At 55.9% G+C, this 54,240-nt stretch carries 64 protein-coding genes and 3 pseudogenes (1 of these 67 only partly in view); 36 read left to right on the top strand and 31 right to left on the bottom strand.

The annotated features are described in order from the left end of the window. The 5 genes from K5E40_RS28060 to K5E40_RS28040 form a co-directional block, all read right to left on the bottom strand. A protein-coding gene (locus K5E40_RS28060) for a hypothetical protein (RefSeq protein ID WP_003100858.1) crosses the window boundary here: on the bottom strand, positions 1-171 show its 5' portion. The gene continues 156 nt to the left of window position 1, outside the view; 171 of the gene's 327 nt are visible here — the first part of the coding sequence; it begins with the start codon at positions 169-171; the stop codon falls past the left edge of the window. A gap of 254 nt (positions 172-425) precedes the next feature. Beyond that, entirely contained in the window at positions 426-782 is a 357-nt protein-coding gene (locus tag K5E40_RS28055) for a cupin domain-containing protein (protein ID WP_003465043.1), read from the bottom strand. A 236-nt stretch (positions 783-1,018) separates the two neighbouring features. After that, the gene (locus K5E40_RS28050) at positions 1,019-1,405 is read right to left on the bottom strand and encodes a DUF86 domain-containing protein (protein WP_003100872.1); all 387 of its coding nucleotides are present in this window, start codon (positions 1,403-1,405) and stop codon (positions 1,019-1,021) included. Next, positions 1,402-1,692 carry a nucleotidyltransferase family protein gene (locus K5E40_RS28045; RefSeq protein ID WP_001247892.1) on the bottom strand — a complete coding sequence of 97 codons (291 nt, stop codon included), beginning with the start codon at positions 1,690-1,692 and terminating at the stop codon, positions 1,402-1,404. The genes K5E40_RS28050 and K5E40_RS28045 overlap by 4 nt, the downstream gene beginning before the upstream one ends. A gap of 134 nt (positions 1,693-1,826) precedes the next feature. Further along, positions 1,827-2,393 carry a recombinase family protein gene (locus tag K5E40_RS28040; protein WP_003159185.1) on the bottom strand — a complete coding sequence of 189 codons (567 nt, stop codon included), beginning with the start codon at positions 2,391-2,393 and terminating at the stop codon, positions 1,827-1,829. 181 nt (positions 2,394-2,574) lie between these two features. Here K5E40_RS28040 and K5E40_RS28035 point away from each other — a divergent pair, with 181 nt between their 5' ends. The 6 genes and pseudogenes from K5E40_RS28035 to K5E40_RS28010 form a co-directional block, all read left to right on the top strand. After that, entirely contained in the window at positions 2,575-2,826 is a 252-nt protein-coding gene (locus tag K5E40_RS28035; protein WP_003108276.1) for an AbrB/MazE/SpoVT family DNA-binding domain-containing protein, read from the top strand. Beyond that, complete coding sequence (locus K5E40_RS28030) at positions 2,823-3,218, top strand: type II toxin-antitoxin system VapC family toxin (RefSeq protein ID WP_003159186.1); 396 nt, start codon at positions 2,823-2,825, stop codon at positions 3,216-3,218. Before K5E40_RS28035 ends, K5E40_RS28030 begins: the two co-directional genes overlap by 4 nt. A gap of 11 nt (positions 3,219-3,229) precedes the next feature. Next, the gene (locus K5E40_RS28025; protein WP_003159187.1) at positions 3,230-3,766 is read left to right on the top strand and encodes a hypothetical protein; all 537 of its coding nucleotides are present in this window, start codon (positions 3,230-3,232) and stop codon (positions 3,764-3,766) included. A gap of 234 nt (positions 3,767-4,000) precedes the next feature. Then, a pseudogene (locus K5E40_RS28020) lies at positions 4,001-4,468 on the top strand (DUF4158 domain-containing protein); the annotation flags it as partial. Positions 4,469-4,815: 347 nt separating this feature from the next. Next, positions 4,816-5,376, top strand: coding sequence for a chlorite dismutase family protein (locus tag K5E40_RS28015; RefSeq protein ID WP_002718009.1), 561 nt, complete (start codon positions 4,816-4,818; stop codon positions 5,374-5,376). A gap of 252 nt (positions 5,377-5,628) precedes the next feature. Continuing rightward, positions 5,629-7,137: pseudogene (locus K5E40_RS28010) on the top strand (Tn3-like element ISPa38 family transposase); the annotation flags it as partial. Positions 7,138-7,279: 142 nt separating this feature from the next. On the opposite strand, the gene K5E40_RS28005 reads toward K5E40_RS28010, so the two are convergent. From K5E40_RS28005 to K5E40_RS27990, 4 genes are read right to left on the bottom strand one after another with little or no spacing between them, the layout of a single operon-like run. Then, positions 7,280-7,474, bottom strand: a complete 195-nt coding sequence (locus tag K5E40_RS28005) for a hypothetical protein (protein ID WP_169906928.1) — start codon at positions 7,472-7,474, stop codon at positions 7,280-7,282. Beyond that, on the bottom strand, positions 7,471-7,788 hold the full coding sequence (locus tag K5E40_RS28000; RefSeq protein ID WP_153355433.1) for a TrfB-related DNA-binding protein: 318 nt from the start codon (positions 7,786-7,788) through the stop codon (positions 7,471-7,473). The genes K5E40_RS28005 and K5E40_RS28000 overlap by 4 nt, the downstream gene beginning before the upstream one ends. Before the next feature lie 53 nt (positions 7,789-7,841). Continuing rightward, positions 7,842-8,300 (bottom strand): hypothetical protein, encoded by a 459-nt coding sequence (locus K5E40_RS27995; protein WP_169906927.1) that lies wholly within the window; start codon positions 8,298-8,300, stop codon positions 7,842-7,844. 54 nt (positions 8,301-8,354) lie between these two features. Further along, positions 8,355-9,188, bottom strand: coding sequence for a DUF932 domain-containing protein (locus K5E40_RS27990; RefSeq protein WP_095030904.1), 834 nt, complete (start codon positions 9,186-9,188; stop codon positions 8,355-8,357). 178 nt (positions 9,189-9,366) lie between these two features. Between K5E40_RS27990 and K5E40_RS27985 the strand changes: the two genes are divergently transcribed. From K5E40_RS27985 to K5E40_RS27955, 7 genes are all read left to right on the top strand, one after another. Further along, the gene (locus K5E40_RS27985) at positions 9,367-9,669 is read left to right on the top strand and encodes a type II toxin-antitoxin system RelE/ParE family toxin (RefSeq protein ID WP_153355430.1); all 303 of its coding nucleotides are present in this window, start codon (positions 9,367-9,369) and stop codon (positions 9,667-9,669) included. Further along, entirely contained in the window at positions 9,666-9,959 is a 294-nt protein-coding gene (locus K5E40_RS27980) for an addiction module antidote protein (RefSeq protein WP_032901693.1), read from the top strand. The genes K5E40_RS27985 and K5E40_RS27980 overlap by 4 nt, the downstream gene beginning before the upstream one ends. Positions 9,960-10,911: 952 nt before the next feature. Then, positions 10,912-12,006, top strand: a complete 1,095-nt coding sequence (locus K5E40_RS27975) for a DNA adenine methylase (protein WP_153355428.1) — start codon at positions 10,912-10,914, stop codon at positions 12,004-12,006. A 173-nt stretch (positions 12,007-12,179) separates the two neighbouring features. Next, positions 12,180-14,234, top strand: coding sequence for a class I SAM-dependent methyltransferase (locus K5E40_RS27970; protein ID WP_260456093.1), 2,055 nt, complete (start codon positions 12,180-12,182; stop codon positions 14,232-14,234). After that, the gene (locus K5E40_RS27965; RefSeq protein WP_153355424.1) at positions 14,227-14,820 is read left to right on the top strand and encodes a hypothetical protein; all 594 of its coding nucleotides are present in this window, start codon (positions 14,227-14,229) and stop codon (positions 14,818-14,820) included. The genes K5E40_RS27970 and K5E40_RS27965 overlap by 8 nt, the downstream gene beginning before the upstream one ends. A 223-nt stretch (positions 14,821-15,043) precedes the next feature. Further along, a complete protein-coding gene (locus tag K5E40_RS27960) occupies positions 15,044-15,946 on the top strand; it encodes an AAA family ATPase (RefSeq protein ID WP_233086232.1) in 903 nt (300 codons plus the stop codon). 3 nt (positions 15,947-15,949) lie between these two features. After that, the gene (locus tag K5E40_RS27955) at positions 15,950-17,254 is read left to right on the top strand and encodes a 5-methylcytosine restriction system specificity protein McrC (RefSeq protein WP_169906924.1); all 1,305 of its coding nucleotides are present in this window, start codon (positions 15,950-15,952) and stop codon (positions 17,252-17,254) included. A gap of 479 nt (positions 17,255-17,733) precedes the next feature. Here K5E40_RS27955 and K5E40_RS27950 read toward each other — a convergent pair whose 3' ends face one another. The 7 genes from K5E40_RS27950 to K5E40_RS27920 form a co-directional block, all read right to left on the bottom strand. After that, a complete protein-coding gene (locus tag K5E40_RS27950) occupies positions 17,734-17,931 on the bottom strand; it encodes a hypothetical protein (protein WP_221733504.1) in 198 nt (65 codons plus the stop codon). A 60-nt stretch (positions 17,932-17,991) separates the two neighbouring features. Next, positions 17,992-18,321: a hypothetical protein gene (locus K5E40_RS27945; RefSeq protein WP_221733503.1), complete on the bottom strand. Its 330-nt coding sequence runs from the start codon at positions 18,319-18,321 to the stop codon at positions 17,992-17,994. A gap of 303 nt (positions 18,322-18,624) precedes the next feature. Continuing rightward, positions 18,625-18,870 (bottom strand): hypothetical protein, encoded by a 246-nt coding sequence (locus K5E40_RS27940; RefSeq protein ID WP_221733502.1) that lies wholly within the window; start codon positions 18,868-18,870, stop codon positions 18,625-18,627. Between the two features lie 107 nt (positions 18,871-18,977). Beyond that, positions 18,978-19,229, bottom strand: a complete 252-nt coding sequence (locus K5E40_RS27935) for a hypothetical protein (RefSeq protein ID WP_221733501.1) — start codon at positions 19,227-19,229, stop codon at positions 18,978-18,980. 4 nt (positions 19,230-19,233) lie between these two features. Next, positions 19,234-19,548, bottom strand: a complete 315-nt coding sequence (locus K5E40_RS27930) for a transcriptional regulator KorA (RefSeq protein ID WP_260456092.1) — start codon at positions 19,546-19,548, stop codon at positions 19,234-19,236. Positions 19,549-19,600: 52 nt separating this feature from the next. Further along, the gene (locus K5E40_RS27925) at positions 19,601-20,059 is read right to left on the bottom strand and encodes a hypothetical protein (protein WP_221733500.1); all 459 of its coding nucleotides are present in this window, start codon (positions 20,057-20,059) and stop codon (positions 19,601-19,603) included. A 54-nt stretch (positions 20,060-20,113) separates the two neighbouring features. Continuing rightward, positions 20,114-20,947 (bottom strand): DUF932 domain-containing protein, encoded by an 834-nt coding sequence (locus K5E40_RS27920; protein ID WP_221733499.1) that lies wholly within the window; start codon positions 20,945-20,947, stop codon positions 20,114-20,116. A 179-nt stretch (positions 20,948-21,126) separates the two neighbouring features. Between K5E40_RS27920 and K5E40_RS27915 the strand changes: the two genes are divergently transcribed. Both K5E40_RS27915 and K5E40_RS27910 read left to right on the top strand, forming a co-directional pair. Then, positions 21,127-21,429, top strand: a complete 303-nt coding sequence (locus K5E40_RS27915) for a type II toxin-antitoxin system RelE/ParE family toxin (RefSeq protein ID WP_221733498.1) — start codon at positions 21,127-21,129, stop codon at positions 21,427-21,429. Continuing rightward, positions 21,426-21,719 (top strand): addiction module antidote protein, encoded by a 294-nt coding sequence (locus K5E40_RS27910; protein WP_221733497.1) that lies wholly within the window; start codon positions 21,426-21,428, stop codon positions 21,717-21,719. Before K5E40_RS27915 ends, K5E40_RS27910 begins: the two co-directional genes overlap by 4 nt. 533 nt (positions 21,720-22,252) lie before the next feature. Here the strand turns inward: K5E40_RS27910 and K5E40_RS27905 are convergent. From K5E40_RS27905 to K5E40_RS27855, 11 genes are all read right to left on the bottom strand, one after another. Further along, on the bottom strand, positions 22,253-22,495 hold the full coding sequence (locus tag K5E40_RS27905; RefSeq protein WP_221733496.1) for a hypothetical protein: 243 nt from the start codon (positions 22,493-22,495) through the stop codon (positions 22,253-22,255). An 87-nt stretch (positions 22,496-22,582) separates the two neighbouring features. Further along, a complete protein-coding gene (locus K5E40_RS27900; protein WP_221733495.1) occupies positions 22,583-23,050 on the bottom strand; it encodes a hypothetical protein in 468 nt (155 codons plus the stop codon). 11 nt (positions 23,051-23,061) lie between these two features. Beyond that, positions 23,062-23,286, bottom strand: coding sequence for a hypothetical protein (locus K5E40_RS27895; RefSeq protein WP_221733494.1), 225 nt, complete (start codon positions 23,284-23,286; stop codon positions 23,062-23,064). Between the two features lie 85 nt (positions 23,287-23,371). Next, a complete protein-coding gene (locus tag K5E40_RS27890; protein ID WP_221733493.1) occupies positions 23,372-25,051 on the bottom strand; it encodes a DNA cytosine methyltransferase in 1,680 nt (559 codons plus the stop codon). Positions 25,052-25,104: 53 nt separating this feature from the next. After that, entirely contained in the window at positions 25,105-25,347 is a 243-nt protein-coding gene (locus K5E40_RS27885) for a hypothetical protein (RefSeq protein ID WP_221733492.1), read from the bottom strand. A gap of 774 nt (positions 25,348-26,121) precedes the next feature. Beyond that, on the bottom strand, positions 26,122-26,673 hold the full coding sequence (locus tag K5E40_RS27880; RefSeq protein ID WP_221733491.1) for a helix-turn-helix domain-containing protein: 552 nt from the start codon (positions 26,671-26,673) through the stop codon (positions 26,122-26,124). 529 nt (positions 26,674-27,202) lie between these two features. After that, on the bottom strand, positions 27,203-27,826 hold the full coding sequence (locus tag K5E40_RS27875; RefSeq protein ID WP_221733490.1) for a recombinase family protein: 624 nt from the start codon (positions 27,824-27,826) through the stop codon (positions 27,203-27,205). 293 nt (positions 27,827-28,119) lie between these two features. Continuing rightward, positions 28,120-28,527 (bottom strand): hypothetical protein, encoded by a 408-nt coding sequence (locus tag K5E40_RS27870; RefSeq protein WP_221733489.1) that lies wholly within the window; start codon positions 28,525-28,527, stop codon positions 28,120-28,122. Beyond that, complete coding sequence (locus K5E40_RS27865; RefSeq protein ID WP_221733488.1) at positions 28,524-28,874, bottom strand: TrfB-related DNA-binding protein; 351 nt, start codon at positions 28,872-28,874, stop codon at positions 28,524-28,526. The genes K5E40_RS27870 and K5E40_RS27865 overlap by 4 nt, the downstream gene beginning before the upstream one ends. Next, a complete protein-coding gene (locus K5E40_RS27860; protein WP_260456094.1) occupies positions 28,871-29,689 on the bottom strand; it encodes a ParB/RepB/Spo0J family partition protein in 819 nt (272 codons plus the stop codon). Before K5E40_RS27860 ends, K5E40_RS27865 begins: the two co-directional genes overlap by 4 nt. A gap of 88 nt (positions 29,690-29,777) precedes the next feature. Further along, positions 29,778-30,545, bottom strand: a complete 768-nt coding sequence (locus tag K5E40_RS27855; protein WP_221733486.1) for a ParA family protein — start codon at positions 30,543-30,545, stop codon at positions 29,778-29,780. A 1,005-nt stretch (positions 30,546-31,550) separates the two neighbouring features. Between K5E40_RS27855 and K5E40_RS27850 the strand changes: the two genes are divergently transcribed. From K5E40_RS27850 to K5E40_RS27775, 16 genes are all read left to right on the top strand, one after another. Then, positions 31,551-32,018, top strand: coding sequence for a TrbC/VirB2 family protein (locus tag K5E40_RS27850; protein ID WP_221733485.1), 468 nt, complete (start codon positions 31,551-31,553; stop codon positions 32,016-32,018). Beyond that, positions 32,015-32,314, top strand: coding sequence for a VirB3 family type IV secretion system protein (locus K5E40_RS35785; protein ID WP_221733484.1), 300 nt, complete (start codon positions 32,015-32,017; stop codon positions 32,312-32,314). The genes K5E40_RS27850 and K5E40_RS35785 overlap by 4 nt, the downstream gene beginning before the upstream one ends. Further along, positions 32,301-34,985 (top strand): type VI secretion protein, encoded by a 2,685-nt coding sequence (locus K5E40_RS27840; protein WP_260456091.1) that lies wholly within the window; start codon positions 32,301-32,303, stop codon positions 34,983-34,985. The genes K5E40_RS35785 and K5E40_RS27840 overlap by 14 nt, the downstream gene beginning before the upstream one ends. Then, positions 34,985-35,671, top strand: coding sequence for a type IV secretion system protein (locus K5E40_RS27835; protein WP_221733483.1), 687 nt, complete (start codon positions 34,985-34,987; stop codon positions 35,669-35,671). Before K5E40_RS27840 ends, K5E40_RS27835 begins: the two co-directional genes overlap by 1 nt. A gap of 30 nt (positions 35,672-35,701) precedes the next feature. Then, positions 35,702-35,914, top strand: a complete 213-nt coding sequence (locus K5E40_RS27830) for a hypothetical protein (protein WP_221733482.1) — start codon at positions 35,702-35,704, stop codon at positions 35,912-35,914. After that, positions 35,907-36,296, top strand: a complete 390-nt coding sequence (locus K5E40_RS27825) for a hypothetical protein (protein ID WP_221733481.1) — start codon at positions 35,907-35,909, stop codon at positions 36,294-36,296. Before K5E40_RS27830 ends, K5E40_RS27825 begins: the two co-directional genes overlap by 8 nt. Further along, entirely contained in the window at positions 36,284-37,144 is an 861-nt protein-coding gene (locus K5E40_RS27820; protein ID WP_221733480.1) for a type IV secretion system protein, read from the top strand. Before K5E40_RS27825 ends, K5E40_RS27820 begins: the two co-directional genes overlap by 13 nt. Continuing rightward, positions 37,144-37,809, top strand: a complete 666-nt coding sequence (locus K5E40_RS27815; protein ID WP_221733479.1) for a type IV secretion system protein — start codon at positions 37,144-37,146, stop codon at positions 37,807-37,809. Before K5E40_RS27820 ends, K5E40_RS27815 begins: the two co-directional genes overlap by 1 nt. 26 nt (positions 37,810-37,835) lie before the next feature. After that, on the top strand, positions 37,836-38,615 hold the full coding sequence (locus tag K5E40_RS27810) for a TrbG/VirB9 family P-type conjugative transfer protein (protein ID WP_221733478.1): 780 nt from the start codon (positions 37,836-37,838) through the stop codon (positions 38,613-38,615). A gap of 2 nt (positions 38,616-38,617) precedes the next feature. Next, positions 38,618-39,877 (top strand): TrbI/VirB10 family protein, encoded by a 1,260-nt coding sequence (locus K5E40_RS27805; protein ID WP_221733477.1) that lies wholly within the window; start codon positions 38,618-38,620, stop codon positions 39,875-39,877. Positions 39,878-39,886: 9 nt separating this feature from the next. Then, positions 39,887-40,915 carry a P-type DNA transfer ATPase VirB11 gene (gene virB11, locus K5E40_RS27800; protein ID WP_221733476.1) on the top strand — a complete coding sequence of 343 codons (1,029 nt, stop codon included), beginning with the start codon at positions 39,887-39,889 and terminating at the stop codon, positions 40,913-40,915. Continuing rightward, a complete protein-coding gene (locus tag K5E40_RS27795) occupies positions 40,899-41,831 on the top strand; it encodes a transglycosylase SLT domain-containing protein (RefSeq protein WP_221733475.1) in 933 nt (310 codons plus the stop codon). Before virB11 ends, K5E40_RS27795 begins: the two co-directional genes overlap by 17 nt. 29 nt (positions 41,832-41,860) lie before the next feature. Then, positions 41,861-42,184: a TrbM/KikA/MpfK family conjugal transfer protein gene (locus K5E40_RS27790; protein WP_221733474.1), complete on the top strand. Its 324-nt coding sequence runs from the start codon at positions 41,861-41,863 to the stop codon at positions 42,182-42,184. Further along, a complete protein-coding gene (locus K5E40_RS27785; protein WP_221733473.1) occupies positions 42,174-42,758 on the top strand; it encodes a phospholipase D family protein in 585 nt (194 codons plus the stop codon). Before K5E40_RS27790 ends, K5E40_RS27785 begins: the two co-directional genes overlap by 11 nt. Before the next feature lie 47 nt (positions 42,759-42,805). Then, positions 42,806-43,426 carry a hypothetical protein gene (locus tag K5E40_RS27780; protein ID WP_221733472.1) on the top strand — a complete coding sequence of 207 codons (621 nt, stop codon included), beginning with the start codon at positions 42,806-42,808 and terminating at the stop codon, positions 43,424-43,426. 67 nt (positions 43,427-43,493) lie between these two features. Then, positions 43,494-43,934: a hypothetical protein gene (locus K5E40_RS27775; RefSeq protein ID WP_221733471.1), complete on the top strand. Its 441-nt coding sequence runs from the start codon at positions 43,494-43,496 to the stop codon at positions 43,932-43,934. Positions 43,935-43,982: 48 nt separating this feature from the next. On the opposite strand, the gene mobF is transcribed toward K5E40_RS27775, so the two are convergent. The 3 genes from mobF to K5E40_RS27760 are packed head-to-tail and all read right to left on the bottom strand — an operon-like array spanning position 43,983 to position 48,908. Beyond that, positions 43,983-46,955, bottom strand: a complete 2,973-nt coding sequence (mobF, locus tag K5E40_RS27770) for a MobF family relaxase (protein ID WP_221733470.1) — start codon at positions 46,953-46,955, stop codon at positions 43,983-43,985. A gap of 10 nt (positions 46,956-46,965) precedes the next feature. After that, positions 46,966-48,522, bottom strand: a complete 1,557-nt coding sequence (locus tag K5E40_RS27765) for a type IV secretion system DNA-binding domain-containing protein (RefSeq protein ID WP_221733469.1) — start codon at positions 48,520-48,522, stop codon at positions 46,966-46,968. Then, positions 48,522-48,908 (bottom strand): hypothetical protein, encoded by a 387-nt coding sequence (locus K5E40_RS27760; RefSeq protein WP_221733468.1) that lies wholly within the window; start codon positions 48,906-48,908, stop codon positions 48,522-48,524. Before K5E40_RS27760 ends, K5E40_RS27765 begins: the two co-directional genes overlap by 1 nt. Positions 48,909-49,367: 459 nt before the next feature. Between K5E40_RS27760 and K5E40_RS27755 the strand changes: the two genes are divergently transcribed. The 5 genes and pseudogenes from K5E40_RS27755 to K5E40_RS27735 all read left to right on the top strand — a co-directional run. After that, on the top strand, positions 49,368-49,817 hold the full coding sequence (locus K5E40_RS27755; protein WP_221733467.1) for a hypothetical protein: 450 nt from the start codon (positions 49,368-49,370) through the stop codon (positions 49,815-49,817). Then, positions 49,814-50,536, top strand: coding sequence for a StbB family protein (stbB, locus tag K5E40_RS27750; protein WP_221733466.1), 723 nt, complete (start codon positions 49,814-49,816; stop codon positions 50,534-50,536). Before K5E40_RS27755 ends, stbB begins: the two co-directional genes overlap by 4 nt. A 5-nt stretch (positions 50,537-50,541) precedes the next feature. Beyond that, positions 50,542-50,931, top strand: coding sequence for a hypothetical protein (locus K5E40_RS27745; RefSeq protein WP_221733465.1), 390 nt, complete (start codon positions 50,542-50,544; stop codon positions 50,929-50,931). Positions 50,932-51,061: 130 nt separating this feature from the next. Continuing rightward, entirely contained in the window at positions 51,062-51,856 is a 795-nt protein-coding gene (locus tag K5E40_RS27740) for a SprT-like domain-containing protein (RefSeq protein WP_221733464.1), read from the top strand. 885 nt (positions 51,857-52,741) lie between these two features. Then, positions 52,742-54,052 (top strand): annotated as a pseudogene (locus K5E40_RS27735) (transposase); the annotation flags it as partial. A 21-nt stretch (positions 54,053-54,073) separates the two neighbouring features. On the opposite strand, the gene K5E40_RS27730 reads toward K5E40_RS27735, so the two are convergent. After that, positions 54,074-54,240, bottom strand: a 167-nt coding sequence (locus tag K5E40_RS27730) for an AraC family transcriptional regulator (RefSeq protein ID WP_221733506.1), incomplete at its 5' end; no start/stop codon positions are given.

Below are 54,240 nucleotides of genomic sequence, written 5' to 3'. Positions count from 1 at the left end.
GGCCTGGTTTTCCAGCAGGGGCAGATGGGCGCTCAGGGCTTCGGGCGACGCGCTGGTCAGCGCCGTGCGCTCACGGGTGCGCCAGCGCTGATGCCAGAGCTTCTTGTCCTCGCGCTCGCTGCCGCAGGTCGTGTGCCCGACGATGGGTGTTTTGCGGCGGCTGCGGCTCATAACGTAGTGGTCTCCAAGAACATTCAGGACTGATCCCAGGCGTCGATGGTCAAGACCTGATCGGCAGGACAGGCGGCTACGCGGTCGGGAACTGGATGGTGTTCAGTCTCATGCCGACCCCATTCGATTGATCGCGTCGCTTGCGGCACGCTGCGACGCAAGGAGGTTTGCGACCTGGTTTAGCAGCCGTGTCCGCTGCATGTCTGTTACCTATCTCCCCGACCGCTCATTGGACCAACTCCAGAGATTGGGCTCTATCGCTCAGCCAATACGAAACCGGCATTGGCTGATGCCACAACCGAGACGAACACAAATGGCTCGGTACCTGTATTTCGCGCCCCGTGCACTTGGCCCGGTCTTGCCACGGCTATCTCACCTTCCCTGAGGGCACGAACAATCCCATTGCCCTGAAAGTAATCAGCCATTCCCGACAAAACAGTCCACGTGTCTTGGCCGTGAGGATGAATGTGAGCCGCAATTTCCTGCCCGGGATGGACATGCCAAACCACGATAATTGAGTCTCGGGTTTCAAGCACAACGGAACGAATAGGCTCGCCTTCGGACGGCTGAACATACTCGGCTACAGAAAATATTCTCGATTCAACAGTCATCGGAGATCCCTCTTTCACAGTGCCCCCAGACAGGCTGGATATGAGTTCTAACTCGAATTTGAACGGGAGGCTGGTCGTGCGGTCGTGCAGTTGCCGATGAGCGTGTCGGCTGCTGCCTCCTTGCCCACCAGCGAACTCACGTCCGTTGCGGCCATCCAGAAGGTCTTGCCCGAGCGCGGCTCATAGGTCGCGGGATCGAACACGCCAGAGGGGCCGAACATCGGCGGCTTGATTGGTCATGGCTCCATGCCTTTGTCGTTACGGTCTTCATCGTCGGCATCCTGACGCACGGCGGGCAATTGCTGGAGCAACGCCGGCAGCCATTCCTGTACCGTCTCCCACACCACATCGAGGTTGATGTCGAAATAGCCGTGAGCCATGCGATTACGCATATTGCGCATGCTGCGCCACGGCACGTCGGCATGCGCCTGGGTGAACTCGACGTAGCCATCCATCACCTTTGTGGCCGCCTCGCCGATGACGATCAGGCTCATGATGACGGCCTGCTGGGTGCGCTTGTCGGCCAAGAAGTCGTCCTTGGCCATCCCTTCCACGAAGCTGCGCGCATCGGTTGCGGCCTGCTGAATGTGGTCGAGGTAATCGGGCAGGCGGTTCTCGCTCATATCGGTTGCGCCTCCGCGAGCACCTTGGCCCGGAACTTCGGCGGCAGGTCGCCGGGAGTCAGCAGATCGACGTCAACGCCGAGCAGCGATTTCAGTTCTTCTTCCAAATCGCCCAAGTCCAACAACGTGGCACCGGGCAGCGCATCGACCAACAGGTCGAGGTCGCTGCCATCCCGGTCGGTGCCATGCAGCACCGAGCCGAAGACGCGCGGGTTCGCGGCGCGAAAGCGGCCTACCGCTTCACGCACTGCGCTTCGCTTCATGTCAAGCACAACAGACGGTCGCATGGGCATCCTTTCTTATCGAAACTCGTTGAGATGATATGCAATCAAGAATAGAATTTCAAGAACTATTTTCGAGAATCGCAATGCCTTGATTCCCGTGCCGCGCTGTCATTTTCAGAAGACGACTGCACGGAATATCAGGAGTCGGCTGCACTGGTGGATTGCAGCGCGGTGTACAGGGCCGTCTTGCTCACCTTGAGCCGTGTAGCGGCCTCTCGGACATTAAGCCCGTTGGCGATGTGCTCCCGCGCTCGCTGCAACTTGTCGGCGGTGACAACCGGCTTTCGCCCGCCCTTCCTCCCACGAGCGGCGGCGGCAGTCAACCCGGCCTTGGTGCGCTCGCGGATCAAGTCGCGCTCGAACTGGCCCAGCGCGCCGAACACGTGGAAGATGAGCCGCCCGCCTGGCGTGGTGGTGTCGATGGCTTCCGTCAGAGAACGGAAGCCGACGCCTCGCGCTTCCAGCGCGCCTATCGTTTCGATTAGGTGCGGCATAGAGCGCCCGAGCCGATCCAGCCGCCAGACGGCCAGCACGTCGCCGTCGCGCAGGTAGGCCAGCGCATCAGCCAAGCCGGGGCGGTCGGCCTTGGCCCCGGAAGCCGTGTCCTCGAAAACGCGCTCGCAGCCTGCCTTGCGTAGCGCATCCGTCTGCAAGGCGGTGTCCTGTTCCGCCGTCGATACCCGCGCATAGCCGATCAGTGCCATTTGCCGCCTCTCTTGTCCGTCATTCCGTCCGCCTATCTTAATGTCCGACAACCCGTTGTGCAATAACTTTGCTGGACAGTGTCCGGCATGGCCGACTAATGATCGTTTGACGGACATTGACGGTAAGGCATTTTTGCATTACTATGTGAAGCATCAACCTTGATTGCGAGGGCAAACCACCATGACCACATTGACCGTTACCGCACGGGGACAAGTGACGTTTCGGAAGGACGTACTGCAACACCTCGGCATCAGGCCAGGCGACAAGATCGAGCTGGACTTGTTGCCAGACGGTCGGGGCGTGCTCAAGGCGGCACGGCCCGCAGGGACGATAGCCAGCTTTGTCGGCCTGCTCGCGGGCAAGACGCAGAAGGTTGCCACCATCGAAGAAATCAACGAGGCGGCGGCGCAAGGCTGGGCAGGTAAGCAATGAAGGTCGCAGTCGATACCAACGTCCTTGTGCGTGCGGTTGTGCGTGACGATCCCGCACAAGCGGACGTTGCCGCCGCAGTCTTGACCGACGCCGAGTTGATCGCGGTCGCGCTGCCGTGCCTATGCGAATTTGTTTGGGTGCTGCTGCGTGTCTACGGCTTCCAGCAAGCCGACGCGGCCAGCGCGATCCGGGCACTACTGGCCGCCGCGAATGTGGAAGTGAACCGGCCTGCCGTGGAGGCTGGCTTGCTGGTGCTCGACGCGGGCGGAGACTTTGCCGATGGCGTCATTGCCTACGAAGGCAACTGGCTTGGCGGGGAAACCTTCGTTTCCTTCGATAAGAAGGCGGTGGCACTTCTCACGGCGCAAGGGCAATCAACGCGCCTTTTGTGACGGACATGAGCATGAACGAATTCCGCCGACTGGCCGCGAAGATCGACCAACACATGCAGCAGCTTGCCGCCCAGGGTGTCAGCGAGGCCCATGCCATCATCAATCGCATGATGGGGTACGGGCCTGACCTGCACAGGATTTGGGTCGGCACATCCGATCAGCAGCTCATGGCGCTGTCCCGCGAGTTCCCAGGGTTCTACCGCTACGCCCGCATCATGGAAGAGGCATCCGAAGCCGAGCGCCGCAAGGCTTCGCGGCCCTATGACGGCATGGCCGAGTTCTCCGAACAGCACAAGCAAATGGGCGCGCAACTGCTGACCACGGCGGCCACGCTTGAGCGTGGCTACCAGGCGTTTCGTGCGAGCGGCAGTCTCCAAGACTTCCGGCCTCAGCTCGACGAGCTGGGCCGCCTGCATCGGCAATGGCTGTCCGACCTGGAAGCCTTCAAAGACTCGCTGCGCACGCAGGGCGCAGAACCCAAGGTGCTGGAATACGTGAACGAGGCTTTCGGCCGCCTGGCCGAGCGCATCAAGCAGCTTGCCGGTTGATCGCCGGAATTTTCGGCGGTTCCGGCTTTGTCGCGCCGTGCACAAGAGTTCTGAGCAATTCCGATCTCTCGCGGCGCTTCGTGCATAGAACTTCTGACCGTTCCCGGTCAGAAGTTCTATGCACACACGGCGGCCAGCCCAGTGAACTGGTGCAGTCGCCTTCTGAAAACGACACGCGCCGGTTGCCTTGGCGGGCTTGTCACAAACCTACGTTTTCAAGAAGAAGGAAACCGCATGCCCCGCCGTTCGATCCTCTCCGCCGCCGAGCGCGAAAGCCTGCTGGCGTTGCCGGACACCAAGGATGAGTTGATCCGTCACTACACGTTCAGCGAAAGCGACCTCTCCATCATCCGGCAGCGGCGCGGCCCGGCCAATCGGCTGGGCTTCGCGGTGCAGCTCTGCTACCTGCGCTTTCCCGGCGTCATCCTTGGCGCTGATGAGCCACCGTTCCCGCCATTGCTGAGACTGGTCGCCAACCAGCTCAAGGTCGGCATCGAAAGCTGGGACGAGTACGGGCAGCGTGAGCAGACCCGACGCGAGCACCTGGTCGAGCTGCAAACGGTGTTCGGCTTCCAGCCGTTCACGATTGGCCACTACCGGCAGGCTGTCCAGTTGCTGACCGAGCTGGCCATGCAAACCGACAAGGGCATCGTGCTGGCCAGAGCCTTGATGGGGACGATAGAGAAAACGGAAAAAATCGTACGTTAAGCGTACGGCCTGTCAGGTTGAGGCCCTAGAGGTTGCCGGCGAGGCGTCAGAAAATGCTGGAATCGGCCCTATCCTGACGCGGCCCAAGGTTCCGGCCTGACGCCTAGTTAGGGCGTACCGATACGGTACAATTAATTTTTGAAATGGCGACAAACGGCTATTTTCTGGCGGTCGTATCACAGACCAATTCGATGCTATATTTACAATTTAACTGGGGGCGCTGGTAAGCGTAATGCAATACTACGCTAAGCGAGGCGAGACGATGATGCACAAGCATGGGATGGGCAGATAGGTTTTTTGAGGCTGTAAAAAAGTTAACACACTCACATGAAGGGGGTGAAATGGATACACGATTATTTGCATTCGTCGGCGGAGACAGCGGTCTTTGGCGGATCGTTGGAACCGAAACCATAGTTGGCAAGTCACTGCCTGAAGCCAAAAGGCTCAACGTAATATCTGCCTCAGAGTTGCAGCCCGAAACCAATGCACCCTGGGTACTTCGCGGAATAACAAGCAATGAACGGTATGTCATGCGCGAAGAGAAGAACGAAATTGTGGTGAAGCAGCAAGGGCTAGCGCGCCCAGAAGCAACTTGCGCTGCGTTGATACCGATCCGAAAAAACGCAGCTTGGTGGGAATTCACGCAAGACGAGCGCCGGAGCGTTTTCGAAAAGTCAAAGCACATCCAAATCGGGCTCAACTACTTGCCTGCAGTAGCGCGCAAGCTCCACCACTGCCGCGACCTCTCTGAAAATGAACCGTTCGATTTTCTCAATTGGTTCGAGTTCGCGCCAACCCATGAGGCTGAGTTCAACGCATTGCTTTCCGAACTGCGTGCAACAGAGGAATGGAAGTACGTTGACAGAGAAGTCGATATCCGTCTCGTGCGAGAGGCGGCGTAGGTCAATCCCCGTCTGACCGCTCAGAGGCGTTAGCGGGCAGCCGGCACTGCATCTATTGATTTTGGATAGCTTGGAACCCGGCATTTCACTTGCAATTAATTCGAGCACGCCGCCATGAAATGCGAGCCGCCGCCGTCGATTGCAAGCTCGTTTGCAGATAGCGTGAGCATCAGCGCGCCGTCAGTTGCAGTTAATTCGAGCCGAAAGCGGCGTCGAATGCGAGCACGCCCGTTTTCAAACGCGAGCCGCTACAACTACCTGGTGCCGCCCGCGAAATTCGCCAGCCTCAAGCAGGCCAGCGAATTGCCGCTGGCCGTGGCCACCGATTGCGACCAGTACCTGCATGACCGGCTGACGCTGCTGGAAACGCAGCTCGCCACCGTCAACCGCATGGCGCTGGCCAACGAGCTGCCGGACGCCATCATCACGGAGTCGGGCCTGAAGATCACGCCGCTCGATGCGGCGGTGCCCGATACCGCACAGGCCCTGATCGACCAGACGGCGATGATCCTACCGCACGTCAAGATCACCGAATTGCTGCTGGAGGTAGACGAATGGACGGGCTTCACCCGGCACTTCGCCCACCTGAAGTCAGGCGACCTGGCCAAGGACAAAAACCTGTTGCTGACCACGATCCTCGCCGACGCGATCAACCTGGGCCTGACCAAGATGGCGGAATCGTGCCCCGGCACGACCTACGCCAAGCTGGCCTGGCTGCAAGCCTGGCACATCCGCGACGAAACCTACGGGGCGGCACTGGCCGAGCTGGTCAACGCGCAGTTCCGACATCCCTTCGCCGAGCATTGGGGCGACGGCACCACGTCATCGTCGGACGGCCAGAACTTCCGCACCGGCAGCAAGGCCGAGAGCACCGGCCACATCAATCCGAAATACGGCAGCAGCCCAGGGCGGACGTTCTACACCCATATCTCCGACCAGTACGCGCCGTTCCACACCAAGGTCGTGAACGTCGGCGTGCGCGACTCGACCTACGTGCTCGACGGCCTGCTGTATCACGAATCCGACCTGCGGATCGAGGAGCACTACACCGACACGGCAGGGTTCACGGACCACGTCTTCGCGTTGATGCACCTGCTGGGCTTCCGCTTCGCCCCGCGCATTCGTGACCTGGGCGACACCAAGCTCTACATCCCGAAGGGCGATGCCACCTACGAGGCGTTGAAACCGATGATCGGCGGCACGCTCAACATCAAGCACGTCCGCGCCCATTGGGATGAAATCCTGCGGATGGCCACCTCGATCAAGCAGGGCACGGCGACGGCCTCGCTGATGCTCAGGAAGCTTGGCAGCTACCCGCGCCAGAACGGCCTGGCCGTCGCCCTGCGTGAGCTGGGACGCATCGAGCGCACACTGTTCATCCTGGACTGGCTGCAAAGCGTCGAGCTGCGCCGCCGCGTGCATGCCGGGCTGAACAAAGGCGAGGCGCGCAACGCGCTGGCCCGCGCCGTGTTCTTCAACCGCCTGGGGGAAATCCGCGACCGCAGCTTCGAGCAGCAGCGCTACCGGGCCAGCGGCCTCAACCTGGTGACGGCGGCCATCGTGCTATGGAACACGGTCTATCTGGAGCGGGCCGCGAACGCCTTGCGTGGCCACGGTCAAGCCGTCGATGACGGCCTGTTGCAGTACCTGTCGCCGCTCGGCTGGGAGCACATCAACCTGACCGGCGATTACCTCTGGCGCAGCAGCGCCAAGATCGGCGCGGGCAAGTTCAGGCCGCTACGGCCGCTGCAACCGGCTTAGCGTGCTTTATTTTCCGTTTTCTGAGACGACCCCTTTACTGTTCCATTGCTCCCCGAACCCCTATCTCAAGCCCTGCCCATCACGTCAACTATTTGTAAAATATTAGTTTACTTTAAATATGCATTCTCGCGTGCGAGAAACATCACTCAATGACCCGAAACTGTGCCCGCTTCTGCCTGGCCCGCGATTCGCTACTTGAGCAAGCAAGGGTAACTTTCCCAGCTAAGTCGCCGCCCTGGTCGGTGATTCTGAAGCCAGACCGACCAAGCAGGCGAAGTGCTGCGGCCAGCTCCTGGTCTTCAACGTCCAGATCCGGCGCGTCCTTACGCTTGCTCATTTCTTGCTGACCTTCCCCTTGACTGCTGGCTGGTCATAAGGCGCTGCCATTTTCCGAACCTGCTCGGCCAGTTCAGGCGGGAGCCAGACCATCACCGGCACCAACTCTTGCGCCTGGTGTTCCTCCAGGATCTTGCGAACCCGTTGCACGGCGGCATAGACAAGCTGGCGGGACACGTCAGATTGTCGCGCCAGATCCGAAGGTCGCACACCGTCAACCAATACCGCCTTGGCCATCTCAACAGTGCCGACAGCCAAACCGCGAAAGGCCGGGGAAACCTGTTCCCATTGGGCGGCTGTGTACTTTGGCTGCATTCGTTTTCTCCATAGGTGAAGCGCCCGCAGATCTGCCAGGCGCTTTTAGCGTTTTAGTGTGGTGGTGAACCGCGGGGCTGTCGATCAGCGAACACGGTTCCTGTAGCGCTCATGGTGATGCGCTCGACAATCATCTGATGCGTGAGGGTGGCCAACCCCAAGAAAGCCCAGTAGCGGCCATTACAGAGCGCATATATGCGCGTCAGATTTCCAACCTCGCACTTTTCGAGCTTGAACGAGTAAGTTTTGCCGTCAGCGGCGAAGTCCAGTACCGGCAGACGGGTTAGCGCGTAGTCATACCGCGCCTCTGTGATTTCTTGGGGCTGCGTACCTAACGCGGCTTCCTGGGCGATCAAAAACGCTTCTTCATCCCCCAGCACTACGCCGGGGTGGCAGACGCGCAACTCGGGCAGCATCAGCATTCGGCAACGGCTAGCCCACAAATTCGGCGCGATCTCCCGGGCGTAGTCAATGATCGAAGTTTGGCCGGGCACATAGAAAACTTTGGACATGGCTGTATCTCCTACCGCACAAGAACCGGGCGCACTCGGCGCCCGGTTGGGTGATTAAGCGGCCTGCTGAGTGCGCAGGGCCTGGGCCAGAACCCACAGGGCGCGATTCAGTTTCACGTCCTGGTCAATGCCACCAACGGCGCGGGTAGTCGCCCGGCGCCCTTGCTTGTTACGGCCACGCAAGCCCCCCTTGATCGAGTTTTCTTGAATGCGGTTGAAGGTAGTCCACAAATCGTTGTCGTAGTCCTGGACACGGCGCGGGCTGAGCAACTGGCTGGACGTCACCGGCGCCGGTCCCTCTTTCGGGTCGTAGCGGTAGGCCAGCGCGGCCATGGCGAAGGCTTCTTGCTCGTCCGGGCGCAGCTTGATTTGCTTCATGCACTCGCGCTGATCGTTCACGGCGTCGAACTGATTGAGCACTTCATAGGCTCCCTCGATCACGTCGCTGATTACGTCACCGCGACCGCTGTGCCGTACTTTCTGATCAATCGAGCAATCGCCGATTACCAGGCCATTGGCACAAACAAACCGGAACATACCCGCCATCATCTGGTAGCTGCTGGTGCCGTCATGGCTGTTCAGCAGAATGATTTCGTTCGCTTCCTTGTCCATGATGGTGTTGGCATGGCGCAGGCGCAGCATGTGTTTAGTGTGTTCGCGCTTGTCGGTGTTACGGACGCGAGTTTGGCACGCCATGAATGGCTGGAAGCCTTCGGCGCGCAGTGCGTCGAGCACCTTGATCGTTGGGATGTACAGGTAACGATCGGAGCGGCTGTCGTGCGCTTCCTCGGCAAAGATCGAAGGTGCAACGCTGGCAATCTGTTCATTGCTCAAGGCTGCATCGCTGCGGATCATGCAAGGGTTACGGAAGTTACTGGATAGACGCATTTTTGAATCTCCTTCGCAGAATTCCCGGAGCGGTTGCCGCCGCTATGTCCGGGTGTCGAGTCGTGATTGCTTCGACGGGGTTAGTATCTCAAACCCTGCGCACAACGTCAACTATTTGTAAAATATGATTGTACATATAATGCTTGTATTTGCGTGATTTATAAACTACAATTGGTCAATGAAAACGATCAAACAAACCGCCACGTTCATGACGTGGGAACGCAAGCTCAAAGATCACCGCGCAAAGGCGATCATTGCGGCGCGGGTCTTCCGGGTAGCTAACGGTCTTTTGGGTGACATTGAGCCGGTTGGCCAAGGCGTAAGCGAGTTGCGTATTCACTACGGCCCAGGCTACCGGGTCTATTTTCAGCAACGCGGCAATGAGCTTGTGCTGTTGTTGTGCGGTGGCGACAAAAGCAGCCAGGCACGCGATATAGAAACCGCCAAGATGCTTGCCAGTCAGTGGAGTGAGGACGAATGAAAGAGCCAATCTATGAATATGATCCAGCGGCAGCGCTGACCGATCCTGAAAGCATTGCCATTTTTATGAGTGATGCTTTTGAAACCGGTGACGCTGGCTACATTGCCAAGGCGCTAGGCGTTGTTGCCCGCGCAAAAGGCATGACAGAGCTGGCCAAAGAGTCCGGTTTGTCCCGTGAGCAGCTTTACCGCTCATTCAGCGATAAGGGCAATCCAACCCTAAAAACCATGCTGGCCGTCATGCGTGCTGTCGGCCTCGATCTGACAACCCGGCAACACGCACACCCTTGATTCTCGCGTGCGAGAAAAGCGGCGATTTGCTTGACGCCGCCGCTCTCGCGGGCTGCTTCGAGGCCGAGTGTTAGAGCGGTAAACAAACGCTTTTCAGCCGTCCGCGAAGCGGGCGCAGCAAACCCCCTCGATCTGGAACGCGCTGCCGCTGGTGGTCTGCTCGTCAGCGTCGGTCGGTCGCGGTAAGCCCGGACTATCCAGAGCCTGGCCGCGTGCAATGGGACCGTGGAATACCGCAGGCCCAGCTTCACCGGGCCGAGGATATGCCGCGAAAGCCCGTTGCAGGCAAGGCCTGGCGGCGGATAGGCCATTGGGGCGATCCGCTACCAACCGATGTTGATGAGCCACCTGGTGAACGTGGAAGGTCGGGCAAGCCGTCCTGCAGGACGGCGCGCAGGCGAAGGCCGGAGGCAAGCGGAGCGCGCAGCCCGGAACGGGCGAAGGCGTGAGGATTGAAGCCCGAAGGGGCAAGACCTGGCAGCTCCATCGCCAGGGCTTGATTCACGAAAGCCGCCTCCAAAGGGGCACGCACGATCAGTTCAATCCGCGTTGTTGTTTCGGGCTATCAAACGATTGGGCCATGCATTCCCGTGTAGATCAGACCATCCCTAACGGTTGTACCGGCGTCGGTGTGCGAAACATAGAGAATGGCTACCTACAAGCCCTGTATATCTGTACACTAACGCAAATGCACAGACATCTGCGGGGCGCACTTCATGCGATTCACTGACACTAAGAGCGAAACCTTGAACCTACGAGTATCCCCAGCCTTCAAGCTGGCCTTGAAGGAAGCCGCCGACCACGAGCAACGGAGTATGGTTAACATGCTGGAAGTACTACTCGGGGAGTATTGCGACCGCAAGGGCATCATACCCGCAGTCCAGCCGGACTCGACGTCTCCCGCCCATACGCGAGCACGTGCTGGCAGTAAGGGCCATGTTGGAGCCGCAACATGACTTTCCGCTACATCGGTTCGAAGTCCAGGCTCATCGACCAAATCATCGGCTACATCGGCCCGCCAAAAAAGGGTGCCTTTTTTGTGGACGCCTTCTGCGGAACGGGTGTGGTGGCAGAGGCCGCCGCAGCACTAGGCTGGAACGTGCGCATCAACGATAACCTGCACTCGGCGGTGATCTCCGCCGGAGCACGGCTGATCAGCCAAGAGCAAGCTGCGTTCAAGAAGCTAGGTGGTTACTCCAAGGCCATATCCACACTCAACGCGGCTACGCCTAGACATGGCTTTATGTGGCGTGAATACAGTCCAGCTTCGCTTGAATCGTGCGGCATTGAGCGTCGGTACTTCACCGAAGAGAATGCGGCGCGGATCGATGCCATGCGGTCCCAGATCGGAGATTGGAGCCAGGCGGGCACCATCGATGAAGCCGAACAACGGCTATTGATCGCAGACCTCTTTGGCGCCCTTAACCGTGTTGCCAATATTGCAGGCACGTTTGGTTGCTTCCTCTCTAAATGGACCAATCAATCCCAAGATAAGATCGCTATGCGGTGCAGAGAGCTAAAATCCAGCAGCGTTTGCGTTGAGGCGACGGTGGGTGATGTGTTCGACGTATCCAATTGCGCCCAAGACCTAGTGTACTTGGACCCTCCATACACTAAGCGTCAGTACGCCAGCTACTACCACATTCTTGAAACTGTGGCCCTCGGAGATGAACCCGAGGTGGAGGGCGTTGCGGGCCTGCGGCCTTGGAAGGACCGAGCTTCGGACTTCTGCTACAAGACCCGCGCTCTCCAAACGCTTTCGCGTCTAGTGCATGGTTTGAAAGCTGAGAAAGTGCTGCTCTCATATAGTAGTGAAGGGCATATATCTATGCCGGACATGAAAGCCGAACTCTCCAAGATCGGGAAGTCCACAATGCACCCCCTGGGAGCTATCGGTCGCTATCGACCCAATAAGGTAGCAAGTAGCGCGGCATCTGATGTTAACGAATTCTTAGTGGTGGTGGAGCGACCATTCATGCAACCGTCTAAGGTCGAAAGTAAGTTTGTCAAAGCTACTGAGTCCCTCCTCGTCGAGGGCTATGCATGAGTGCTCCTCGGCCCGTGGAAGCGGAATACCTAGCCCCAGCAGAGGCGGCCCTCACTAGGGCTGTGGGCGGTGCACATGGTCCTGCGAGCTTTGAGCTCAGACTCCAAGTGTTGGAGGCGGCCTCGGCGCGCTTTGGCGGGTTCGACCTAGGGGACTTTCAGGAAGCCTTTGGGGTGCACAGCAAGAAGCCAACAGCTGAGCTCTTGGAGCTAGCGGCTCCTGTGGTAAGCGCTATTGAGTCTTCGCCGATCCACCATGCTTTGGCCCTAAGTGCTTTGGCGCGTGAGGCTTTGCATGAACAGGATAGAAAGAATACGGGGGCTTATCACACTGACTTTCGCTTGGCGACAAGACTGGCGCAGCTTGCAGCGCCCAAGCTGACACACAACAGCAGAGTGATTGATCCCGCAAGTGGGGCGGGGATTTTGCTTGCTGCATTGACCCATACCGTCTGCGGAATGGATCGAGCAAAGGCTGCGCATTGGCTCGCTCATGGTGTATGTGCTGCGGATCTATCGGTCAACTCCCTGCGTGCGGCCTTGTTGAGTCTGGCGTCGTTCACGGACGATGTTGCGGCACTCAAAGCGATGCGGGCCCGTTGGTATTGCGGCGACAGCCTGATGGCGGACTCTAAGGTCTGGGCTAGCATGGCTCCCGGAGGCTTCGATGCGGTCATTGGCAATCCGCCCTGGGAGAAGGTCAAGCTCTCTCGACACGAATTCTTGAAGTCCTCGGGCACCCAGCGACATTACGGTGCCCAGATTCATGGGCTCGATGAAGAGCGTTTTGCGGCTCAGCGTGATGAGGTCGTTAACTACTCTCGGCGGCTACTGGCACGGTACCCCGACTTGGGCAATGGCGAGCCAGACCTCTACATTGCCTTTACGGACCTTTTCTTTGAGCTATGCAAAGAGCAAGGCATCGTAGCCGCACTCATCCCTGGGGGCCTCATACGCTCGCAGGGCACCCAAGCTATGCGTCAGAAGATCTTCCACGCCAGCCAGAGCGTTTCCTTGTCGATCATAGACAATCGCGCTCGGTTCTTCGCTATCGATACGCGCTTTAAGTTCTTAGCCATCGTCTTAGTGAAGGCGGGTATCGAAAAGAGTAAGCGCGAGCCAATCCAACTGCTGCACGAGCGTGGTACGCCTACAGCCTTGGAGACGACCGGCAGCACAACCATCGGTCGTGCTGCACTGGCAGCCGTAAGGCCTGACCTCAGTCTGCCTGAAGTCCGTAGCGTTGCCGAGTGGAAGCTCTTTTCCAAGATCTCTGAAGCTGGCACTTCATGGGACGAGCCGGGTTGCGGCTGGACCCCGAAGTTCTGCCGGGAGGTCGACATGACCAAGGAGCGGCCTAAGTTCATGGGGCGTGCGACGGCTGGGGCACTGCCTCTGGTTGAGGGCCGGATGGTTCAGACTCACCGCTTTGGCGTGAAGGGGCATATCTCGGGAACCGGCCGCAGCGCTGTGTGGGAAGCCTACCCCATTGGTGGCTCACGCCTCTCACCGCAGTTTTGGATTCGTCCCGAGGACATGCCTCTAGGCAACCAGCATCGAACAGACTTGCTGCGGGTGGGTTTTTGCGACATCGCGGGCCAGACCAACGAGCGTTCCCTTATGGCCGCCTTGATCCCACCAGGCGTAATCTGTGGCAACAAGGTGCCCACAATCCTCTTTCCTGAGGATACTTCCGAAGAACGGCTTCAAGTCTGGACGGCTATTGCCAACAGCTTCGCCTTTGATTGGATGCTAAGGCGAGTTCTCACTACGACGGTGAACTATTTCCTGCTACAAAGCGTTCCGCTGCCCAAACTGGCGAAGAATGGACTTCCTTGGATGAAGCTAGTAAGCGCAACACGCGAACTGCAAACGCTAGATAAAGCAGGGAGTACAAGTGCGACCTATGAGCGCATGGCGCAACTCCGAGGCGAGATTGATACCGAGGTTGCGGTGGCTTATGGGCTCGATTTGAACGACATGGAGTTGGTGCTCCACGATTTTCCGATTTTGGATCGGGGCCAAATCGCATTGCCTACGGAGTCTAAATCCACGATCACCCGAGATAGCGTCTTGGCAGCGATGGCAAAGCGCACGGGAATTCGATCTACTGAGTGGCAGCGCCGTGCGGTTGAGGCACGTGCGTTGGGGGCGAGAGCTTACGTGCCCTCAGAGCTCGCCCTAGGTGGCGAAGTAACCGAAGAAAAAGGAACCAGAAGTAATGGCTAACGAGGCAGGGCAGGTAGCCCGCATCCTCTATAAGGAACTTGTAGAAGGCGATTTGCGAAAACTTCAAGCGAAGTCCAATGACGCAGATACGGGCGGTGGGGCTCGGGATTTCCGTTTTGGCTCTTACAAAACGCTGCTGCCTGTTATTAAGCAGATGTTCCCGCAAATCGTCAAAGAGAACCGTAAGCGCGGCGGACAGATCGTGCAAATCGACGTGTTCAAGGGGGCCTTCTATTGGCTCGACGCAAACGGGGTTGCCCAGAACAAGGACGCCTTCTTCGAGCCGCCTACTGATGTGCGACCCCAAGAAGGACGCATTTCCAGGGTGCACGAGTACCCTTGTTTTGACGCGAGCAATGTCAAGATCGGCGTGGGGAATCGAGTACTGCTTTTGCTAATCCAACTGGATGACGGCTCTGTGTGGCCGTACTACGCAGAAGAAAGGTCCTTGCGGACACCTCTTGCTTGGCACGCCGTGGTTGCCAAGGAGCTTCTGAACTGCATGGACGCCGAACGCCCTGTGAATCAAGCGGTGATCGGGTATCGAGACTTCGTCAACCCGGGCAGATACTGCAATGGCAAGTGAAGAATGCAAACAGGCCTTAAAGCTTCTGGCCCGTTCTCGAAACGTCCTAATCTCTGGGCCGCCTGGCACAGGCAAATCGAAACTGCTCTCAGAGGTTGCGTTGGCCTTTGAGACGGCCTTTGGAGTTGTAACCGCAGGCGGGCTGCCCAAGCTAAACCCCAAGGGGGGTATACCAATTCCACCTGCGGTAGGAAGAGCCGAAAAGGACATACCCGCGCCTACCATGACCGACCGCAAGGTCTTTCGCACGGTGTTCCACCAGAACTCAAAATACCGCGATTTCTTATCGGGCATCACGCCAGCGGTCAATAAGGGGGCGGGGGGGCCTGATTTCGTCATAGTCAAGGGCACGCTCTACCGTGCCAGTGAGCATGCTAAGTCTGCCAATGGAGCAGCCTTGCTCATCATCGATGAGATCAACCGTGGGCCTGCCGTACAGGTATTTGGCGGTGCCATCGTGGCGATTGAGTCTGACAAACGTCTAGCACCTGATGGGTCTAAACGAGCCGAGACCCAATACTTTGAAGTACTCGATCCGAGCTCTGGCGATGTGGTCGAATACGCATTACCGCACGACCTATACATCCTGGCTGCGATGAACCAAGCAGATGCCTCGGTGGAGCCACTGGATGTGGCCTTCTTACGGCGCTGGGAGCCGCTGCGACTAGAGCCGGATGAAGAGGCTCTAAGAAGCTATTACGAGCTAGGAGCGAAGGATGCCAACGTTTTACTCAATGCACCTGCCGCTGTGTCTGATGCCTTGGAGACTTCCGTAAGGGCGTGGGTTGCGGTTAACGAGCAAATTGCTCTGGGCCGTGGCCCTGAATTTCAAATCGGCCACGGGGTGCTCATGTCGCACATTAAGCCGCAGACACTGCCCTTGTCTGAGGCATTAAGCACGCTATGTGTGGGCTGGGCCAAGGTGCGAGCGCACGTCGAGGAGGTCTTCTTCGGGGACACCCGTGGGATCGCCGCAGCACTGAATGCGTTGGATGGGCCCGCTTTTAACCCTTTCAAACTCACAGAAACAACCTTTGCGGATGATCTTCGGTTCAGGCTTGAGGGTCCGACGAACTTCAATGAAACCAACATCTATCCCGCCTTAAGGGCCTTTGCTAGGGAGTAGCGTGTGGCTCACAACCGAATACGGTTTTCGCTTGTCGAGTACGGCGCGCCAGTTGATCTGAGCCGCGAAATTAGTGCGGCCATTGGGATGGATCGCACTAAGGCCAACAGTCTCTTGACGGATGCAGGCAACCGCGCTGCTTCGAGCTTAGGGCTTAAGTACAATCCTATCAGCGTGGACGCCAAGGGGGTACGCGCCATCGATTTTGCAGGTCTTATCAGGCTAGCCCCCTCATTGGAACTAGAAGTGGCGCCCAAGTTCTTAGGACTCGATGACGCCGACGCCGCCTGGCGAGAAGACTTCTTCTTTCTGTCCACCCTCTCACGACACGGGCGGCTGCTCGCTGCCGAGAGCCTGTCGGCCTCTGGTGGCACTCCTCGTGACCTCTCCACTTTGGTAGCCCGATCGATCACGAGCATGTACGAGGCACGCCAGCGCCGGCCATTGCGCAGCTATCGCAGAGTTAAGGAGGTGGACTTCTTCATCGATGGAGATCCCGATCCTGTAGATCTCATCTTTCCATCGCCCGATGGCTTCGAACAAGATCTCATCCGATTTGATCGACGCAACGGATGGAATGCAGACATCGTGGCTGCAGCCAGGGAGTTATTGCCCGAAGTAAGCGATCCTTCGGCTGCAAGCTCTCTAGTCCGCCTGATCGAGGACCTTTCGCCGCAAAGCGCCCCAGCTAATCGTCGAAAGGCCATCCCCGCGAGGCACAGGGCTTGGAAGCCTCTACACGAGCTCTCTCTCGACGTACTTGCAGGCCTAGGGATGAACTACAAGCAGGGTCAGGCTCATGCACCTGGATACCTTGTGGCAACTTGGCGCGTGTGGGAAGACTTGCTGACTGTAGCTGCGCGACTTGCCTTTGGTCGCTCTGCCGTGGTTACGCAAAAGGGCTTCACCCTAGGCTCCAAAACCAAGATAAGTACCGGAACCGTGAGCAAGATGTCAGTCTTTCCTGACATTGTAATCGAGGCTTATGGTGCGATACCCAGGATGATTTTGGACGCCAAATACAAAGGTCATGTGGAGCGCGGGCAACTTCGCATTTCCGAAGCGGATATCTACGAGGCTATGGCCTTTTCTAAAGCCACGGGCTGCAATCTGGTAGTGCTCGCTTACCCTGCCCTACCCGGCGACGAGCCGCAACCTGTGGGCACTTGTACTGTATTTGAAAGGGCCCAAGTAGATATGGTGGAAATAGTGGGAATTCAGATCGAGACCCGGCTCATTTCCAAGACTGGGGCGCTAAGAAAATTTGCCACCAATCTGGCCGCTGGGGTATCTGCCGCCTTCGCCTAACGTCGTGGGAAAATTGCGGGTGCCGGGGTAGAATGTCAGAACGGTCTTTTGCTCCTTCGCAGAAACCTAGAAACCCGCAAGCATTGCCGTGCTGCGGGTTTCGTCGTTTCAGGCTGGATAATTGCAAGGACTTGGGTCGCGGTAGGGATGGCAGTTACCCTTGTTACTTCGGGCAGCTTTACGTACACGGGGTTCGGGGAGCAATGGAACAGTAAACGCACTTAAGCCCAGTACCTGCCCGCAAACCAGCGCTCTGTCTGGGGAGTACGATAAAACCACCGTTTTATGAAACCGCTTTAACGAACATCAGGAAGGACCGTAAACATCCGAAAAGCGGTTCGATAAACTCGTTTCGACAATCAGAGTTCTCCAATCAACAGTCACATACGAGTAAAGCGAACTCTAATTCGTGCTTACGTTGGTTTTCGGTTCCATTGCTCCCCAAACCCCATCTTGGCGGCGCCGTGGCCACCACCTGGTCACGCCCGATATTGCAGCATGAAAGCGCCGACTGTGTGCGCCTGGCCAGGGTTATCAATCACCTGCTGAATCGCGGCATTGACCTGTGCGTCGTCGAGAGTTTTTCCGCTCAACATGGCCAACACCTTGCGCACGTTCTGCTCTGTCATGGTCGGAGCATCTGCGGCAGTGCCAAGGTGAAATTCTCGATTGCTCATGGCTTGGAATCTCCATACGAATAACGGATAAGGCCCGCTGTAGCGGGCCTTATCGAAGGTTTACGCGGCTTGGCGGATACCAGCAGCGAAGGTCAGGAAGTCACCAGTAGAAAGCCAATTCAGATTGGCCAAATTGAACACCTGGTCTTCGGCGTGTTGCTCATCACGATCAGTTTCAAAAACGTGATCGTATTCACCATCTTCGCCCGTATCACCTTTGAAGAAATTGCAGTGGGTGCAATGGGTGTTGGTGTACACATTGATCGCGCCGGTTTCGCAAGCCTCCCAGCGCCGCGCAATCGCCGTGCGTTTGCAGGCGGGACATTCAACAGCTTCGCGGGTGTCGTCCAGCTCGCCAGGTTCTACACAAGATTCAAATACGTGAGTCATGATGTTGCTCCTTCGCATTTTCCCGGAGCGGTTGCCGCCGCTGGTTCCGGGTATCGAGGCGGTATTGCTTCGACGTGGTAAGTATCTCAAATGCAGCAGATAAAGTCAACTAAATGTAAAATATAATTTTACTTTATATTGTCTTTTATCGCACGCGAGAAATACCGCTATGTCAAAAGTCGCCCTTCACCTTTGTATCCGTTATGAAGTCCGATTTCGGTAAGCCGTGGTAAGCGCACAGCCCATCGCGAAGGGCTATTGAGCTGCTGCCATACGCCCATGGTCGAGACTTAGTGCAGCGGCCTACCCTTCGGCGTCGAACTTGGCGCGCACCTGCTCCAGCTCGGCGGTCAGTTGTTCATACATCGCGTTACTGATCAGTCCATGCATCAGCAGCGCCGCCAGATAGCCGGCCTCATGCATGGCGCTGCCGTATTGTAACGGCGAGTTATCGGCGAACCGGCGCAGTTGGCTGGTCATGTGGTCATGGCGCGCACGCGCCTTGGCAAGCGTCTCGGGGCTGTCGCGTTCAATTTGCATCATCGGCATGGCGGGGGTTCCTTTCAGTTCGATTCGTTAGGGGTTTCAAAATAGGCGCCGGGATGGCCCGCGCCCAGCTCGCCGGGCGCCCAGGAATCGGGCACCATCGTTACGAGTTAGACGCGAAACCCGTATCCTGATACCGCCAAAGGCCCAATCAAGGGCCGGTTGTGTGCAGCGTTTTCCATCATGCAAGCCCATTTTTCTTTAAAAGAGTGAGTCGGTTGTGGCTCCGCGCAAAACGCCGCGAGTTCGGCGGCACGTTCGCGGCTCGCCACCTGGTCATACCAAATGGCGCCGATGACCACCAATATTCCCACGATAAGCAACACGTCCCCGAGCTTTGACGCTTCCTGTTTCACTTTCACCGGGTTACTCCTTTTTCCCTTTGGGTTGTTCATACGGTGCGGCCATCTGCTTGACCTGCTCGGCCAGCTCAGGCGGAAGCCAGACCATCACCGGCACCAGTTCTTGCACCTGGTGTTCATCCATGATTTTGCGAACCCGTTGCACGGCGGCATAAATCAACTGACGGGACACGTCCAATTGCCGCGCCAGATCCGCAGGCCGCACGCCGTCAACCAATACCGACTTGGCCATGTCTACCGTGCTGATAGCCAAACCGCGAAAAGCCGGGGAAACCTGTTCCCATTGGGCGGCTGTGTACTTGGGCTGCACTCGCTGCATTCGTTTTCTCCAAAAGTAAGCGCCTGCTGATCGGCTAGGCGCTTTTAGCGTTTTAGTGTGGTGGTGAACCTCGGGCCTGTCGATCATCAAACAGAGCTCCTGTAGCGCTCATAGTGACGCGCTCGACAATCATCTGATGCGTGAGGGTGGCCAACCCTAGGAAAACCCAATAGCGGCCATCACAGAGCGCATATATGCGCGTCAGGTTTCCAACCTCGTATTTTTCGAGCTTGAACGAGTAAGTTTTTCCGTCAGCGGCGAAGTCCAGCACCGGCAAACGGGTTAGCGCGTAGTCGTACTGTGCCGCTTTGATTTCCTGGGGCTGCGTTCCTAACGCGGCTTCCTGGGCGATTAAAAACGCTTCTTCATCCCCCAGCACTGCGCCGGGGTGGCTGACGCGCAGCTCGGGCAGCATCAGCATTCGGCAGCGGCTGGCCCACACTTGCGGCGCAATCTCTCGGGCGTAGTCAATGATCGAGGTTTGGCCGGGTACATAGAAAACTTTGGACATGGCTGTATCTCCTACCGCACAAGAACCGGGCGCACTCGGCGCCCGGTTGGGTGATTAAGCGGCCTGCAAGGTGCGCATTTCCTGGGCCAGAACCCACAGGGCGCGATTCAGTTTCACGTCCTGGTCAATGCCGCCGACGGCACGGGTAGTCGCCCGGCGCCCTTGCTTGTTGCGGCCACGCAAGCCTCCCTTGAGTGAGTTTTCTTGAATGCGGTTGAAGGTGGTCCACAAATCGTTGTCGTAGTCTTGCACGCGGCGCGGGCTAAGCAACTGGCTGGAAGTCACCGGCGCCGGTCCTTCCTTCGGGTCGTAGCGGTAGGCCAACGCGGCCATGGCGAAGGCTTCTTGCTCATCCGGGCGCAGCTTGATTTGCTTCATGCACTCGCGTTGATCGTTCACGGTGTCGAACTGATTGAGCACTTCATAGGCTCCCTCGATTACGTCTCTGATCACGTCGCCGCGACCGCTGTGACGTACCTTCTGGTCAATCGAGCAATCGCCGATCACCAGGCCATTGGCGCAAACAAAGCGGAACATACCGGCCATCATCTGGTAGCTGCTGGTTCCGTCATGGCTGTTCAGCAAAATGATTTCGTTCGCTTCCTTGTCCATGATGGTGTTGGCATGGCGCAGGCGCAGCATGTGTTTAGTGTGCTCGCGCTTGTCGGAGTTACGAACGCGGGTTTGGCACGCCATGAACGGCTGGAAGCCTTCGGCGCGCAGTGCATCGAGCACCTTGATTGTCGGGATGTACAGGTAACGATCGGAGCGGCTTTCGTGAGCTTCCTCGGCGAAGATCGAAGGCGCAACGCTGGCAATCTGTTCGTTGCTCAAGACTGCATCGCTGCGGATCATGCAAGGGTTACGGAAGTTGCTGGATAGACGCATTTTTAAATCTCCTTCGCAGAATTCCCGGAGCGGTTGCCGCCGCTGATTCCGGGCTATCGAAGCGGTATTGCTTCGACGGAATAAGTATCTCAAATGCCGCAAACCATGTCAACTATTTGTAAAATATAATTGTACATAAAGCACTTGCCTATATGTATTTTATAAAATACAATTGACCTATGAAAACGATCAAACAAACCGCCACGTTCATGACGTGGGAACGCAAGCTAAAAGATCACCGCGCAAAGGCGATCATTGCGGCGCGGGTCTTCCGGGTAGCCAACGGCCTATTGGGTGACGTTGAGCCGGTCGGCCAAGGCGTTAGCGAGTTGCGTATTCACTACGGCCCCGGCTACCGGGTCTATTTTCAGCAACGCGGCAATGAGTTTGTGCTGTTGTTGTGCGGCGGCGATAAAAGCAGCCAGGCACGCGACATAGAAACCGCCAAGATGCTTGCCAATCAGTGGAGTGAGGACGAATGAAAGAGCCAATCTACGAATATGATCCAGCGGCTGCGCTGGCTGATCCCGAAAGCATTGCCATTTTTATGAGCGATGCTTTTGAAACCGGTGACGCTGGCTACATTGCCAAAGCGGTCGGGGTTGTTGCCCGCGCTAAAGGCATGACCCAGCTGGCCAAAGAAACCGGGTTGACCCGTAACCAGCTTTACAACACGTTCAGCGAGAAGGGAAATCCAACCCTAAAAACCATGCTGGCCGTCATGCACGCGATGGGCCTCGAACTGACAACCCGGCAACACGTACACCCTTGATTCTCGCGTGCGAGAAAAGCGGCAAATGGCTTGACGCCGCCGCTTTTCCGGGCTGCTCAGAGGCTGAGTGTTAGAGCGGTAAATAAACGCTTTTAAGCCGTCCGCGAAGCGGGCGCAGCAAAGCTCCTCGAATCTGGAACGCGCTGCCGCTGGTGGTCTGCTCGTCAGCGTCGGTTGGTCGCGGTAAGCCCGGACTATCCAGAGCCTGGCCGCGTGCAATGGGACCGTGGAATACCGAAGGCAGCTTCATCGCCTGAGGATATGCCGCGAAAGCCCATTGCAGGCAAGGACTGGCGGCGGATAGGCCATGGGGGCGATCCGCTACCAACCGATGATGATGAGCCACCTGGTGAACGTGGAAGGTCGGGCAAGTCGTCCTGCAGGACGACGCGCAGGCCGAAGGCCGGAGGCAAGCGGAGCGCGCAGCCCGGAACGGGCGAAGGCGTGAGGATTGAAGCCCGAAGGGGCAAGACCTGGAAGCTTCACCGCCAGGGCTTGATTCACGAAAGCCGACCCCGAAGGGGCACGCTCTATCAGCGTTTTTTCTTCTTCCCGGCCTTGGGTTTCATTGGCCGTTTTAGCTCCCACACAAACCCCAACATTTTGGTTTTGCCCAGCTGATAGGTGATGATTCCCTTCGTCTGGGCCAGCGCGAAAGTGATCACCTCTGTAAATTCAACACCGTCACGAGCCATCCGCTGCCCTCTGTACGGCCCATCAACAACGAGAAGCGGCAACGTTATGTCTCGCTCTGCAACATCCTGATCTGTCGTCACGGTGATTCTCCTGCAACACTAGATGTAGTGCCAAAATCAGCTGCCGGCGACACAACATCTAGTGCTTTGAACGTGCAACGCATTGCACTAGTTGAGCTTGAGTTTCGCCCAGCCGCCGTTATCCAGTCGGAAGCCAGCGCGCTTGACGTTCGTCAGCTCACTGATCAACAGCTCGCGTTGCGCCGGGGTAATTTCGCCCAGGTACTGCAGCTTTGCGATGCACCCCAGCACCTGGCCATATCCTTTCAGCGGATAGGACGGGTTTTGCACCCGTAGGTTCAGCGACTCCGCTAACAGATCCATGGCTTTGGCCAGCGGCGAATGATGTTCACGTAAGTCAACGAGGCTAACGCGATTCGTCACCAGCTCAGGGAAGTAAAGCGCCAAGCCAGGGCGATCCGAATCAATCATGCACTGCACAGCCATGATCAAGTCGGCTTTGGTCACGCCAGTGGCCAACGATATAGCACCGTGAATCTCGGCCTCTGATGCCGTTTCCGTCCAGAACAACAGATTTAGGTACTCGTTCAATTCACTGCCTTTGTAGTCGTCCATGCTGCAGATCCTCAAATGTCCATTTCGTCTGGTGTGTTCACGTGGGCCAGCGAGCGGCACAAGTCCGCTTTGCGTAAAAGCCCGGCACCGTTACCAGTCGGCCAGATCGAGGCGGCAGCTTCGTAAAGTTCTGCGGCTGAATACCACTTCCGATGATGTTCTGCCAGCCGTGCGGCTGAATGAAGTGCGACGCTGGAACGTTGGGCCTTGCTTGGGGTGAGGTCACGGAATTGCATCGGTCTATCTCCTTCGCAGTTTCCCGGGGCGGTTGCCGCCGCTGGTTCCGGGTGGGTGTGCGCCCTGGTCAAAGGGCGCGGTTTGTCATTGCACTTGGGCTTCCATCGTCAGGCCGACCGCAATCGGTCGAACCCATACCGGCATGTTGCTGAGCAAGAAGGTTTCGCCCTGCTTGGCCAGCAGTAGTGTGCGAGCCATAACACCGGCAATCGCCTCAGCCGCATAGGGTGGTACAGCGTTCCCGATTCGCTCGCGCCAAGCCTGATCACTCAACCCGTCCAGCTCTAGCTGTTCTTCAGGGTCTACCAGACTTTGCAGCGCGGCTATTTCAAGCGTGGTGAATGGGCGGTGCCAAGTACCGTCTAGGCTCTCGATGACACACGCAAGCCGGTCATTTGCGGCGGGTAGCCGTGGATCGGCAACGCTCCATCGCCCGTTGTCCTGGCGCGCACTGGCGGACACAGCACCGGCTGGGTTGTCCCAGCCGATGACGCCGTAATGGCCCCCGGTCAGGTACGCATCACCTTTCCCCCGGCGTAATCCTGGCCGTGGATCCTGTACCGCGAAAGCGCCTTGGCCAGTGGTGCTACCAGCGATCACCGTTCGCGAAGATCCGCTCCAGGGCGTAACGCTGTATTTGCCATGGCCCATGGCCGAACCGCGCGGATCGGCAACACTGAATGTCCCTTGACCTGGTGACTTCACGCCGATGATTGCGCCGCTGGTGTCTTCCCAGCGCCTGACGCCGTACTGCTGGTATTGCTGGGCACCGGCTTTGCTGCGTGGGTCTGCGACCGAAAACGCGCCGTTGGTTGGGCCGGACTGTCCGGTGACAGTGCCCATGGAATCCCCCCAGCAATTGACGCCCAAGTAACCGGAATACGCTTGGGGCACAATCATGAAGTCGCGCAGATAGCCGTCCTCGATGGCCAGGCGGTCAAGGCTGCGCCAGTCCTTACCGGCCTCGACCAGAGCGAGGCGTACCCACGTTTTCCATTGCAGCGAGGGAATGCGGTGCATCGGCCCTGCTCGCTCAATGTCGCCAGGCATCGGCATGCGGCCTAGCACAGCCCCGACCGGCTGCAGCGATTTCTTGCTGGGTTCGTAGAGGAACGGCGGCACCTTCTCCATGTGGCGAGCGACCAACAAGAAGCGTTTGCGGCTTTGCGCCAGTCCGCCCAGCTCGCCGCAGTCGTGCGTAGTTTCCGCAACGGCGTAGCCGTAGAACTGCAGGATCTGCGCAATCTGATCGAGCAAGTGACGGCCACGGCTGGCCAGCCTCGGCACGTTCTCGAAGACGATCAACGACACGGGGTTATGCCGCCAGGCTTCGCACATGAGCCACACGCAACGCAGTGTCAGTTCGTTCAACGCCTGATACTTGGGGGTCAGGCTCTTGGCTTCGGAAAGAAGCCCGCTTGCCCCTTTGCATGGGCTGCTGATGAACACGGTGTCTGGATCTTGAAAGCCAGCGGCGCGCCGAATGTCTTCCGGCAACGCCTCCCGCCATCCTGCAGGCGGCTCCTTACCGTGGAAGCGGATGTATTGCTCGCGGGTGAAAAGATCCATTTGCGTACCTGGTACACCGGCCAGCCGGTGAAAGTCGCGCAACGCGCCCGCGTCAACGTCCACGCCGCCAATACAGCGCCAATCCGCCTGCAGGTGGCCAACGATCTCTTTGTTACGGTTGAAGCCCTTGGCACCGCCACCCAACCCGCAGCAGAAGTGAAAGTGCTTGAGCACAAACCTTTTAGGCATGTTCATGTGGTGTTCCCTTCACAGAAGGCCAGGACGCCGAGGCATCCTGGCCTTGAGGGTCAGACGCGGGAGGCAGTTGCCTCGGCCATGTCGCGGAAGATCTGCGTGTGCAGCTCAAGCGGGAATTCCGCAATAACTTCGCGCTGCCCGCTTTCGCGGTGCTGACCTACGACCATGTAAAGGGTGACGGTGGCCGGATCTTGACCTGGGCGAGCCTGGTGGGTTGGCTCGACATTGAAGGCGCAGTAGCGGCGCAGTTCTGCTGCGTTGCTGAAGTACAGGATATGGGGCTCAAAGACCATGATTTGAATCTCCTCCGCATTTTCCCGGAGCGGTTGCCGCCGCTGGTTCCGGGTGTCGAAGCGGTATTGCTTCGACGGAAGAAGTATCTCAAATCCCACATGGAAAGTCAACTATTTGTAAAATTATATTGTACTTTAAGTGTTCTTTTTCGCATGCGAGAAATGCCGCCGATGTATCTCAGGTCAAGGGACGCGACCCCGGCTTGTCGTGACAGCGTTTCACCGTCGCGACAAACGGAGTCCCGTGCGAAGCGCACCCTTGAACAGCCCCGATTAAAACAAGTCTCGCCTTGGGAGTGTGGGGTAGCTTCACCACCCCGCGCTCCCGAGGTCAACGCGACCGTTGCCCGTGGTAGGGCGGAGCCCTACGACTTTGCTTTTCATGTTGTTCAATTTGCGGTGCCAAGGGGGCACCCCTTTGGTCGCCGAAGGCATTCCGATGTGATGGCCAGCGCGTGAAAAATTGCCCAGCGAGCGGGCCCGTCAGAGGCCAGAGCGAGCGGTGCAGTTATCCACGGGCCGGGAGGCTTCTTGCCCGGACGGTGGGTAACTGCAGGGTGATTTCCTGAGCCGTGCGCAGATCCAGGACGCAGGGCATTGCATCGCCCGGACGGGTCCGGGCCATCAGCATTTCATCTGTATCGTACGATATAAGTCCGTGGTAGAACTGGTGGGAAATTTACGGGGGGACGGGTAGAATGTCGGTACGGTCTTTTGCTCCTTCGCAGAAACCTAGAAACCCGCAAGCATTGCCGTGCTGCGGGTTTCGTCGTTTTAGGCTTCCGGGTCATCAGAGATCGAAGGCAAGTTTGGCAGCATCCCTTCAAAGGTTTCTTGTACTGGTGGGGCCATGCCTTCACCAGTTGGTAACTGCAAATCACCTGGTGCCATGACCGGGGCTTTCAAGAGGTTGCCGGTGCCTAGGTCGTCTTGATCTTCCGACGATACGAGCACCCTCGCATTGAAGCGTGCAAAACGAATATTGTCACGGCTATCAGCCCAAGCGATCCTGCTGTTCACCACGTAGGCCAGCGCACCGCCTCGATCACTACCCAGCCTGATTGTCTGAATCCAAGCCTGATCGATCAGTACCGACAAAGCTCGCTTTGTCGTGGCAGTAGAGGTTTGCATCAGCTTGGCCAAGGTGGCCTGGCTGGCAATGAGTGCACCGCTCTTGTCCATGTTGGCAACGAGTAAGTGCAGCAGCTGGGCAGCACGTGGAGCATGCGCTATCAGTTGCGCCCATGCTTCATGGCCAGAGCGTTCTGTCTGAACCCAAGTCCCGCGTGGTGCGGGCTGGTGTAGATTGCGGATTTCCTCAGACATTGACCCTCCTGTCAGGTAGTCCCAAAGTTTTGTTTGCTATCTCTCAAACTTGTCAGATAGCGAGCAAGAATGAGCCAAGGGTAGCTCACGCCGTGCTCTATGGATAGATCAAATTTGTTCGCTATCTGACAAGATTGTCGGATACCGCGCAAAAAATGAGCTACCCCTAGCTCATACTGTGAGCTAGGGGTAGCTCACCAATGTTTGTTATCGAGCACCGATGAGCTAGGGGTAGCTCATCCAGGGGGTAGCTCACTATGTGAGCTAGGTTAGGTCATGGACTATGACCGAGGTTGGTGCATAGTCCATGAACGAAGGTTCGCTCATATCATGAGCTATCTACTGCTCTGGAGCCCCCGTAAATCAAGGGGTTAGAACTTCCGCCTCTTATGATCTCTAACTGTCGTCCTCTGCCTTGCTGTTGCCCTTGGGGTTGATAAGGCAAAGTCGCCTGCGGCAGCGGCCACTCGTAAGCGCCTGACAGACTCCGGCTTTGCCTCCGCTAGTCAGTCACTTCCGACCGGCTCAATTAACTGACTCGTTGCATCTGGTCACGGATTTTGAGGACGGTCGTTGTTGAACAACCGGCGTGACGGGCAGTTGCTCGAATTCCCAAATTGGCAGCAAGCAGCTCACGTACACGGGCGTGCAGATCGGCATCAATTGGACGGCCTTTGTACGCACCTGAGTTTTTGGCTTTGGCGATTCCCTGGGCCTGCCGCTCACGTCGTTGTTGATAATCTTTTCGAGCAATAGCCGCCATCATTTCGATCATCATGTTATTGATCGCTCCAAGCATGCGACTGGTGAATTCATCCCCAGGGATGATGTTCAGAGCAATATGACTGGTGGGCAGGTCGAGGGCGACGATTCGGAGCCCTTTCGAGTCGATAGCTGCCTTGAGCCTCCGCCAATCTGGATCTTCCATCCGCGACAGTCGGTCGATGCTTTCAACCAGCAGCACGTCACCTTTGCGCGAATCCTTGAGCAAACGGGTAAGTTCTGGTCGGTTAGTGTCGGTGCCGCTCGCGTTTTCGGTGTAGGTACTGGCAACAACCTGGCCATGATCAGCTGCAAATTGTTCTAGCGAGGCGTTGGCTCTGTTCGCGTCCTGCTCGATGGTCGAGGCTCGCAGGTAAGAACGGATGAACATGGCGGGCTTTACTCCTTCGTATCATTTTGAGTGTTCACATTACAGCGTATCAAATTGAACGTATCAGTAATTGAAGTAAAACCCTGCCCGATATTCTGCGAGCTGTCTCAGTTCATGTATGCCCAAAAAAAACGTGGTTAATCGTCCCGAGCATCGGCGTCGGTCGTACCTACCTTGATCCGCGCATAGAAAGCCTTAACAGCGCCCAAATGTTCATGGGCGCGCTCTATGATGGTTTGCTCAAGCTTGGTCATGCCGTTAACCGTGTTCTGACTGGATATTGATTTCCCTGATTACGAGTTACGGCGTCGGTGAATACGATCAAGAGCAGGGAAAGCCTCTCTCATTTTCTGTATGTTCCGGCCTATCTCTCCGCGAGCGTCTAATGCCGCCATCAACGGAGCAAATGCCTTGTCTGCAAATTCCTTTCCTTTCAGCTTCACCAGATCCTCATGGCTGCCAGGATTTTCCGCTTCACGTTCATCCCGTGCTTTGTTGATCGCTTCGCAAGCTGTGGCATCAGCTGCTACTGCCACGTTGATCGCTGCATATCGTTCCTGCCGCTTCGCTGGAACTGGTTCAAATTCTTTAGCCAATTCAAGGTCAGCCAGCAGTGAGAGTGAGCGGTCAATGCCGCTGAGCGACTTGGCCAGGGGCTCCAGCAGTTTGGCGAATGCTTCGAGAGTCGATTTGTCGGTCATGCGTTCTGATCCTTCTTGGTGGATGATTTGTTCTGCCAATACTTCAATCGTTCGGTGTCGGCCTCTTTAACGAAACGATCGATCATTTCCTCGGGTGCGCAGATCTGCGCGTAGGTCCAGCCTTCCGGCGCTTGAAGTAGATAGGCTGAGTAGATCTTGTCGCGAATGGCCAAGGCGCGTTGTTTGGTGAGTCCGTGTGCGGTGGCCACTGCAACCAACTTTTTGCCTTCTACAAGGATTTCAAAGGCCACGTCGAGGCTGCGGCTGTGCATCTTTGAGTTACTGCGGATCCGCTCGAAATCTTCGGGCGGTATCCGTAGATCCTGGTCAGCAAGCCGCGTAGTCATTCTTCGGGCTTCCACTGGTCAGCGACTTTTTGCCGTGCCTTCTCCAGTTCTTCGGTGAGATACGTTTTTTCAGACTCCAGGGCTTTCACCTGTTCGGTCAGTACAGCGACCTGTTCTTTCAATAGGTCGATTTCTGACGTTTTGGGTTTGGCTTTGCCACCGCCGATCCTGAGCGTTTTGGTAGTTTTGAGTTGGGTGCGAACTTCGTTGCGCACGTTCAAGTCAGGATCTGCCTCGGCGCGCTGGACTACTTCGGCAGCGGCGGCAGGGTCAAGGCGTTCGAGGCGGGCAAGATCGTTAACCACGGATACATCAGCGGTTACGCCGTTTTGAACCGCTGTACGGGTTGCTCCACCGGCCTCGATTGCGTCGAGATAGGACAACCGTTCGGCCACCCAACTGACGCTTTTTTTCCACTCGTCAGCGACTGCCTGCAGGGTGCCCAATTCTTCCTTGTCGGCTTTCAGCGACAGCGCTATTTCGATTTGCATCAGCCCTTCACGTTGGACGTTCTCTGAACGTTGAATCCGTTTGGCCTGGGCGTCAGTGAGGTCACGCACGACGGCTTCAAGCAAAAGCCCTTTGAGTGCGCAAGACCGCAACCGCCGCTCGCCCGCGACCATCAGGTACTTGAAGCCACTTTCAGGGTTTGGGTGGGGCCGGAGAACGGCAGCCTCGGCCTGTCCGTTCTGTTCAATATCGTCGCCCAGCTCCATCAGTGACTCTTGCGTGAATCCTGGGTTGTTCTTGCCACGGATTTGAGGCCTGCATTCAACCTCGCCGGGGCTGACTTTGATGATGCGCTCGCCTTCCATAACCGCCGTCTTTTGCGTCTGAAAGTCAGAAAGCTTTTTGACCGAACCACCGAATGCGTTGGGTTTCTTCGTTGTCATGACATGCCCCTTATTCAGCCCAAACCTTTTCGAGAACGGCCTTACAAGCCCGTTTCATTTCCTTGCCTGCTTCGCGCTGGCTACCGTTTCGGGCCTTCCACCAGACCGGATTACCAGCGGCCAATGACTTGTTGATGCAAGGCCGATAGATGATCTGTTCTGCAAACATGGCGTCACCGTAGCTCTCGCGCAGGCTCGGGAGCGCGTCGATTTCCTCGGGGGAACGGCTGTTCACCAGGTTCGGCAAGTAGCCTAAGAAACGTAGCCCCGGGTTGTACCTGTCCTGCACCGTTTCAATGGTGTTCATCAGTTTCGGGAGTCGAGCGAGGGTAAAGGCACTGATATTGAACGGCGCTACCACCGCATGGGAGGCCGTCAGGGCCGCAATCATGCGGCGCTGTAGGTTCGGCGGGGTGTCGATCATGCAGAGATCAAAGTCGTTAGCAAATCGTTCCAGTGCAGGCCGTAGAGCGTGGATCACATCAAGATCCATATCGTCCACGTCGAGCAGGGCTACATCGGCCTCAATCAACCAGGTGTTGGGGCCAACTTGGCGTGGCTGACGCCCTTCATGCTCGCCATTAAACAACTGGCTGGACATAAGGTAAGGCGTATCATCGCCATCCTCTGTTGGGGGAAAGAACTGCGAAAGGTCGCCTTCATCGAGGTCTACGACCAGGACACGCTTACCGTCTTCCGCCGCGCACGCTGCTAGGTGAATTTCTAGTGTGGTCTTCCCTACGCCGCCTTTCTGATTGGCTACTGTTGTGATCTTCATCATGATCTCCGGCCTGTCCGATAGTGGACTGTGACTCAAGTTTGCATATGGTAAACCCTATGGTCAACCCTTTTTAGGGTTTACTTTGTGTATTTCTCGCGTCCGAGAAATACACCTCCGTGCGTCGAGTTCTCGCACGCGAGAATTCGTTGCACGGCTGCTAGACTCCGCGCCACGTCGCTCTAGGTAGCGCGGGGTCAGTTTCCTTGCGCGCTCCAGAGCTGGCCAGAGGGTTGATCAGGGCGGCTCCTGATCAACCCTCGACCTCTCCCTATCCTCTCCGCTGATTTTCAGTTCAACTCAATACAAAACCATTCATCGGATTTCACACAGTTTTTTGGGAAATCTCCTATATCCGATGTCATAGGCGCGTGGAAGGCTTTGTCAAATTGCCTTGCCAACTACACGACATGAAGCCGCCAGGTTTCAAGGAATAGATCGTGAAACGCCTTACGTCTCAATCACTTAAAACCCAACACGCACACGCAGGCTCATTCCTGGGGCTTTCGTTCGTCTCCAGGTTTCGCTGGATCAAAAAAACGCATGACGAAATGTTGATTTCATGAAACAAAAAACATATAGTGAGTCACGAAACACGGAAAACGTTAATCAAAACGCCAAAGAGGAAGAAAATGCGAGGTGGGAGCTAGAAGAAAAATGTCGGGGGCGACAGTATCCCCTCTGTTTTTAGCGTTGAGCTATTCAGAGGACATGATGCAATCCCTAGACAAAAAAGACCTGGTGGTTTTCACCAACGCCCAACCGGATTACCGAGTTCATTTACAAGAGAGGTACTTAGGCAATGAGCGGAAGTGGGCACTCATTATCGAAAGTCCGTCAACTGGACAAGTATTTTCGGTTGTTACAGCGTTAGGGAAGACCAGACTTTTTAAAAACGCTGATACCGCTATCGACTTTATAAAAGAGACCTGTCCCAACAACCCGAACAAAGCAATAACCATAACGTACGGGGGTTCCCCGTCATGACTATCAAGAGGCAAAGGTATGCAACTCAACAATGGAAAATCGACTTTCCGTAAGTCAGTAACTCTTAACCAATCCTGGGTAAAAAAGCTCAAAGAAAGCAATACTGTAACAACCATCTGTAATATCTTCACTCCGAAAAACGGAATGAACCACGCGGCCCTGATGCGTAAAGACTGGACTGCCAAGGCAGAAAAGATTGTTGTTTTCGGGTCGCTGTTCTCCCTAAGTGTCCTCCCTGAGATTGCCAACGCGGCGATGGACTTCAGCTCGGTCAAGAACCTGCTGAAAGACATTGTTAGCTTCCTGATCTTCGATATCGGTTACTACCTGGGCATCCTGGCCATTGTGGTGCAGGGCTTCCGGGCTAAGTCGGGCCGTGTCGAGTGGTCCACCTTCGGTTGGACTGTCGCTGGTGTGTTCCTGGTGTTCTTCGCACCGAACATAGTCACCGAGATCAAGTCCGGCGCTGCAACCTCACTGCAATGAGTGCGGTCGAGCACGCACTCGATGAGGGTGAGGTGCTCGTCTTAGCGATGGCTCGGCCATCTATGGTCGGCGCCTTCACGCTATCGAGCATTCTTATCAGCATCTTTGGGCCGCTCATAACAGCATTGGTAATTCGCTCGTTATGGCCGGTTGGGGCAGTACCACTACTGTTTGGCATTTCGTATTACATCTGCAGCAAAGACGTTTACTTGTTTGGTGTCTTGCAGTCTGCATTTCGTTTACGGGCCTCTCGGAATCGGAATTTGTGGGGGTATCGGAGTTATGCGCCTCGTTGATAAAGCGTTTAAGAAATTGACGCGCAATCTTGACCTGACGCTGGGCGTTCAACAGCCAGCAGGATCTGAACAGGACCTGCTGGAGTTGGAAGTCAGCGCAATGGTGCCGTATGACTATCATTACGATAATCAAACGGTAATGACCAAGGAAAACGCCTTAGTCCAAGTTATCAAGATTGATGGATTGCTCTTTGATTCGCTGACCGATGAACAGGTCAAACAATTTGAAGTTCGCCGTAACACGCTGCTGCGTACTATCTCGTCCAGTAATTTGGGCCTGTACGTCCATACCATTCGCCGTAAGGTTTTTGACTTTCCAGAAGGTGAGGGCGGCACCTGGTTCTCCAGGCAACTCAACGCTGCTTGGCGAGCCCGCTACCTGCACAAAGGTTTCTACGTCAACGAGATCTATATCTCGCTGGTACGCAACCGTTTCCGGTCTGGTGTACCGGGGCTGATGGATCGTGGCATTGCGCTGATTACAGGGACCAGCCCGACTAAGCAGGATGCCGAATCCAGTGACGACATGGCTGATGATCTGTACAAGGCCGCGAATATGCTGCTGGGTGGATTGAGCGAGTACGGTGCGACTCGCCTGAAAGTACAGCGGCATCCGAAAACCGATTCCAAGTGGATCGACCGTGACCGTGTGCACGACGCTGTGCGCCGGTTCCGTTTGAGCTGGATGGAGTTCAAAGAGCATTGCGGCGATCACGAGCAATACCCCGCTGAGATCGTGTATGACTTCCTGGGAGAAGAATTCTCTGAACTCAGTACGTTCTTCCACTACCTGATCAACCTTGAGGATCGCAAGATCCCGCTGAGCGATCAGAAACTCTGCGAATCGTTGCCATACGCTCGCCTTAACTTTCGCGTGTTGGCAACCATGTGTGAAGTACGCGGCAGCACCAGTTCCCGTATTGGTGCGATGTTGAGCATGGCTGAATGGCCGCGCAGAACTCCGTCGCGGATGATGAACAAGTTCCTGCAACAGCCGGTGGAATACATCATTACGCAATCGTTTTTCTTCTCTAACCGAATCGATGCTGAATCGGCGATGACGCAAGAACAACGACGCCTGACTGTCTCGGACACCCACGGTATTTCCGACGATGACAGCAAGGAACTGACTGAGGGGATTCGTGCGCTGCGTCGTGGTGATACCGTCAATGGGCTGCACCATCTGACCATCTTTGTTCATGTGCCTTCACTGCCTATGGACTCGGAGGCGAACCGGAAACAGAACGCTGCCGAACTCGATAAGGCCGTGGGTCTGGTTGAAAACTGTTTTGTCGATCTGAACGTCAAATCAGTGCGCGAGTGGATGGGGCTGGAGACTTTCTACTGGTCGCAACTGCCTGGCCAAGCTGAAAACCTGATTGGCCGTCGCGGCAAGATCAAATCGACCAACTTCGCGGGTTTTGCTTCGTTGCACAACTTCGCCAAGGGGCGTCGGGACGGCAACTTATGGGGGCCAGCCATTACCGCTTTTGAAACTGAAAGCGGGACTCAATACAACTTCAACTTCCACCGCGAAATGGAAGGGATGGTTGCGGGGCATTTAGCAATGTCCGCTGATACGGGGTCGGGTAAGACCACTGCAATTAGCTTGATGGTCAGTGAGGCCGACAAGGCCAGGCCACGGGTGTTCTGGTTCGACAACCGCTACGGCGCCAAGGTGTTCATGAAAGCTATGGGTGGGGTGCATACCACGCTTTCCCCACATAGCGGCATGAACTGGAACCCCTTCAAGTTGCCCGATTCGGCTGAAAACCGGGCGTTCCTGGTAGATCTGCAAAAGCTGATGCGTGAGTGCTACGCATCGACCCCAACGTCTGCAGATGACATCAAGCGTTTCAAGACGTTGGTGGACGAAAACTATGCCCTGCCGCTTGAAGATCGCCGGTTCCGCAATGTTGTGTGGACGTATGGCCAAGGCGAGCTGGCTGACGTTATGGCCATCTGGCACGGCGCCAAGGGCGTTACCGGCGCGAACGCGGGCGTCTTTGACAACGTGAATGACTCCATCGACCTGAGCACGTCGCGGCACTACTGCTTTGAAATGATGGAACTGCTCAAGGGCGGTGAAGCGCGGCCAGAACTTCCGGTTGTGTTGAGCTACCCCCTGCACCGCATCGAGCAAGCAATGGATGGCACGCCTTTTATCCTGGTACTGGAAGAAGGGCAAAACCTGGTGAAGAACGAGTATTGGAAGAAGCGAATCGACAATTTCATCATGCAGATCCGCCGTAAAAACGGCCTGCTGATTTTTGTCACGCCCGATACGAAGTACTTCCGCAGTGAAACCGATTCAATCGACAAACAGAGTGCCACCAAGATTTACATGTCAAATGACTCGGCCAGTGATGAGGATCATCAAAACCTGACCGTGGCTGAACGCAAATGGATTCGCGAAATTGGCCAAGCCTCTCGCAAGTTTCTTATCCGTCGAGGCAGAGAGTCGATCAAGGTCGTATTCGATCTGACCTCGGAAGATCCGCAGGCCGATCTGTCCGACTTCATCCCTGTGTTGTCCTCGAACGATGTTGGTGTGGCTCTGATGGAAACGATCATTAAGCGCCTGGGCACTGACGATCCTGAGCAATGGGTTCCGGTCTTCATGGCCGAAGCTAAAGCGAAAAACACTCATAACTTGAAGGCGGTCAAATGATGACGACTATCAAAAAACTTAGCCTCGCTACGGCGGTGGTTATGGCTATCAGTGGCCAGGCGCACGCTGCTGGAGTTCCAACGGGGGACGCTGGCACCTGGGCCGCGCTGGCTCAGCAATATCTGATATTGAAAGAACAGTTCGACACGCTGAAGAAGTCCTATGAGACACAAGGCCGAACCCTGGACAGCCTCAAAGGTTCGTACGGACGTGGCGCTATAGGTCTGAATGACGCCATCAACTCTGCGTCGGTCGTGCCTGGATCGTGGCAGGAAGTTGTTTCTCGTCAAAGCACGGGGGCTTACGGCAGTAAGCAGTCGTATTACGAACAACTGATCAAGACCATGCCGCAGGAGCTGTTCAACAACCCGCAGGGCCAACGTGCGCAGAACTATCAGCTCAGTTCCGACTCTGTGCGCGCCGCAATGTCTGGGGGGGATGCGCTGTATAGCGAAGTGCAAGTCCACCTGAACAACCTGGCCACGCTCTCCGCGCAAGTGGATCACACCACTAACGCCAAGGATGCCGCCGACCTGCAAAACCGTATTGCCGCTGAAAACGGCATGTTGTCCTCAGCTCAGTCGAAGCTGTCAGCGTTGAACATGAATCTGCAAGCAAACCTGAACAACGCTGAAAACCAGGCCACATCGGACAACGAAAAATTCTTCAAGTGGAAAGAACAGTAATTCTCGCGTGCGAGAAAAGGAGCAACCCTAATGAAAGCAATCGTGTTCATCTTCAAAGCCGTCACCCTGCCGATCTGGCTTCCGCTGTGGGTGATCTTCAAGCTCTGGAAAGTCGTGCTGCTGGCCGTGGTGGTTAGCGCGGCCTCGGGCTGTGTCACCAACACCGGGAAGATTGATAAATCGCCGTGTGCCTGCCAGTTCACCCCGTTTGTCACTGCCGACCAGGAGCGCAGCAATGTTTAAACTCAAACTGCATCACATTCTCTCGGTATTCGTGGCTGTGATCGTTGTCGGTAGCGTGGTCTACATCAACACAGCGTCGTACTTCTCGACTGAACCCGCCGAGCCAGGTGCCCCAACAGCGCCAATCAGCTCCGGCAAAAACCCGCTGTTGAGTGCGAGCAAGCGCGACGTTGGCAACTGGTTCCCCGGCACCTGCTTCGCTGAGATCTATATGAAGTCGTCGTCTTACGGTGGCGCGCTGGTTCAAGGCTGCATCGAGCAGACTTCCAGGGAGATCAAAGCGCAAACCGGTGTGCAGCTGAGTGCCAGTGACTTCCGCGACCCCGAAGTGCTCTCCCACTTCAAGGGTGTGTACGGAGCATCGAACCCATGGCGCAGCTGACCCTTGAGGGCTTAATTGGCGCGACTGACGAAGTAACTACCAGCTTCGTCAGTCAGGTATTCCCTGATCTGGCGTCACTGGTTTCCCCTGCTGCGTACCTGGTCGCCGTCGCTTATTGGGCAGCACTGGGATTCAAGGTCTACAACGGCCAGGCCGTCCAGTATTGGGATCTGGCGCAGAGGATGTTCCTCACTGCCATGGTGTTTCTGACGCTGAACTGGTCAACGGGCGGGCTTGTGTTTTACCAGGCATGGGGTGGCTACACAGAATCCATTGCCTCGACGATCATGAGCGGGGGAGTTAACTCGACGTCGATGCTCGACGCCTTGTATGTGAATGTCGGGAAGGTGGCCAGTGTACTGATGAACGTAAGTTGGCGGCAGTTTGCAATGATCATGATGGGCTATGGCTTGTTCCTGATTAACTGCATTTTGTTCGTGGTCGCGATCTTGAACATGTTGATTGCAAAGTTTGGTGCAGCTATCAGCATGTCGATTTTGCCGATTTTGGTCGCCTTCTTCTTCTTTCCGCAAACACGGGGTTGGGGAATGAATTGGTTAAGCAAGATGTTGAACTTCTCGCTTATCTACATTCTGTCCATCGCCATTATCAGGTTCGGTTACTCTGTCTTTGGAGACGCCATTGAAGAAGTCGCACAAACCGCGACTATCAGTGATGCCGCGCTGATGACCGCTCAACAGTACGGCACATTATTGATCGTGGAAGGGGTCTTGATTATCTGCATGTTGCAAGTTCGCGGTTGGGCCGCTGCGTTGTCCTCTGGTGCAACTGTCGGAGGTTCGTCGTTGGTGATGATGGCTGTTAGAACTTTGGGAGCGAAAGTGTAATGGACAAGACATTTAAGAATGATGAGGCCTTGCGCCGTAAAACCTTACGCGAAGGGCAGAAGGTCAAACAGGAACGTAATCGCAGCCTGTTTCTCAATGGGGCTCAAGCGATCTCCATCGTAGCGCTGGCTTGTGCGGTCTACGTCCTGTCGGATTTGCATACCGTCATTCCCGTGGTGGCCACCATCGGCGCAGATGGTGAAGTCCTGAGAATGCGCGTCATTGACAAGGAAAACGTTTCGGCAGAACAAGCGTTGATTGAGGGCGATCTGTACTCCTTTGTCGAGGCGTGCAACACCTTCGACCCACGCAGAAAGCAAGCGCTGTCTGACACGTGCCATCTGTACACAACGCCTGATGTTGCTCGCCAGTATGAGCAAGAGATCAATCCAGATAATCCAAGAAACCCTTACGGGATTTTGGGTGAAAAGGAGTGGATTGAAGCGAAGGCGTTCGGCATTAACAAGGTCGGTGATACCTATCAAGTTTCATTTGTTTCTAACTTCCATCAAGCGGGGAAGCAAGATCCAGTACCAACCACTTACACCGCGAACCTGAAAATAGCGAACACAGTTGTACCGCGCTCACTCGGTGAACGATGGGTTAACCCGCTGGGTACTGTGATTACTCTTTATCGCAAAAGTGAAGAACTGAGCCGCCGGTAATTCACTCCATTCAAGGAAACTGAATCATGAAAAAAAATTGCATTTTGCCGACCGCTATCGCCCTGAGTTTGTGTTTCTTGGGTGGTTTCGCACACGCCGCTAAGTTGCCAACCTCTCTCTTGACCGACAAACGGGTTAAACAAGTTGCCTATGACCCGAATCAGGTTTACGAATTGATCGGCACATATAACTATCAAACTTCGCTAGAATTTGAAGCGGATGAAATGGTGAAAGTGGTTGCCTTGGGCGACACCATTGCCTGGCAAACCATCCCGTTTCGCAATCGCCTGTTCCTCAAGCCGGTCGAGGAAAACGCGGATACCAACCTGACCGTAATCACCAGCAAGCGCACCTACTATTTCCAGCTTGGTAGTTCCAAGAAGAACTCCGGCCAGTCGTACCTGGTCCGCTTTATCTACCCAAGCAACCGCGTGTCCTCCTTCACTGAGGTCAAGAGCCATGAGCCTGCGCCCGTGGTCAGCACCGGCACGCCAGGCTCTCCAAACATCAACTACGGCTTTGCGGGTGACAAAGACGCCATTGGTCTGCAGTCGGTGATGGACGATGGCCAGTTCACCAAGTTCCTGCTGAAAAAAGGCGCGGACATGCCGCAGTTCTACCGCGTGTTGCCGGATGGCACTGAGGCCATGGTCAACAAACGCCGCGAGGGTGATTACGTGGTCGTTGAGCGCCTGGACAGTATGTTTGTTCTGCGTGACGGCAACGCCCATGTCTGCGTGGAGAACTTGGCCAACCCATACAAGCGCACCGTAACTCGGGGCGCCCGTGATGGCGGGGGAGCGTAAGCATGAAAAGTGATGATAATAAACCCGTTCCAGAGAAAACCCGCGAAGACGAACTTCGCGAGTGGAACGAATCACAATCCAACTCGATGCTGAAAGCTAAGCCGGGTTCAAACAAGACTGCCGGTGTCGTTATGGCTCTGACGGCAATTGCGCTCTGTGGCTTTGTCTATTGGTTGAAAGAGGGCAATACCCCAGCTGCCAGCAACAGTGCTGGTAATAACACGATCACCGCTGCACAGCCGCGCCGTGTACAAGATCCGACTCCCAAGCGCCAAGCGGCGTCGGTTGCTCCCGTCAGTAATGACGCCAGCGCTGCTCCCGCTGACACGCCGCGCACGGTGGTAGACCGTCAAAACCAAGCGGGCATGAGCGAAGACGAAAAGCGCCGCCAAGCCATTGAGCTGCAGCGCGAGCTGGAAGAACAGAAGATGCTGGCCGCACGTCAACGCTCGGCCATTATCGCCACCGCGAAAGACGAGGGCTTCACGGATGAGGCGCCAGACCAGAAGGGTGGGTCTGGATCCTTGGGCGGGAGCGGCGATAGAAACGCTCCCGTCTCGTCAAATGCCAATAGCGCTTACGCATCCTCGACGTTCACCGATGGGGTTGCGGTCTCCAAGGTGCGCAAGATGGAAAACTTGGAATACAAGATTCTGCAGGGTGCTGAGATCGAGGCGGTTATGCAGCCCCGGGCTCAAAGTCAGTTGCCGGGTCAGGTCTGTGTAGACGTTCAACAAGACGTTTACGCGGCAGTCGGTCGCCGGGTTTTGATTCCGTGGGGGTCGCGGGTTTGCGGCAGCTATAACGCCAGTCTTCGCCCTGGCCAGGAACGCTTGTTCACCATCTGGAATTGGTTGCGTACGCCTAAATTACCGGGACGCCCAGCAATGGAAATCGCGATCAACAGCGCGGGCACTGACCAGTTGGGCACCGCTGGCCAAGGTGGTGTAGTTGATAACCATTGGGGGCAAATCTTCGGTGTTGCTGCAGCGGTTTCGATCATCGGCGCGGGTGCATCGAATACCGGCGTGTCATCCGGTGATCGGGAAAACTCGGCGTCACGTTATCGCACGGAAGTACAGGAAGCCGCTTCCGAGTCAGCCAATACGATCCTGGGCCGTTACGCCAGTATCCAGCCGACTTTGACCGTTCCCCATGGCTCGCGGGTGGTGATCTACCTGCAGCGCGATTTGGATTTCACCTCGCAGTTTGAGGCCGAGATCGAGCACGCCAAAACTGGCGGCGTCACCTTCATCCAGTGAGGAAGCGGTATGTCTGAGATTGCATCGTTCCGCGCCAAACTGAAAAACCTGGTCACGCTTCTGGACGATCCAGAAGTGACCGAGATCGCGATCAATGGTCCCGACAATGTCTGGGCCGGTTTTCGCGGCAGTCGGTTTATGAAGCCGGTACAGATTGAGGGTGTCACCACCGGATTGATTACCTCGCTCGGTGAGGTAATCGCTGCTCATACGGGGCAACAGGTTGACTCGTATACGCCGATCCTGTCGGGCCGTATTCCGATCAACCTGGCCGAAGGTGTGCCGGACAACCAGCGCGGTGATTACCGCGTGCAGGTTGTCTTGGCGCCTGCGGTCGAACAGCACATTGGTGGCATCGTCTGTATTCGTAAGCCCGGTATCAAGCAAATCAACCTGGATGAATATCAGAGCTCCGGGGCTTTCGAGCACATCAACGAGCCTCGGTTGCACAGTGATTATTCTGACGATCACTTGATAGCGCTGTACCGCGCCAAGCGTTGGAAAGAGTTCTTCATCGGGATCATGAAAGCCCGTAAGAACATCATGATTTCAGCCGGGACGAACGCGGGTAAAACCACCTGGCTCAACGGGATGCTTGAACACATTGACCCGCATGAACGTCTCGTCACCATTGAGGACACCCGCGAGATCCGTACACCCAATAAGAACGTGGTTCACCTGATCTATTCACGCGGTGGCCAGGGTCGCGCCAAGGTCACGCCGTTCGACCTGCTTGAGTCGATCCTTCGACTCACTCCCGACCGGGCAATCATGGGCGAGATCCGCGGTGGTGAAGCCTTCCCGTTTCTGGAGTTGCTAAACACCGGTCACAGCGGGTCGCTTTCTTCGATTCACTCGGACTCGCCGGACATGATGTTCGACCGCCTGGCATCCATGGCGGCGCGCGGCGGCGCCGAAATGAACAAGTCGCAACTGATCGAATACTCACGGCAGTTGATTGATGTCGTTATTCAGTGGGAGTACGGCTTTGATGGCCGTCGCTACATCTCGGAGGTTCAATATGCAAAAGCTGCCTAAGTTCGCGGTAACGCTGTTGGCTCTGGCCTGCACCCTTGGCCAAGCCTGGGCGGATGAGCAAGCCCCGGTGCCGTTCTCTGAACTGGCCGCGAAGTGCGCGCCTGCCGTGCATCCGCAGACCCTAAAGTCCTTGATCGGTAATGAATCGACCTACAACCCCTACGCGATTGGGGTTGTCGATGGCCGACTGGAGCGTCAGCCCCGGTCGTTGCGCGAGGCGGTGGCCACTGCCGAAAGGCTGGAGCGCGAAGGCTTCCGCTTCTCGGTCGGAATTGGCCAGCTCCTGGTCACAAACATGCGCGCTCTCGGCTTGAGCTACGCCCAAGCGTTCGAGCCTTGCCGCAACCTGCAGGCGATTAGCGAGCTGATGGTCAAGAACTACACCACGGCGCTTACTGCGAATCCGAACCCACAAGAAGCCCTGCGCGACTCGCTGTCGATGTACTACAGCGGCAACCCTGTACGTGGGTATCAGCCGGACAAAGAGGGCGATCTGTCCTATGTACAGAAAGTTGTGGTCGGTGCCCTCAACCCTTCAAGCAATGATCCGCTTGTGCCCGCTGTGGTGGCCACAGCAGGCGATGAGGCAATACCCGTCGCCGCTGCATCACCTGTGGCACGAAAAGCTCCTGTGCGCGCTCGTACGGCCTCGGTAAAACAGAGTGATCCTTGGGTGATTGTGACTGATGAAAACGGCCAGGCACCTCAACCCGTTCAAGTGGCCGCGACACAACCGGCGAGCCCTGATCAAGCGCAAGTCCCTGAACAGCCGAAGGTCCAAGTCGCGCTGGACACTGGCGATGCCCCACCGGCCCAGCAGTTCCAACGCTTCGCTGATCCAAAGCCCGCCGCCGCGTCTGCACCTACCCAGCGGCAAGCGCAAACCGAACCGTCTTTCGTACAGATCATCAATTGAATTTCTCGCACGCGAGAAAAGGGGGATATATGCAAAAACTGTCAGCCGCCTTTTTGCTGAGTGCAGCTCTGTTTTCGGGCGCTGCTATTGCTGCTGAATCAGATCTACCCTATGGCCATGACAGCGACCCGGACGCCTGTGGTGCTGCTTTGTGCCTGTTGGGCACTACTCGCGACGGTGATTGCGACAAGTACATCACCAAGTATTTCAGCATCTATCGTACCAGACACGGCAAATTCAGTCCGTCGCGCACTGCACAGGCGCGAGGTGATTTCCTTGCGGCCTGCAAGGACGATGAAGGTAGCTCAAGTAAAGCCAACGGCATTTGGGGGAAAGTCCCGAATGGTTTCTAACGCATTTAAGCCGTTTGTTTTAGTGTTGGCACTGGTCGCCGGGGGCAGCATGCAAACGCTGGCCCTAGCCGCTGAAAACGAGGGTGACGGAAGCGGTAGCCGTCGCATTGAGGTCGGTTTCTCGCCCGAAGGCTCGGCGCAGAAACTCGTACTGCGCACCATCGACGCGGCCACCAGCTCTATCCGCGTTGCTGCGTACGTCTTCACCAGTCCAGACGTTACCCGAGCGCTGGTTGCCGCCAAGCAACGCGGCGTTGACGTGGCGGTGATCGCTGATCACCGCAGCAACCTCGAAGAAGCGCGCTCAACTGCCGGACGCCATGCACTGACGCTGCTGGCCAAGGCGGGTATCCCGACCCGAACGGTCAAGGCGTACCCGATTCACCATGACAAATTCATAGTTGTCGATGGCATGGCAGTGGAAACCGGGAGTTTCAACTTCACTGCAGCCGCAGCCAAGAGCAACAGCGAAAACGCCCTGGTGGTTTGGAACGATCCGGCGCTCGCTGAAACCTACCTGAACCATTGGCAAAGCCGCTGGGATCAAGGTCAAGCCTTCAAGGCAAAATACTGAGAGAGGGTTTACACATGGCAAAACCAGAAGTCACCCAAGTCACCTATTTGCTCAATCAAGAAGGCAAAGACCGCCAAGTCTTTACCGATGCAGCCAAGGCAGGCGAGGCCTGGCACAAGGCGGATTTGAACGCGAAACCGATGATGCTCGTTGAACAACCTGGTCAGAAGATGCAGATCTATGCCAGCACCGGCAACGCCGACGGGAAGCTGTACAAAGACCTACCGTTTGATAATCAACCGGGTTCGGCAGAGTTCAAACAGTCATTCAAGCAATCCATGGAACTGAGCAAAGCAGAGCTTGGCAGCGCCACGCTCGGGAAAGCGGAGTTGACCAAGCCTGATCAGCATGCAGCGGCGTCCGGTATTAGCGCGAAGCACGACTTGCCTGGTATGAAAAAGGCCGAGGACGGCAAAACCTACGAGGGCAAGATCGTTTCGTTCAATGCGGGTAAGGTGGTTCAAGCCGTTACCGATGGCAAGCAGACCTACTTTGTTGAGCACGACCGGGCTGCGCTGAGTGGTGCAAAAGCCGGTCTGATCGCGAAAGACAAGGACTTGTCTATTCGCTATGCCTACGCTGGGGTGGTGGTGGTCAAAGACAAGGCGCTAGAGCGCAAGGTGCCGGAGCATCAGGCCAAGGGTTTTGGCGGCGCTGGCCGCTATTGAGTAAGCCCTAGCGACTCTCTGCCAGGATCCACTACGATACTCGTTGTTGTCCTGGTAGAGAGCCCTCATGAACGATTCACACAAGCTTGAGTTGGATAGAAAGCTCCTACCGTTTGATTACCTGTTAGGCAAACGGTCGGAATCCAAAATTGCTTGGTTAGCTGGAGTCGCAACGGCTGCAGTTGTTCACCGCCGAAAAAGGCTAGGCATCCCCAGCCACCTCGAAGCCTTCGATCACCTGCTCGGCACCATGACCGACGAAGACCTGGCCACACTCGCAGAAGTCACCAAACAGACGATTACCGCACGCCGTACGGAAAAGGGCATTGCCTCATTGCGTGAGCAGTTGGGGAACCCTCTCGAAAAATTCGATGATGTGTTGGGTGCGCTGAGTGACGTGGAGATCGGGCTACGTGCTGGGCGTAGCAAAAACGCAGTGCTCAAGCGGCGGCGGAAAAAGAACGTCGAGACATACCGACCACGTACCGACACACCGTCACGCGCCTGATTTCTCGCACGCGAAAAAAAGCCCCGAACCGGGGCTTTTTGTTGGGCTCTATTTGGTGCGTTCCATACCGCCGCTTGGGCTGTTGGGTCGCGCTCGTTTTTCGCGTTCCAGGGCGCGTTCGGTTTTTGGCCCGTCCACCACCGTTTTCGGGGCATGCGCTTTTTGCAGTCGTTGGGCGTCACGTTCTTGCTGCAGCGCCAATGCTGTGGTTTTGTCATAGCGCTTGGCAATGGCACCCGGCAAACCGGCGATAGCGTCGGTGTAGATCCTCGCCTCCAAACGTGCTCGACTGATCGCCACATAGAACAGGTTGAGCGATGTGGTTCGGCTCTTGGTGTTGACGGAGATCATCACCCGGTCATTGGTCAAGCCCTGCGCACTGTGAACAGTCGCGGAGTAAGCGTGTTCGAGGTGCAGCGGTTTGTTCGCTGGCAACTTCACCACGCGCTCCGGCTTGCCGTCGCGCTCTTTGGTCGAAGCCAGCTCAATCATGCCGTTAGCTGTGCTGACAACCCGCATCCGGTCGCCGTTGGTGAGGTCGAGTGATGGCGTGTTGCGGGTGATGCGTACCAGGTCGCCTATGGACAGTTCCGGGCGTTCGGCCTTGTAGATACTGAGCTTTGTAATCTTTCGCGGGTTGATCTGACGGCTTTGGCCATCGGCGCCGGTCACGACAAGGATGTTTCCCGGTAGCGCCTGCTTGACGGTGTAGATCTCGTCACGAACCAACCCCGCTTTTTTGTAGTCTTTATCTGGCTGAATGACCAGTCCTTGCTGATAGGTCGGTGCATAGCGCCGCTCTGCTTGGGTCATATCAACGCGGTTCAACGTGTCGAACTTCGACCCTCGACCCTCAAGCCCCAACGCCTTGCGCGCCAAAGTGTTGATCTCTTTACGGTCTTTGTTCGTACCGGCAACAATCAAAACTTCTCTGCGCTCCTGGGGAGTGAGCTGCATGTAGTCGTTGACGATTGCTTGATGTCGATCGCTAGGATTGCGCAGTTCCTCAATGTGCTTGATGTGCTGCAGCGACTTAGGAGTGTTGCCATCGGCGGCGTTCTCGACGGCTAATTTCAACTCGGGGTCTTTCTGCCGCTGAATCTCCTTGATCCGGGCGGTTTGCATGCCGTTCTGCTGGAGCTGGGCGAATGGTTTGCCTGCCTCGATGGCCTCGGTCTGTTTGGTATCACCCAACTGAACAAGACGGGCGCCGGACTTTTCCACCAGTCGCATGAGCTGTTCCATCTGGCGAGCACCGACGACACCGGCCTCGTCGAGAACAATGATCGTCCTTTCGTCGAGGATCTTGTTCTTGGTGTTGAAAAAGCTGGCCAGGGTATGAGCGTCCATCCCCTCGTTTTTGAGTGCGGCAACTTGGTTGCCATACGGCGCCAATGCGAGGATTCGATAGCCGGGTTGATCCTCTGTCTTGCCGTAGCTCATTGCCTCGTTGACGGATGTGAGCAACTGCACAGCCCGTTCAACCGAGTAGGTTTTACCCGTACCGGCATCACCTTGAATGCCGACAAACCGATTATCTGTGCTGACAATGGCCTCGACGGCTTGCCGTTGGCCAGCGGTGAGGGTTGAACCTTCAAGTGCTTTAGCGACCTGTTCCTGGGTCATGAGCGGAGTCACTTGGCCTCGGCCAGTGCGCTCAATGGCAAGGATGGCTTTCTCGCGCTTCAAGCCTTTCTGCGTGGTGTAGCGCTTTTCGGTTGGCACCAATGAACCGCGCTCGATGGCGGTGGCCACGTACTGTTTTGCCTGCTTGTCTGTCCAGCCTTTCAGCTCCTGCAGGTGAGCTTGCCAACCTGCAGGCGACAACACGGGCGCGTTTTCCGTGGGCTGCGCCATTGAGTAGGCCGGTGCTGACTCTATGAGCGTGCCTTGTTGTACCAGCCTGGCTATTTCGGCCCGTACCTGGTCAGGTCCGGCCAGCCCTACCGAACGTTGGAGCGCCACGGTCAACAGATCCAGTTGGCTAACAACTTGTTCACGCTCGGTCAGGTGATTGATTGCGTACTGCACAACCGCTTGGGCCGGTGTCAGTCCTGCGGGTAGATTGGGATCAAATGGAGCGCGGCCAGCGCCTGACGCTGGGCCTGATTCACCATATTCGCGGCCATCCAGCCGACTTTGGGGGCCGTAGTCGATACCCAAGTCACGGCTTTTCGTCACCCAATACTGTTTCACCAGATCGCGGTCGCGTTCGTCCTTGTGTGGCCTGGTGGCCATTGAGATAACTTGCTTTTCAAGGGTGGTCGCGTCGGCCCGGGTTTTTCCGTCCTTGGCCAACGCTTCCTCGATGACTTTGCTGCGGCTGGAGAATGCTTCGATCTGTTCCCGGGAAATGTGATTCAGCTCGAAGTTACCCTTGCCATCGAGTACGCGAATCTCGTAGCCCAGCTCGCGCAGCTCAAGGGCCAGTTGACCCTTGTACATGGCGTCAACTTCGTGCTGAACCTTGAAAATATCGTCGTTGAACAAGGCGCGCCATTTGCCATCGGCGCGCTGGGTCATGTTCATGATTACTGCATGGGTGTGGAGCTGGGGATCTTTGCCGCGACTCATTTCGTGCCGAAACTTGCCGATGACCATATTCCCCGTGCGCTCGCGCAGGAACTTGCCCTGTTCCTTGCGACGTGCCTGGGCGAGCTTTTCGACGTGGTGCATGGCCTTGGCCACCGCCCGGTCGTGCGCCAGAGTGACATTTTTGTCGCCGGCAACGAGTGCTTGCATGGATACCGATTTCGGCGCCGAGAACGTCATGTCCAGGCCCATACGGCGCTTGTTGGTTTCGGCGTTGAACGTGGTGTGAATCTTTTCGCCGTTCGGCAGCTTGCCATCGAGCAGCTTCGCCAACTGCGCCTGATCGACCGGGCCGACTAGGCCCAGCCGTTCCGCGCCTTCGCCTTGCCACTCGCCCGGTGTTTCCTTGGCGTAGTAGTCGTCTGCAGCAGAAAAGTAGCGCGCTGCAGCGTATTGATTGTTACCTCGAATCGGCGTGACGTTGAGCATGCAACCTCCGTTACGCCGCTTCTTGACCGGCAACAACTATCCCTTGGGCTCGCTCTTTGTGATGCACGTAGGGCAGTTTGATTTTGGTGATAGGGAAGTCCTCACCAAATTTCAGATAAGCCTCAAGGTCTTTCAGGTTTGAGATTTCGGAGTCCATGACCACGGGCTCCTTCTTGATCTCCGGCGAACGGTTACTGCGGCCGCCACTGAAAGACACACGCATGCGCCTGACCTCTTGCTGGCCAAGGATCTCGCTTGCCTTGTCCGAGGTCTGTGCGTTGGATGCGGCAAGGATCACGTAGTTACGGAAGCAGGACAGCACCGTTTCCGCGTCGGTTTGGCCATAGCTGGTGATCAATTGCGACCAGTCCTGCAGGGTGGCAACCATACGCAGGCCGTGTTTCCGGCCTTTGGTGGCCGCTGGTACGAACGATTCGAGTTTGCCCAGCGATTGCAGCTCGTCCAGGAACAGCCAGAGGCGTTTCCCGGTCATGGGCTCGTAGCTGAGAATGGTTGCGCAGATCGTATCAATCCACATGGCCACCAGTGGTTGCATGGTCGAGCGCATATCTTCCCGCCAGGTGATAAACAGGTTGCCCGCATTCGGGTCTGTCACCCACTTGTGAATCGAGAAACTGCCCTTGGTCATGAAGCGCAGCGGGCGAATGTATTTGTTCATCATGAACTGAATACTGGCAATCGCCTTTTCTGCGTTGTCGCGGAAATAGCCCTCGGAGTCGGTGTTGGCCAAGAACGCCCGAATGGTGTCGCCGTCCTCGCGTACCAGCAGGTTTACCAGCGTGTCCTGGTTCGGGTTGTTGGTTTCCTTGAGCTTGCGCATGGTGTCGGCCAGCACGTCACGGGCATACGCGCACCACTGCTCATCGCCTGGATCGACCTGCGGCGGGATGATGGATTTCGCCATACGGTCAAAGTCGTGAACGCCTTTGATCTCGTTGAACACTGTCCAGCCTGCCGAACGAGCGTCAAATGGGTTGAGAATCACGTCACCCTTGAAGCTGAACTTCGAGTAGAACGTACCGTTGGGATCGACAACGGCCATCTTGTCATTACGTTTCAACGCCGAGGCAATCATGCTTTCCATGGAGACGGACTTACCGGCACCGATGGACGCGCAAATCATGGTGTTTCGATCTTCGAGGTGCAACGGCATGGGCACCTTGCCGATCATGATCGGCTCGATCTTCTCCATCCCACTCTTGCGGCGCTCCCGGTTGGTTTGGGCATTACGTCTGCGGACTTTGCTGTCCACATAGTGCCAATTTCGCATGCGAGAACCGCGCAAGTGTTCAACGAACCGTTCGCCACGGAACCCATCGTCACAATATTCATTGAGGTAGTAGACCAGCGCACCGGCAACCACGGACGTGGCCACCGTACATCCGGCCATGATTGGGTTCTGTAATGTCTGGTGCAGTGTCTCGCGGAAGGCGCCAGGGAATGGTGCAAACGGCATCTGCGCCAGGTAGGCGCCGCCGACCCAACCGGCGATTGGCAGGGCAATCCCCGCCATCAAGGTTGCGCTATCGACTTCTTGTTTGTGCATTAGTCCTCTCCTGATAGACGTTCAATATCCTTAGCCAACTCGGGCAACAGAGCGGCTAATGCTTCCTCGTTGCTCCCCACTGCAGACAGTTCGGCGCGCAGCTCGTTGAGCTTTCCTTGCGTGCTGTTCTGTCGCAGCAGGTAGACCGCGATGGCCAGAATGGTTCGGTTAGTGCCCTGCTCCCGGTCGAGGGATTCGAGCAAACTGAGGATCCGTTGCTGGTCTGCCCAGTTGTCGAGATCGGTCTGTCTGCCCCCTGATTTGTCCGTTGCGAGAGCGCGGTCCCGAACATAAGTTGACAGGTGTTTGTACCCCGCTAACGCCGCTGCTTCTTCGAGCCTGGCCGTCTGCTCGTCGTTGAACCGTATGGGTAGTGTCTTCGCCACGGTGCTCTCTCTGTGCATGAAAAAAGGTGCATTTCAGCCCCTACAATAATCACTCGCTACATGTATAGCAAACGCTATACATAAAAAGCTTGATTTATATGGCTGAAATGGTAGTTTTGTATAGTAAGTGTATAGCGCTACGGAATGATGTTGAATGCCTTTTAGCCAAGCGCAGCAAGGCTTTCACCTCCCGCAAGGGAGTGCGTGATGTGTATTAAGATTTTGATCCTGTTAAGGATCAAAAATTATGCTCTTGTTAAGGGCGTATCCATCATTTAGGTCGAAGACCGTAGGAGAGGGTACAGATAGGGTACAGATAGGGTACAGATAGGGTACAGATAGGGTACAGATAGGGTGCTGTAAGGCTGCACAACAGATGCAGGAGGGTTTAACTTGACTATCAGTAGGGGGTGAGTAGGATACACACAGAGAGCAACAAGGGTGCATATAGGGTGCAATATGGCAAAGCTAGACCTAGCGACGGCATTGCAGGCGGTTGAACCGGAAACCAAGGCGGCACAAATACGCCAGGTGATGCCGATTATCGAGCAGCAATTGAAGGCCGGAGTGAGACGAAAAGCGATCCTGGATGTGCTCAAGGAGCAGGGGATCGAGATCACGATGGAGACGCTGAAAAGTTATCTGTATCGGTATCGCAAGTCGGTCAAGACCGGAACGGTCGAAGCACCGGCAAGCCAGCCGAAGTTGGAGTCAGCGGCGGCAGTGCCGAAGGCACAAGCCGAAATACCGGTTCCTGTATCGTACGATACAAATCTAGAAAATGAAGAACTGCCGCCACCAATGGCGCCGACCGAACTGAACAAGATCATGAACCCTGGGGATGATGTGAACGCCTCAGAACTGGCGCGCTACGAAAGTGCGAGCCCAAGCAGAAGGAGACGCACATGAGCAAAATCGCCGTAGTGAATTTCAGCGGCAACACCGGCAAAACGACTGTATCTGATCAGTTGTTGTCGCCACGGATGGACGCACCTCGTTTCGCCATCGAGACGATCAACGCGGGGGCGTCTGACACCGCCGCCGAGATCGAGCGCATGAAAGGTCGCCAGTTCGGCGAGCTGCAAGAATGGCTCATGGTCGAGAGCAAAGCGGTGGTCGATGTGGGAGCGTCGAACGTCGAAGATTTCTTCAAGTACATGGGCCAGTTCGCAGGCTCGCAAGAAGAGTTCGATTACTTCCTGGTGCCCACGGTCAGCGAGAAGAAACAGCAGGCCGACACGATCAACACCATCAAGACGCTTTCTGCGCTTGGCGTCCCAGCCAAGCGGATTTTGGTCGTCTTCAACAAGGTGCAGATCGACGACGCGGACGATCTGCCGCAAACCTTCTCGGCGGTGTACGGGTTTCACAAGCTGGAGAAGAAATTCACCCTCAACCCTGACGCGGTGATTTATTCCAACGAGGTGTTCGAGCGGTTGCGTGCGCTCAAGAAAAACATTTCCGAGGTCGTGCAAGACACCACGCCGTACCGTGAGCAATTGAAGGACGCGAAGACTGAAGAAGACAAAGAGCACGCCATTCGGATGATCTCGGTGCAGCGCCTGGCTAAGTCGGCCTGGAAGAACCTCGATGACGTTTACGCGGCACTGTTCGGGAAAGGGAAGTAACCGCGATGGCCAAGGATCCGACAACCGCCCGCGAAGCGTTGGCGGCTCAGATGATGGAAGACATTGACGCCCTGGTGCGCCGCCTGGAAGAAGTGGACGGCGAGCTGGGCGCGAAGATGGAACAGTCGATCAAGGACGGGGCCGCCAAGGCGCTGTTGCAGACGCGATTGAACTTCGAGTCAATGATGGAAAGCCAGCAGGTGGCATTGCTGCAGGCTGGCCGCGAGGCCGCCGCCAGGATAGGCAACGAGCTAAACCGTAGCACGGCGCCGCTGATGCTCGCAGCCGGTGGGCTGCGGCGTTGGTTCCTGGTCTTCGCGCTCGTGACATTGGTAACGGCGATTGTCGCCGGTGCCGTGGGGGCATTCATCGGCTATCGGCTGGCTGCAATGTGAGGGGGTGCGCCCCCTTTTTTGAGGCTTATCCTGTATCGTACGATACAGGATAAGCTTTCTGTATCACCACAACCTTACCTCCGTAGGCAATCAAGCCGGGGGGTTCTCGCATGCGAGAAAAGGAGTTCACATGACAGCAACTGTCAGCCAGGAATTGTACGAAGAAATTGAAGGCGCTTATGCGTTCTTCAATGACGTGCTGTTTGACAGCCAACTCCCTGGCTGTCTGTTCACGCTGCAGCGCAAAAGCAACACGTTCGGGTACTACTCGGAGTCACGCTTTCTACGCCGGAACGGCGAAGGAAAGAGCGATGAGATCGCATTGAACCCTGCTTATTTCGCGCACCGTCGCGTAGAGCAGACCCTTTCTACATTGGCACATGAGCAAGTCCACCAGTGGCAGGCGCACTTCGGCAAGCGCTCGCGTGGTGGGTATCACAATGCAGAGTGGGCCAACAAAATGGAGTCCATCGGACTGATGCCGTCGAACACTGGCGAGCCAGGCGGGAAACGCCATGGACAGCAGATGACGCACTACATAATCGAGGGTGGCCCGTTCGATATAGCTTGCAAAGAATTGGTCGAGCAAGGACGCATGTTGTCGTGGATCGACGTAGTGACCAAGCGGGTTCCCATGTCAGCAACCCTGCTTTATGGGCCTGGCGGTGAGCCTGTGCCCGGTTTGGTAGACGACCCCACGATAGACATATCAGCCCTGACCTCGGCAGGACTCTTGCCGCAAGATCCTGGCAAGGAAGACCCGAAAAACAAGCGCAAGTACACATGCCCAAAGTGTCAACTGAATGTGTGGGGCAAACCGGGTCTTAGCGGGCGCATTCAATGCGTTGAATGCGCCGTCCCGTTCATCGACGCGAAAGAGCTGGTCGAAGTCCCGCCAGAGGCGGCGGCTGAGAGCAGCGACTAGACGGCGCAGATCTCGCGGGCACAGCCCGCCCCCTGATTACCTGCGGTTCCAAGGGGGGCACCCCTTTGGTCGCCGAAGGCATTTCGATGTGATGGCCAGCGCGTGAAAAATTGCCCAGCGAGCGGGCCCGTCAGAGGCCAGAGCGAGCGGTGCAGTTATCCACGGGCCGGGAGGTTTCTTGCCCGGACGGTGGGTAACTGCAGGGTGATTTCCTGAGCCGTGCGCAGATCCAGGACGCGGGGCATTACATCGCCCGGACGGGTCCGGGCCATCAGCATTTCATCTGTATCGTACGATATAAAATAGGCGAAGTACGTTGACCTGGTGCAAGCGGAGCGCGCAGCCCGGAACGGGCGAAGGCGTGAGGATCGAAGCCCGAAGGGCCAAGACCCGGCGTGCTTCTGGCCGGGGCTTGGTTCACGAGAGCCGTTTCGGCGAAGCCGAACACGCACACCGGCCAGCAATTTGGTAATTGCTGGCAAAGAAAAAGCGGCGGGGCGAAGCCCAACCGCTTGCTTTTGATCTTGGGGTTTGGGGAGCAATGGAACCGAAAACCAACGTAAGCACGAATTAGAGTTCGCTTTACTCGTATGTGACTGTTGATTGGAGAACTCTGATTGTCGAAACGAGTTTATCGAACCGCTTTTCGGATGTTTACGGTCCTTCCTGATGTTCGTTAAAGCGGTTTCATAAAACGGTGGTTTTATCGTACTCCCCAGACAGAGCGCTGGTTTGCGGGCAAAAACTGTCAAGGATATTGGGGGCAGTCCACCTTAATACTCTCAAGTATTTTTATATTAAAAATGGCAGCGTACCGATGTCAACGCTGCCATTTTAGTATGATACTTTAATACTCAGTATGATACTTTATTCTACTCGCACAACAGCCAGTTACCAGGAATTGGTATTGCGGATCTACTGTGGTTTGTTGCGGGTAATACTGGATTTTTAAATGCATTTACCCATGTATTAGATCGTTATGTAAAGCATGAAGCTGATCCCCGTGAAATTTTCGCCTGTATTGTTGCGATGGGAACAAACATGGGGTTAGCAAAAATGGCTGAGGTTTCAGGCCTTAGCTCAGCATCAATGGCGGGGACATCAAGAAATTATCTACGCTTGGAGACATTACGAGCGGCTAATGATGCGATTAGTAATGCGACCAGCCAGCTACCCGCATTTCATCTCTATGATATTCAGGACACACTTCATTCAAGTAGCGATGGTCAGCGGATAGAAACGCAAATTAACACCCTTAACGCTCGATATTCTCCCAAGTATTTTGGTTTACAGAAAGGTGTCAGCGCCTACACGTTGGTTGCAAATCATGTTCCTATAAATGCAAAGATTATTGGGACTCACGAACATGAAAGCCATTACGTTTTCGATTTATTGCATAACAATACCTCTGATATAAAGCCAGAACGGCATTCCACTGACACCCATGGCACCAATCAGGTTAATTTTTGGATTTTGCATGCATTTGGATATCATTTTGCACCTCGTTATCGTGATTTGCATAAGAAAATGGATACGTTAGTCGGCTCACAACATCCCAATGAGTGTGGTGACTGGCTAATAAAGCCTGCCCGAAAAACCAACGATGAATTGATTGAACGTGAATGGCCCAATATTCAACGGATCATGGCATCGCTAGCTCAAAAAGATGTTACTCAAGCCACGATTGTTCGCAAACTCTCGAGCTATTCGCGTCAGAATCAGACCAAGAAAGCATTATGGGAGTTGGAAAACATATGCCGAACGCTATACATTCTCGACTTTGTCGACGATGTTGGCTTACGTCAATGTGTACAAAAAGCATTAAATCGTGGCGAAGCCTATCATCGTCTTAGACGAGCAGTTGCATTTGTTAACGGTGGAAAATTCAGAGTAAAAACAGAAGAGGAGCAGCAAATATGGAATGAATGCTCTCGGCTCATCACCAACGCGGTCATTTACTACAACACAGTGCTGCTATCTCGTGTCTATGAACAGAAGCAAACAGTAGGAGATCAAAATGCACTGGCTCAGCTTCACAGTATTTCGCCCGTTGCATGGCAGCACATCAATATGTATGGCAATTTTGAGTTTAGTCCATCAACCTCAAAAATAGATATCGATGCATTGGTTGCTCGATATGCTGAACCAGAATATTGGAAGCAAGCGCTGATTGAGAACGAGAATTCAAGTGAGTGATTTTAGAATTTAAAGCTAACTTTACATTTTTGGCGCGTTGGGCAAATTTAGCCAAATTCGCTTAACCTGCTGTGGATTCTGCCCATAATAGCGTTTAAATTCACGACTGAACTGCGACACGCTTTCATAGCCAACTGCATAAGCGGCGCTTTGCACGGTGCAGTTAGTCTGCGTGAGGCGAGCATAAG

Origin of the sequence: Pseudomonas baetica (assembly GCF_019733355.1) — a bacterium.
Taxonomy (GTDB): Bacteria; Pseudomonadota; Gammaproteobacteria; order Pseudomonadales; family Pseudomonadaceae; genus Aquipseudomonas; species Aquipseudomonas baetica_A.
Note: the sequence above shows the minus strand (reverse complement) of the source record. Positions and strands in the feature narration are given on the sequence as shown.

Bases quoted from the DNA above. Each gene is read 5' to 3' on its own strand.
- K5E40_RS28055 (WP_003465043.1), bottom strand. From the start codon at position 782: ATGACTGTTGAATCGAGAATATTTTCTGTAGCCGAGTATGTTCAGCCG.
- K5E40_RS28050 (WP_003100872.1), bottom strand. From the start codon at position 1,405: ATGAGCGAGAACCGCCTGCCCGATTACCTCGACCACATTCAGCAGGCC.
- K5E40_RS28045 (WP_001247892.1), bottom strand. From the start codon at position 1,692: ATGCGACCGTCTGTTGTGCTTGACATGAAGCGAAGCGCAGTGCGTGAA.
- K5E40_RS28040 (WP_003159185.1), bottom strand. From the start codon at position 2,393: ATGGCACTGATCGGCTATGCGCGGGTATCGACGGCGGAACAGGACACC.
- K5E40_RS28035 (WP_003108276.1), top strand. From the start codon at position 2,575: ATGACCACATTGACCGTTACCGCACGGGGACAAGTGACGTTTCGGAAG.
- K5E40_RS28030 (WP_003159186.1), top strand. From the start codon at position 2,823: ATGAAGGTCGCAGTCGATACCAACGTCCTTGTGCGTGCGGTTGTGCGT.
- K5E40_RS28025 (WP_003159187.1), top strand. From the start codon at position 3,230: ATGAACGAATTCCGCCGACTGGCCGCGAAGATCGACCAACACATGCAG.
- K5E40_RS28015 (WP_002718009.1), top strand. From the start codon at position 4,816: ATGGATACACGATTATTTGCATTCGTCGGCGGAGACAGCGGTCTTTGG.
- K5E40_RS28005 (WP_169906928.1), bottom strand. From the start codon at position 7,474: ATGAGCAAGCGTAAGGACGCGCCGGATCTGGACGTTGAAGACCAGGAG.
- K5E40_RS28000 (WP_153355433.1), bottom strand. From the start codon at position 7,788: ATGCAGCCAAAGTACACAGCCGCCCAATGGGAACAGGTTTCCCCGGCC.
- K5E40_RS27995 (WP_169906927.1), bottom strand. From the start codon at position 8,300: ATGTCCAAAGTTTTCTATGTGCCCGGCCAAACTTCGATCATTGACTAC.
- K5E40_RS27990 (WP_095030904.1), bottom strand. From the start codon at position 9,188: ATGCGTCTATCCAGTAACTTCCGTAACCCTTGCATGATCCGCAGCGAT.
- K5E40_RS27985 (WP_153355430.1), top strand. From the start codon at position 9,367: ATGAAAACGATCAAACAAACCGCCACGTTCATGACGTGGGAACGCAAG.
- K5E40_RS27980 (WP_032901693.1), top strand. From the start codon at position 9,666: ATGAAAGAGCCAATCTATGAATATGATCCAGCGGCAGCGCTGACCGAT.
- K5E40_RS27975 (WP_153355428.1), top strand. From the start codon at position 10,912: ATGACTTTCCGCTACATCGGTTCGAAGTCCAGGCTCATCGACCAAATC.
- K5E40_RS27965 (WP_153355424.1), top strand. From the start codon at position 14,227: ATGGCTAACGAGGCAGGGCAGGTAGCCCGCATCCTCTATAAGGAACTT.
- K5E40_RS27960 (WP_233086232.1), top strand. From the start codon at position 15,044: ATGACCGACCGCAAGGTCTTTCGCACGGTGTTCCACCAGAACTCAAAA.
- K5E40_RS27950 (WP_221733504.1), bottom strand. From the start codon at position 17,931: ATGAGCAATCGAGAATTTCACCTTGGCACTGCCGCAGATGCTCCGACC.
- K5E40_RS27945 (WP_221733503.1), bottom strand. From the start codon at position 18,321: ATGACTCACGTATTTGAATCTTGTGTAGAACCTGGCGAGCTGGACGAC.
- K5E40_RS27940 (WP_221733502.1), bottom strand. From the start codon at position 18,870: ATGCCGATGATGCAAATTGAACGCGACAGCCCCGAGACGCTTGCCAAG.
- K5E40_RS27930 (WP_260456092.1), bottom strand. From the start codon at position 19,548: ATGCAGCGAGTGCAGCCCAAGTACACAGCCGCCCAATGGGAACAGGTT.
- K5E40_RS27925 (WP_221733500.1), bottom strand. From the start codon at position 20,059: ATGTCCAAAGTTTTCTATGTACCCGGCCAAACCTCGATCATTGACTAC.
- K5E40_RS27920 (WP_221733499.1), bottom strand. From the start codon at position 20,947: ATGCGTCTATCCAGCAACTTCCGTAACCCTTGCATGATCCGCAGCGAT.
- K5E40_RS27915 (WP_221733498.1), top strand. From the start codon at position 21,127: ATGAAAACGATCAAACAAACCGCCACGTTCATGACGTGGGAACGCAAG.
- K5E40_RS27910 (WP_221733497.1), top strand. From the start codon at position 21,426: ATGAAAGAGCCAATCTACGAATATGATCCAGCGGCTGCGCTGGCTGAT.
- K5E40_RS27900 (WP_221733495.1), bottom strand. From the start codon at position 23,050: ATGGACGACTACAAAGGCAGTGAATTGAACGAGTACCTAAATCTGTTG.
- K5E40_RS27895 (WP_221733494.1), bottom strand. From the start codon at position 23,286: ATGCAATTCCGTGACCTCACCCCAAGCAAGGCCCAACGTTCCAGCGTC.
- K5E40_RS27890 (WP_221733493.1), bottom strand. From the start codon at position 25,051: ATGAACATGCCTAAAAGGTTTGTGCTCAAGCACTTTCACTTCTGCTGC.
- K5E40_RS27885 (WP_221733492.1), bottom strand. From the start codon at position 25,347: ATGGTCTTTGAGCCCCATATCCTGTACTTCAGCAACGCAGCAGAACTG.
- K5E40_RS27880 (WP_221733491.1), bottom strand. From the start codon at position 26,673: ATGTCTGAGGAAATCCGCAATCTACACCAGCCCGCACCACGCGGGACT.
- K5E40_RS27875 (WP_221733490.1), bottom strand. From the start codon at position 27,826: ATGTTCATCCGTTCTTACCTGCGAGCCTCGACCATCGAGCAGGACGCG.
- K5E40_RS27870 (WP_221733489.1), bottom strand. From the start codon at position 28,527: ATGACCGACAAATCGACTCTCGAAGCATTCGCCAAACTGCTGGAGCCC.
- K5E40_RS27865 (WP_221733488.1), bottom strand. From the start codon at position 28,874: ATGACTACGCGGCTTGCTGACCAGGATCTACGGATACCGCCCGAAGAT.
- K5E40_RS27860 (WP_260456094.1), bottom strand. From the start codon at position 29,689: ATGGAAGGCGAGCGCATCATCAAAGTCAGCCCCGGCGAGGTTGAATGC.
- K5E40_RS27855 (WP_221733486.1), bottom strand. From the start codon at position 30,545: ATGAAGATCACAACAGTAGCCAATCAGAAAGGCGGCGTAGGGAAGACC.
- K5E40_RS27850 (WP_221733485.1), top strand. From the start codon at position 31,551: ATGCAACTCAACAATGGAAAATCGACTTTCCGTAAGTCAGTAACTCTT.
- K5E40_RS35785 (WP_221733484.1), top strand. From the start codon at position 32,015: ATGAGTGCGGTCGAGCACGCACTCGATGAGGGTGAGGTGCTCGTCTTA.
- K5E40_RS27840 (WP_260456091.1), top strand. From the start codon at position 32,301: ATGCGCCTCGTTGATAAAGCGTTTAAGAAATTGACGCGCAATCTTGAC.
- K5E40_RS27835 (WP_221733483.1), top strand. From the start codon at position 34,985: ATGACGACTATCAAAAAACTTAGCCTCGCTACGGCGGTGGTTATGGCT.
- K5E40_RS27830 (WP_221733482.1), top strand. From the start codon at position 35,702: ATGAAAGCAATCGTGTTCATCTTCAAAGCCGTCACCCTGCCGATCTGG.
- K5E40_RS27825 (WP_221733481.1), top strand. From the start codon at position 35,907: ATGTTTAAACTCAAACTGCATCACATTCTCTCGGTATTCGTGGCTGTG.
- K5E40_RS27820 (WP_221733480.1), top strand. From the start codon at position 36,284: ATGGCGCAGCTGACCCTTGAGGGCTTAATTGGCGCGACTGACGAAGTA.
- K5E40_RS27815 (WP_221733479.1), top strand. From the start codon at position 37,144: ATGGACAAGACATTTAAGAATGATGAGGCCTTGCGCCGTAAAACCTTA.
- K5E40_RS27810 (WP_221733478.1), top strand. From the start codon at position 37,836: ATGAAAAAAAATTGCATTTTGCCGACCGCTATCGCCCTGAGTTTGTGT.
- K5E40_RS27805 (WP_221733477.1), top strand. From the start codon at position 38,618: ATGAAAAGTGATGATAATAAACCCGTTCCAGAGAAAACCCGCGAAGAC.
- virB11 (WP_221733476.1), top strand. From the start codon at position 39,887: ATGTCTGAGATTGCATCGTTCCGCGCCAAACTGAAAAACCTGGTCACG.
- K5E40_RS27795 (WP_221733475.1), top strand. From the start codon at position 40,899: ATGCAAAAGCTGCCTAAGTTCGCGGTAACGCTGTTGGCTCTGGCCTGC.
- K5E40_RS27790 (WP_221733474.1), top strand. From the start codon at position 41,861: ATGCAAAAACTGTCAGCCGCCTTTTTGCTGAGTGCAGCTCTGTTTTCG.
- K5E40_RS27785 (WP_221733473.1), top strand. From the start codon at position 42,174: ATGGTTTCTAACGCATTTAAGCCGTTTGTTTTAGTGTTGGCACTGGTC.
- K5E40_RS27775 (WP_221733471.1), top strand. From the start codon at position 43,494: ATGAACGATTCACACAAGCTTGAGTTGGATAGAAAGCTCCTACCGTTT.
- mobF (WP_221733470.1), bottom strand. From the start codon at position 46,955: ATGCTCAACGTCACGCCGATTCGAGGTAACAATCAATACGCTGCAGCG.
- K5E40_RS27765 (WP_221733469.1), bottom strand. From the start codon at position 48,522: ATGCACAAACAAGAAGTCGATAGCGCAACCTTGATGGCGGGGATTGCC.
- K5E40_RS27755 (WP_221733467.1), top strand. From the start codon at position 49,368: ATGGCAAAGCTAGACCTAGCGACGGCATTGCAGGCGGTTGAACCGGAA.
- stbB (WP_221733466.1), top strand. From the start codon at position 49,814: ATGAGCAAAATCGCCGTAGTGAATTTCAGCGGCAACACCGGCAAAACG.
- K5E40_RS27745 (WP_221733465.1), top strand. From the start codon at position 50,542: ATGGCCAAGGATCCGACAACCGCCCGCGAAGCGTTGGCGGCTCAGATG.
- K5E40_RS27740 (WP_221733464.1), top strand. From the start codon at position 51,062: ATGACAGCAACTGTCAGCCAGGAATTGTACGAAGAAATTGAAGGCGCT.